We start from the raw sequence: 56,633 nt of genomic DNA, 5'->3' as shown, positions 1-56,633 counted from the left end.
CGCCCGCAGGCGGGCGGCCCGTCCCGCCCCTCTCCCACCGGCCCGGAGGCACACGTCATGAGTCCGCGCGTCGCACAGCGCTTCTCGCACATCGAGCGATCGGCCACCTTCTCCCTGCGGGAGACCGTCCAGCGGCTGCGCGCGGACGGCGTACGGGTGGTGGACCTGGGCGGCGGTGAGCCCGACTTCGACACACCGCCGCACATCAGCGCCGCGGCGGCTCGTGCCCTGAGCGAGGGACGCACGCACTACACGCCCAGCCAGGGGCTGCCCGAACTGCTGCGGGCCGTCGCGGCGAAGCTGGCCCGCGACAACGGCGTCACCGTCGACCCGGCCGAGGGGGTCGTGGTGACCCCCTCGGCCAAGCACGCGCTGTTCGTGGCCCTGATGACGGTGCTCGACCCGGGCGACGAGGTGATCGTGCCCACCCCGGCCTGGGTGAGCTACCCGGCCATGGCGAGCCTGGCCGGCGCCCGTGCCGTGCCGGCCGCGCTGCGCGGCGAGGACGGCTTCCGCCTCACCCGGGACCTGCTGGAGTCCTGTGTCTCGGCACGCACCCGCGCCGTGCTGGTCAACACCCCGGGGAACCCCACGGGCCGCGTCCTCACCCGGCAGGAGGCCGAGGACGTCCGGGCGTTCGCCGAGCAGCACGACCTGGTGGTGATCAGCGACGAGATCTACGAGAAGATCACCTTCGACGGCCGCGCGCCGGTCAGCGTGGCCGCGCTCCCCGGAGCCGCCGGGCGCACCCTCACGGTGAACGGCTTCTCCAAGGGGTACGCCATGACCGGCTGGCGGCTCGGCTATCTCGCCGGCCCCGCACCGCTCATCAGCCAGGCGCTGAAGGTCCAGGAGCACACGGTGAGCTGCGCGTCCTCCTTCGCGCAGTACGGCGCGCTGGCCGCGCTCACCGGCCCGCAGGACGCGGTGCGCGCCATGACCGGCGAGTACCAGCGGCGCCGGGACGCGGTCGTGTCCGGGCTGAACGCCCTGCCGGGAGTGCGGTGCCCGCGGCCCGAGGGCGCCTTCTACGCCTTCGCCGACATCCGGGAGACCGGCCTGTCGTCGGCCGGGTTCAGCCGGTGGCTGCTCACGGAGGCCGGGGTGGCCCTCGCACCCGGCACGGCCTTCGGCGCGGCGGGGGAGGGACACGTCCGGCTGTCCTTCGCCGCGCCGGCCGCGCTCCTGGAGGAGGCCGTGGAGCGCATGGCCGCGGCACTGCCGCGGCTGCGCCGCCGCTGAGCCGCCGGGGCGAGAGGCCGGGGCGCGGTTCCTCCGCCCGCTCCGCGCCCTTCCCGCCCCGGGCGCCGCCCCCTGAGCGCGCTGCCTGGAGCACGCCCGCTCAGGGGGTACACGCCTCGGCCCGGCACCGCTGCCGCGGGCCGCCGGTCAGCTGGCCCGGGCGAGCCGGACCTCGTCGTCGGGCACGCCCCCGTCGTACAGCGCGGCTTGTTGCATTATGAGCACCGCCTCGACCCGGTTGCGCGCGCCCAGCTTGGTCAGGGCGTGCGAGACATGGCTCTTGATGGTGGCCGACGACACCCCGAGCCGGGCGGCCGCCTCCGCGGTGGACACGCCTTCGGCGAGCACCCGCAGCACGTCACGTTCCCGCCGGGTGAGCAGCGCCAGCAGCCGGCCGGGCTCCCGCGCGCTCCCACCGGCCGCGGCCGGTGCCCCGGGTGCGGTCCTGCGCGGCGTGTAGACCTCGTGCAGGTGCGCGCAGATCACCGTGTGCCCGGCCGCGACGGCGTGGGCGGCACTGCCCAGCCCGTTCAGGCGGGCGTCCTTGACCAGGCAGCCGCCGGCCCCGGCGGCCAGCGCCCCGGTGAGCCGGCCACGGCTCCACTCGGTGCCCATCAGCAGCACCCGGACCCGGCGGCCGTGCAGGGCGCGGACGGCGGGCACGGGATCCTCGTGCGGGCCGACGGCGAGCACCACGACGTCGACCCGGTCGAGGGGCCACCGGCTCGTCGGCTGCCGGGCGTCCACCGCCCCCACGACACTGAGGCCGCGGGTGGCGCGCAGCACCCCGCCGAGGACGTGCCGGGAGATCGGGTCGTGGTCGGCGACGAGGACCCGCACCTCCTCGGCGACGGCCCCTGGCGCGGCTGCGGCGATGTCCCATCCGTTCATGATTCCCCCCAAGGAACGCGGCGATACGGCCGTCCGACCCCCATAAGATACTGGAGGACCGGTTTTTTTTGACAGCGGTCACCGAGAAGTCGGGTCGGGAATCGCGCCCCTGCCGCCCAGGAGCAGGTCAGAGAGGCGTCGGGGACGCACCACTCGGGTGGACGGTCTCACCGCCCACCCCGAGAACAGACCGGACGGTTTCTCTACACGTCCACGGTGACGCCGTACGAGTCCAGCCAGGCGTTGACGGCCAGCGGCACCTCCAGGTCGATCCTGGTCGCCTGGGTGGAGCCGTTCCCGACGGGCCGCTCCAGCCGCTGCCGCACCCGGCCCAGGTCGAGCAGCGGCAGTACGGGCGCGGTGCCGCCGGCGAGCAGCTCGGCCAGCGAGTCGCGCAGGATCTTCTCGTACCCCGCGTCCTGGGTGCTCGGATACGGCGCCTTCACCCGCTCCACGATGCTGCGCGGCAGCACGTCCCGGGTGGCCGCGCGCAGCAGACTCTTCTCCCGCCCGTCGAACGTCTTCATCGCCCACGGGGTGTTGAAGACGTACTCCACCAGCCGGTGGTCGCAGAACGGCACCCGCACCTCCAGGCCCACCGCCATGCTCGTGCGGTCCTTGCGGTCCAGCAGCGTGTTGACGAAGCGGGTGAGATGGAGGTGGCCGAGCTGGCGCATCCGCTTCTCCAGGTCCTCCTCCCCGGGCAGCACGGGCACCTCGGCGAGCGCGTCGTGGTAGGCCGCGCGCCGGTACCCGGGCAGGTCGAGCCGGTCCAGCAGGCCGCCGTCGAACAGGTGCGTGCCGAGGAACAGCGCGGCGGGCCCGGCGGTGAGCCACGGGAAGGTCTCCGCGGCGACCACCTCCGGGTTGTGGAACCAGTTGTACCCGCCGAAGAGTTCGTCGGCGGACTCACCGGACAGCGCCACCGTCGACTGCTCCCGGATCGCGCGGAACAGCAGGTACATCGACGGCCACAGGTCGCCGTACCAGACCGGCGGCAGGTCCAGCGCCCGCAGCACCGCCTCGCGCACCGTGGGGGAGGTCAGCTCGTCGCTGTCCAGCAGGATCTCGTGATGGTCGGCCGCCACCAGATCGGCGAGGTCGCGGACGAAGGGCGCGTCGGGGGTGCCGCGGAACGGGTCCGGCACGAAGTTCTCCGCGGCGCCGTGGAAGTCGACCGAGAAGGTGCGCACGGCGCCGCCGCCCTGCGCCCGGACGGCCCGCGCCGCCAGCGACGTCACCGCCGACGAGTCGAGCCCCCCGGAGAGCAGGCTGCACAGCGGGACGTCCGAGACGAGCTGGCGGGAGACGATGTCCTCCAGCAACTCCCGTACGGTGCGCACCGTCTCCTCCAGGGAGTCGGTGTGCTCCCTGGCCTCCAGCGCCCAGTACCGGTGCTCGGCCAGACCCGTGCGCCGCACCCGGACGACGTGCCCCGGCCGCACCTCGCGCATGCCGTCGAACAGGGCGTGCCCCGGGGTCTTGACCATCTCCAGCAGCTCCCGCATCCCGTCGGCGGTCACCCGGCGCGGGACGTCCGGGTGGGCCAGGATCGCCTTCGGCTCGGAGCCGAACAGCACCCCGTGCGGCGTGGGACGGTAGTAGAGCGGCTTGACGCCCATGCGGTCGCGGACGAGCAGCAGTTCCTCGCGCCGGACGTCCCAGATGCCGAAGGCGTACATGCCGTTGAGCCGGTCGGTGAGCCCCTCGCCCCACTCCAGATAGCCGCGCAGCACCACCTCGGTGTCGCTCTGGGTGCGGAAGTGGTGTCCGCGGGTGCGCAACTCCGCGCGCAGCTCACGGTAGTTGTAGACCTCTCCGCTGAAGGTCAGGACCGCCAGCGGCTGCCCGTCGCCTTCCGCGATCATCGGCTGCCGGCCGCCCGCCGGATCGATGACCGACAGCCGCCGGTGCCCCAGGGCGGCGTGCCGGCCCAGCCAGACGCCCTCCTCGTCGGGTCCGCGGAGGCTCATCGTCCGTGTCATCGCCTGCGCGGTCGCCCGCTCCAGCCGGAGATCACGCTCGAAATCCACCCAACCCGCTATGCCGCACATGGTGACTCCCCTTCCTGTCCGTCCCCCGCAGCCTCCCCGCGGACGACCGCCGGGGCATCGCCACTTCGGGTGAGCGCGCGCACGGCGCCTCCTCCGACGCGGGGGAACGCTCCACCGAAGACGGAAGGCAGCCCCTGGAACGCGCGCCCTCGGGATGGCGTCCGTCGGCACCGAAGAGATCAACTACCGCCATTCCAAGGGCGAACGGTGATACAAGAGACGGGTGATCGGTCCGGTGCCGCACGTCGGCGGGATGCGGGCGGAGGCGGCCGGGGAGGGCGCCGAGACGACGTGAGGATGCGGACAGTGATCAATCGTAGGTCGGTGCGCGGGGGGTTCCTCTCCGCGGCCATGACCGGCTCGCTGTTTCTCGGGGTCACCGGTTGCGGAGGGGACGGAGATGACGACCATCTCCCGGAGGACTACAAGGTCGTCGCGGGGACGCGGCTCTGCGGGGGTCATGCCGTGTCCGCCGACGCGGCCCGGGCGCTGAAGGTGATCACGGGGTCGTCGCGGTTCGAGGCGTCGGGGGAGGAGTACTCCGTCGCTCAGGCCGCGACGGAGATCGCCGAGGCATTCCCGGCCCCCACTCTGACCAAGGACCTCTGCCGTGTCTACATGCCCATAGGCACGCCGGATTTCGTACTGAGGATCACCTGGGGCCTGGAAGAGGGCGCCCCGACGGGTGCCCCGGACCCGGATTTCACCGTGCTGAAGATGGGGGAGCGGGCCGTGGCGGGGGTGGACAACGCCTACGTCTTTTTCGCGTGCCGGAGCCCCAGGCTGAACGAGTTGGCGGGACCGGCCCACCTTTTCGTCAACGTGCGGCACTGGGGCATGCCGAAGCCGCCCGAGGGCGATGTCAGGGCGCTGAAGAACGCCTATGCGACCGTGGCCCATTCCTTCTCGCTGGCCATGGCGAAGGAGCTGCGCTGCGAGAAGAACGGCGGGCTCCCGGCGAAGCCCGTACTGGATCCCGCGTAGCCGCCGGGGACGTGAGGATGCGGACAGTGATCAGTCGTGGGTCGGTGCGCGGGGGACTCCTTGCCGTGGCCGTGGCCGGCTCGTTGCTTCTCGGGGCCACGGGGTGCGGGGAGGACGGGGACAGAGACGGTGTTCCGAAGGACTACAAGGTCGTCGGGGGGACACAGCTCTGCGGCGGCAACGCCATGTCCGCCGACGCGGCCAAGGCACTGAAGGTGATCACGGGGTCGTCGCGGTTCGAGGCGTCGTCGAAGGAGTACACGGTCGCCCAGGCCGCGGCGGATTTTGCCGAGGCGTTTTGGGACCCCAAGGTGTATCGCGGGGACGCCTGCCGTGTTTACCTGCCCATCGGCGCGCCGCATTTCCAGCTCAGAATCACCTGGAGACGGGTTGACGGCGCCCCGACGGGCACCCCCGCCCCGAAGTTCACCGTGCTGGAGATGGGCGAGGAGACCCTGGCGGCGGCGGACATGGCGTACGTCCAATTCGCCTGCCGAACCGACAAGTTGGCCGACCCGCTGGGTCCCGCCCATATCGTCGTCGGCGTAGAGCGCTGGGGCATGCCGAAGCCGCCCGAGGGCGACGTCAGGGCGCTGAAGAACGCCTATGCGACCGTGGCCCATTCCTTCTCGCTGGCCATGGCCAAGGAGCTGCGCTGCGAGAAGAACGGCCGGCTCCCGGCGAAGCCCGTACTGGATCCCGCGTAGCCGTGACCGCGAAAGTCCGGTCGCACGAAGTCACTTCGGCAGCCTCCCTCTGGGGCGGGGTCAATTCGAAAGTTTCGCAATGTTCCCGGACGCCAGGCGCCACACGTTAGGAATGTGCGGCTGACCGGTCAAGGCCTGCCGCCGAGCTGTCTGCGGCGACGACCCGATCCGAAATGTTTCGGAAATGTAGTCGAAATTTCTTCCGTGGGAAGTATTGACGATCCACCGTCAACACCTCAATCATCCGTGTCTGAGTAACCGGCCTCAGTTCGAGATGCCGAACCGCGAGATGCCGAACCGTGCCGCCCTGGGCCCTCCATGCGGCACCCGAGCACCTGCCACGGCACTTCAAGTCCTTCCCCGATTCCCACCCTGGAGGCACAGTGATGGGCTCGTACGCCCTTCCCGGATCCGTTGTCCGCAGAAAGATCCGCGGCCCGCTGCTTGCGCTGGTCGTCGGCGCCCTCGGCGCGGCCGGCGCACTGGCCGCGCCGTCGACGGCACACGCCGCCGAGAGCACGCTCGGCGCCGCGGCGGCGCAGAGCGGCCGCTACTTCGGCACCGCCATCGCCTCGGGCAGGCTGGGCGACTCGGCGTACACGTCGATCGCGAACCGTGAGTTCAACATGGTGACGCCCGAGAACGAGATGAAGATCGACGCCACCGAACCGCAGCGGGGCCAGTTCAACTTCACCGCCGGCGACCGCGTCTACAACTGGGCCGTGCAGAACGGCAAGCGGGTGCGCGGCCACACCCTGGCCTGGCACTCCCAGCAGCCCGGCTGGATGCAGAGCCTCAGCGGCAGCACACTGCGCCAGGCGATGATCGACCACATCAACGGCGTGATGGCCCACTACAAGGGCAAGATCGCCCAGTGGGACGTCGTGAACGAGGCGTTCGCCGACGACGGTTCGGGCGGCCGGCGCGACTCCAACCTGCAGCGCACCGGCAACGACTGGATCGAGGTCGCCTTCCGCACCGCGCGTGCCGCGGACCCGTCCGCCAAGCTCTGCTACAACGACTACAACATCGAGAACTGGACCTGGGCCAAGACCCAGGGCGTGTACAACATGGTCCGCGACTTCAAGCAGCGGGGCGTGCCGATCGACTGCGTCGGCTTCCAGTCCCACTTCAACAGCGGCAGCCCGTACAACAGCAACTTCCGCACCACGCTGCAGAGCTTCGCCGCCCTCGGCGTCGACGTGGCCATCACCGAGCTCGACATCCAGGGTGCCTCGTCCTCGACCTACGCCGCCGTGACCAACGACTGCCTGGCCGTCTCGCGCTGCCTCGGCATCACGGTCTGGGGCGTGCGCGACAGCGACTCCTGGCGATCGAGTGACACCCCGCTGCTGTTCAACAACGACGGCAGCAAGAAGCCCGCCTACACCGCCGTCCTCAACGCGCTCAACGGCGGCTCCACCACCCCGCCTCCCACGACTGGCGGACAGATCAAGGGCGTCGGTTCCGGCCGCTGCCTGGACGTGCCGAGCGCCTCCACCACCGACGGCACCCAGCTCCAGCTGTGGGACTGCAACAGCGCGACCAACCAGCAGTGGACGTCCACCGACTCCGGCGAGCTCAGGGTCTACGGTGACAAGTGCCTGGACGCCGCCGGCACCGGCAACGGCGCCAAGGTCCAGATCTACACCTGCTGGGGCGGCGACAACCAGAAGTGGCGCCTCAACTCCGACGGATCCATCGTCGGCGTCCAGTCCGGCCTCTGCCTCGACGCCGTCGGGGCCGGCACCGCCAACGGCACCCAGATCCAGCTCTACTCCTGCTCGGGTGGCAGCAACCAGCGCTGGACCCGTTCCTGAGGTGAACCTGCCGCAAGCGAAAGGGTGAACCGATGAAGACCTACGGTGCGGTCTCCCCCGCCCCGCCACGAAGGCGTCGCTGGTGGTCCCGGGTCGCCTCCGTGGTGGCGGCGACCCTCGCGGCCGGCCTGCTCGCCGCGGTGAATCCGGCGCCCGCCGGGGCGGCGACGGTGGACACCCAGGCGGTGGACACCCAGGCGTGGTACGTCCTGGTCAATCGCAACAGCGGCAAGGCGCTGGACGTCTCCGGCGCCTCCACCGCCGACGGCGCGCGGATCAGCCAGTGGACGCGTCACGACGGAGCCAACCAGCAGTGGCAGTTCGTGGACTCCGGCGACGGCTACTACCGCATCAAGTCCCGGAATTCGGGCAAGGTGCTCGACGTGGCCGGCGCCTCGACCGCGGACGGTGCCGCGATCCAGCAGTGGACCGACAACAACGCGGCCAACCAGCAGTTCCGCCTGGCCGACTCCGACGCGGGGCACGTCCGGCTGATCAACCGCGCCAGCGGCAAGGCGGTGGAGGTGCAGGGTGCCTCCACCGCCGACGGCGGCAACGTCGTCCAGTACAGCGACTGGGGCGGCGCCAACCAGCAGTGGCAGCTGGTCAAACTGTCGTCCGGCGGCAACGGCGGATGCGGCAGCGCCCCGGCTCTGACGAGCGGCACGTACACGATGCAGAGCGGCGGCAAGAGCCGCAGCTTCATCCTCCGGGTCCCCGCCAACTACGACAACACTCACCCCTACCGGCTGATCTTCGCGTTCCACTGGCGGGGCGGAACCGCCGCCGACGTCGCCTCGGGCGGCACGAGCGGGAGCGCCTGGTCGTACTACGGCCAGCAGGAGCAGTCGAACAACAGCGCGATCCTCGTCGCCCCTCAGGGTCTCGGCAACGGCTGGGCCAACACGGGCGGTGAGGACATCACGTTCGTCGACGACATGATCCGGCGCATCGAGGGCGGCCTCTGTGTCAACCCGGCACAGCTTTTCGCCACGGGATTCAGCTGGGGCGGCGGCATGAGCTACGCCCTCGCGTGCAGCCGGGCGAACGTCTTCAGGGCCGTCGCGGTCATGTCCGGCGCCGAGATCAGCGGGTGCGCCGGCGGCACCCAGCCCATCGCCTACTTCGGCATCCACGGCATCAGCGACTCCGTCCTCAACATCGCGCAAGGCCGGTCCCTGCGCGACCGGTTCGTCAGCAACAACGGCTGCACTCCCCAGAGCCCGCGCGAGCCCGCGCCGGGCAGCCGCACGCACATCACCACCGCCTACGCGGGCTGCCGCGCCGGATACCCGGTCCAATGGGCCGCGTTCGACGGAGACCACATCCCCGGTCCGGTCGACGGCTCCTCCGCCGAGAGCGGGGTCACCACCTGGACCAAAGCAGAGATCTGGAGGTTCTTCGCACAGTTCCAGTGACCCGCCCGCACCACGGAGTGGAGCCAGGACCATCCCGGCTCCACTCCAGCGGCACACCGCCAGGCTGACGTCCCGCACCGTCGTCGGACGGCCGGGTTTGGCACTACCGCTACGACCCGCTCGCCGCCGCTACCTCTTGCGGCGCCAGGCCAGCAGCAGTACGACCGCCGCGCCGCCGGCGAGCAGCAGGGCGCGGTTGTTGCTCCGGGCCCAGCGCGCGCCCTGCGCGGTGGTCTGCAGGACCGGGTCGGGCAGCCTGTCCTGCGCCTGGTGGGCGAGGCCACCCGCCTTGTCCTTGAGCTGTACGGCCTTCACCGCGGCCTGTTCCTTGACCTCGGCGGCCTTGGACGCGGCCTGTTCCTTGACCTGTACGGCCTTGGTGGCGGCCTGTTCCCTGACCTCGGTGGCCTTCTCCTGGGCGCGGGCCTTGACGTCGGTCTTCGCCGCGAGCGCCTCGACCGTCTCACCCAGCTCGTGCCGGGTCCGCTCGACCTGCTCGCGCAGTTCCTGGGGGCTGGAGGCGGTGGGTTCGTCGTGGGGCGGCTGGGTCATCGGTGCGCACTCTCCTTGATCTCGGCCACATCGGCCTTCACGTTCTGAATGGTCTGCTCCGGAGCGGGCGGCGAGGCCTCGGCGACCTGCTTCTTGCCGGTCAGCGCCAGCACCGCCGCGATCACGCCCAGCACGGCGGTGACGATCAGGGCGGCGGCCCACACCGGCAGCGCTACGGCGACAGCGGCGATCACGGTGGCGACCAGGGCCTGGAGCATCAGGAACCCGACCAGCCCGGCGCCGCCGAACAGCCCGCCGCCCTTGCCGTAGTGCTTGCCCTTCTCCTTCATCTCCGCCTGCGCCAGACGCAGCTCGCCCCGCACCAGCTCGGTCAGCTGCTGCGAGGCCCGCTGGACCAGCTCGCCCACCGGTTCCGATCCGTGCGCCTGAGGGCTTGCCTCGTAGCGGGGCTGCGTACGGGACACGGCGATCACCTTCCAGACGTGCCGGTACTTTCGTTCGTGAGAGCGCGGGTACCCAGGTCCGCGCGTTTCACGGTCCCGTCGTCCGCGGCCTTCCGGGAAGACCGATCTCGGCCCACACCGTCTTGCCGCTCGGCGGGTACGGTTCCGTGTCGTCGGAGCGACTCCGAGGGGAACTATGAGCACGTCGGAACTCGCCTGGTCCAAGTCCGGCTACAGCGGCAGCCAGGGCGATAGCTGGGTTGAAGTCGCCGTTACCGGGCAGGCCGTGCGCGTGCGCGACTCCAAGGACGTCACGCGCCCGGACTTCGCCGTCGGCCGGGACGGCTGGGCGCGGTTCGCGCGGTACGCGGCCGGAGGCTGACGCGCGGGGGAGGCGTGCCGTTCACGCCGGTACGCTTCCTCCCCCCGCTCACCGTTCCGGCGGAGCCGCGGAGCGGTCGGTGGTGGCGGTCCAGGAGGCGAGGAGGCGCAGGGCGTCGTGTGAGGGCGTGCCGGGTTCGGCGGTCCAGACGACGAGCTGCTGCTCGGGGTCGCCCGCCACGGACAGGGCGTCCCAGTCGAGAGTGAGTTCTCCCGCGACCGGGTGACGCAGCACCTTGTTGCCCCTGGTGCGGCTCGCGACGCGGTGGTCGCCCCACCAGCGACGGAAGTCGTCATCCGCGATGGAGAGCTCGCCCACGAGGCGCGCCATGTGCTGATCGTGCGGGTCGCGGCCGGCTTCCCTGCGGAGCATGGCCACGCAGGCGCGCGCCATGTCTTCCCAGTGCACATGGATTTTCCGCATGGCCGGATCGGAAAAGAGCAGCCATGCGTAATTACGGTACTTCTCCGGAATTCTCGAGAAGTCGGTGAGCAGCGCGGCGGCCATCGGGTTCCAGGCGAGAATGTCCATGCGGCGGCCCAGAACGAGGGCCGGGCTGGTGGTGAGTTCGTCGAGCACGCGCCGCAGCTGCGGGCGCACGGCCTGTGCCGCCTGGCGGCGGGGCTGTGCGGCGGTCTTCCCGGCCACCTCCAGCAGGTACGCGCGCTCCTCGTCGTTGAGGTGCAGGACCCGGGCGAGGGCGTCCAGGACCGTGGCGGATGCCTGCCTGCGCCCCTGTTCCAGACGGGTGTAGTAGTCCGTGCTGATGGACGCGAGCAGCGCCACCTCCTCGCGGCGCAGGCCCCTCACCCGCCGCTTGGCGCCGGTGTCGGGCAGTCCGACCGTGCGCGGGCTGAGCTCGGCCCGGCGGGCCTTGAGGAATTCCCCCAGCTCGTTGGGGTGCGCATCGGCGTCCATGGACACGATTCTCTCAGAAACCGCAGCCGAGAGGGTGGGCCAAAGCTGTCCCTGGGTGAGCCCTGACCGGGGAGGAAAGAGGCCCGTTGTGCGGATGCGAGCGGCGTGTGAATCCGCATGATCGCCGGTACCCGAGCTGTTCCTGATCGAGGGTGCGACGCACGCGGACCTCTACGACAAGGACGAGGCCGTCACCCCGCGCAGTCGCCAACCTCGTCTCCTGTCCACCAGGAGACACAAGAAAGGCACGGATCCGAACAAGGCCGAACACGAACTCTGTCGGAATCCTTGACCCCGGATCAGGGCGTCCCTAGTCTCACACGCCGTGGGAGCGTTCCCAATCCTCGCGTGAGCGCACTGCCGGCCGCGCCCCCATCCCTCGGAGGTCATCGTGACCGACACACACCCGCTCGCCCGCCCCCCGCAGCGGTCCCGGGGCACGCGCCACCGGCTCACCGTCGGCCTGACCGCCGCCGCGCTGGCCGCCACCGCGCTCGCCGGACTGCCGGGGACCGCGCACGCGGCGACCGCCCGGCAGGTGGAACGCCTCGACCGGGGCCTGACCAGCGTCCACACCAGCAGTGGCAACCTGGTGTCCTGGCGCTGGCTCGCCACCGACCCGAACGACGTGGCGTTCAACGTCTACCGCGGCAGCACCAGACTCAACTCCGCGCCGCTGACCGCCTCCACGAACTACTTCGACTCCGGCGCCCCCGACTCCGCCGACTACACGGTGCGCGCGGTGGTGGGCGGCACCGAACAGCCCGCCTCGGAGCACGCCCTCCAGTTCCGGCCCGGCTATCTCGACGTACCGGTCTCCCCGCCGGCCGGCGGCACCACCCCGGACGGAGTGGCTTACACCTACGAGGCCAACGACGCGAGCACCGGCGACCTGGACGGTGACGGCCGGCTCGACCTGGTCCTGAAGTGGCAGCCGACCAACGCCAAGGACAACTCCCAGTCCGGCTACACCGGGAACACCTACGTCGACGGCATACGGCTGGACGGCACCCGCCTGTGGCGCGTCGACCTGGGCCGCAACATCCGCTCCGGCGCGCACTACACCCAGTTCCAGGTGTACGACTACGACGGCGACGGCAAGGCCGAGGTGGCGATGAAGACCGCCGACGGCACCCGGGACGGCACCGGCGCGGTCATCGGTGACGTCTCCGCCGACCACCGCAACTCCAGCGGCTACATCCTGTCCGGGCCCGAGTACCTGACCATGTTCAACGGGCAGACCGGCAAGGCGATGCAGACCGTCGACTACGTCCCCGCCCGCGGCACGGTCTCCTCCTGGGGCGACTCCTACGGCAACCGCGTCGACCGCTTCCTCGCCGGCACCGCGTACCTGGACGGCGCCCGGCCCTCCCTGATCATGGCGCGCGGCTACTACACCCGTACCGTCATCGCCGCCTGGGACTGGCGCGGCGGCCAGTTCACCCGCCGCTGGACCTTCGACACCAACTCCTCCACCAACTCCGGCAAGGGGTACGACGGTCAGGGCAACCACGCGCTGTCCGTCGCCGACGTGGACGCCGACGGCAAGGACGAGATCGTGTACGGCGCGATGGCCGTGGACGACAACGGCGCCGGCCTGTGGACCACCCGCATGGGCCACGGCGACGCGGCCCACCTCGGCGACCTCGACCCCGCCCGGCCGGGCCTGGAGTACTTCAAGGTCGACGAGGAGTCGGGCAAGCCGGGCTCCTGGATGGCCGACGCGCGCACCGGGCAGATCCTGTGGCAGACGGCCTCCGGCTCCGACAACGGCCGCGGTGTCGCCGGTGACATCTACGCCGGCAGCCCGGGCGCCGAGGCGTGGTCGGCCTCCGACACCACCCTGCGCTCCGCCACCGGCGCCTCCCTCGGCCGCGAGCCGGCCGGCGTCAACTTCCTGTCCTGGTGGGACGGCGACACCGTCCGCGAACTCCTCGACGGCACCCACATCGACAAGTACGGCCCCTCCGGCGACACCCGTCTGCTCACCGGCTCCGGAGTCGCCTCCAACAACGGGACCAAGGCCACGCCCGCGCTGTCCGGGGACCTCCTCGGCGACTGGCGCGAGGAGGTCGTGTGGCGCACCGCCGACAACCGCGCCCTGCGCATCTACTCGACGCCGTACCAGACCACCACCAGGATCACCACGCTCCTCCACGACCCCCAGTACCGCACGGCCCTGGCCTGGCAGAACACGGCGTACAACCAGCCTCCGCACCCCAGCTTCTTCCTGGGCGCCGACATGCCGACCGCACCGCGCCCCACGGTCTACACGCCCTGAGCGACGGCGGCCGGCAGCTGCTGGAGCAACGGGCAATGGGCAACGGGCAACGGGCAGCGAAAGGGCATCGTGATGACGCTGCACATCGACAGCATTCGCCCCGACCACGGCCGGGGAGGCGAGCGATGGGTCAGTCTCAGCGGTGAGCTCGGCGGCGCCACCGAGAACCTGTGGGGCGACACCGAGCTGAGCAACACCGTGCAGTTCACTTACACGTGAGGTTCTTCTCCAGCGCGGCGAGATAGCTGTGCGTGAAGTGGTCGCGGACACCGTCGGAGGCGGGCGCCAGCGGGTCCGCGGTCAGTCCCGCCGCATGGTCGAACAGCCCGCCGATCACCGGCATCTCGTCACGGACCATGCCGTGGGAGTCGATGCAGCGCAGCGCGTCGACGTGGGAGTACGGGGGTGCGGGCGGCATCCGGGGGACAATGTCGTTGTTGTTTCGCGAACCGGAACATCCGGCCCTTGCAACCCTTGTTGCAGGCCCTGGCCAGGGCGGTGTCGCAGGCGCGCGGCTGGCCGTAGGTGTAGACACCGTCGGCGGCCAGGCGCGGGTCCTTCAGGTGCATCCGGGCGCCGGCGAGCATCGCGAGCGCCCCGCCCAGGCTGTGCCCGGTGAACCAGACGGTCTGGCCGTCGGTGCGCAGTTCGGCGTGGGTGTTCTTCACGTCCGGCCAGATCGACTCCAGCGCCTCGCCGAAGCCGTCGTGGACGTGCCCGGTGCCCCCGGCCCGCGCCGGGGCGGGGTCGTGGCGTCGGACAGCCAGTCCTTGATCTGCCGCGGTTCGGTGCCGCGGAACGCGGTGACGATCATGCGGTCGCCAGCCATGGTGCAGGCCTGGGTGTCCTGGAGCGGGAACGGCGGGGTGAAGCGCGTCTCGTGGTGCCGCACGGTGTCGAACCCCCACTGCCTCGCCTGCGCCTCGATGGTGGCCTCGTCCTTGTACGCGAGGTCCGAAGCCAGCGCGAGCCGGTAGGCACGTTCGAGGCTGTAGCCGGTCGAACTCTGATCGATCTCCACCGGAACAGGCACAGCGATGTCCTCCTCGCTCCAGGCCCGGGTGCGTAGGCCGCCCCCTTCGTCATATGCCTCCGCCGCCGTGCGGCGCACACCGGTCTCCACCCGTACGGCCCAGCGCGTTCGCCGCCTCCGTCCGGCCGCCCCGGCGGGACATCGAGGCCGCGTCCGGCGTGCCTCCGCCGTGCCGGTGACGGCCCGTACGAAGGTGGGCCGTGTGATCCGCTTGCGCCAGGGCCGACGGCTGGCCGGCATCCCGCTGGCGCTGACCGCCGTGCTGTACAACGCGTGGATCAGCGCACCGCTCCTGGTGGCGGGGGCGGACCCGCTGCACACCTACGTCAGCGACCTCTCCGCCGGGGCCCACCCCCACAGTCTCCTCTTCCGTACGGCCGACCTGATGGCCGGCGCCTGCGCGGTCGCGGCCGCCGTCCTGGCTCTCGGGGGCCGGACGGCGCGGCTGTCGTGGGCGAGGGCGGGGTGGTGGGCTCTCGGCCTGTTCGGCGCGGCCACGGCGGTGGAATTCCGGTTTCCGCTGAGCTGCCCGCTCGTGGCCGACCGCGCGTGTTTCGACCGCGAGGTCGCCGGGCTGGCACCGGCCGCCCATACGGTGCACACGGTCACCAGTGCCGTGGCCACCGCCGCCGCGCTGGCCGCGATGACCGCCCTGACCATCGCCGCCCGCCGGTACGGCTGGTGGCCCGCCCTCGCCCGTCACGGCCGCGTTCTCGTGGTCGCCCAGTGGGCCGTCAACGTCTGGCTGATGGTGGCGGTCGCCGCCTTCATGACGCGGCACGTCAACCTGTGGGTGGGAGGGGCCGAACGCCTCCAGGAACTCCTGCTGGCCTGCTGGGCGCTGCTCCTCGCGGCGGGAGTGGTCCGCTCCGGAGCGGCGCCCCTCGCCGTCTCGCGGCCTCCGGCGCCGAGGCCGTCTGCGGGAGGCGAGCCGGCGAGTCACGGTGTGGCCCGCGTTCCGGCGCGGCGGCCGTCCGAATAGCGCGCCGTGTTCCTCGGTCTCCTCTTCGCGCTCGCCGCCACCGTCGGCTTCGGTCTGGCGTCGGTCTTCCAGGCGCGCGCGGCGCGTGCGCCGTCGCGCACGGAGGCGGAGGGGCTGCGGCTCGCGGTCCGGCTGGTGCGCTCGTGGCAGTTCGTCCTCGGCGCGGGCCTGGACGTGGTGGGGTTCGCGCTGAGCGTCGTGGCCCTGCGCCGCCTTCCGCTGTTCGTCGTGCAGGCGGTGACCAACGCCAGCCTCGCCGTCACCGCCCTCGCGGCCGTCGGGCTGCTCGGGATCCGCCTGCGGACCAGGGACACCGTCGCCGTCACCACCGTGGTCGCCGGCCTCGTGCTGCTCGCCGCCGGCTCGGGCCGTGAAGGCGCCACCTCCGCGAGTCCCTCCTTCCGCCTGGCCCTGGCCGTCGCGCCCCTGGTGGCCCTGGGGCTCACCTCGTGGGCTGCCCGCTTCCACGGCCGGGGAGCGGCAGCATCCCTGGGCGTGCTGTCCGGCGTCGGCTTCGGTGTCACGAGCCTTGCCGTACGCGTGATGGACATCTCCAGCGTCGCAGGCGTCCTCACCGACGGGGCGACGTACGCGCTGATCATCGGCGGGCTGGGCGGATACCTCAGCTACGCCCTCGCGATGCGACGCGGCTCCGTCACCGCGGCCACCGCCGCCGGCACCCTGATGGAGATCGCCGGTCCCGGCCTGGTCGGCATCCTCCTTCTCGACGACCGCGCACGCCCCGGCTACGGCTGGCTGGCCCTGACGGGCCTCGTCCTCGCGGCAGCCGGCACCCTCGCCCTCTCCCGCTTCGGGGAAGTCCGTACCTGACCCCGACGCGTCCCGGCCCGCGCCGACGGCACGGGCCGGGCAGGACATCTCCTCCTCAGAGGTCTTCCGCGTCGCTCCAGGGCGGTTCGGTGGGCCGGGGGAAGAGGAAGTCCTCCCAGACATCGAGACCGAACAGCATGAGCACGACCAGCACCGGCAGCAGCAGAGCGATCACGACCATTGCGCCTCCCAACGGAAGCGGTCACGGGAACGCGGTGGCAGAACCTTCCGGGCTCAGACTGCTCTGAACGGGGGAACCGCGCTCGCCCCGGCGCGAGTGCAAGCCGCCGTTCGGGTGACATCCGGGATACGGCGGCCGAACGCGCCCCACGGACGGGCCGGAGCGCGCCCGGTGCGGGGTGACGGAGCCGTGGCGGTCGGTCAGGGCTTGAGGAGCGTCTTGATGGCGCGGCGCTCGTCCATGGCCCGGTAACCCTCGGCGACCTGCTCCAGCGGGAGGGTCAGGTCGAAGACCCTGCCGGGGTCGATGCGACGGGTCAGGACGCGGTCGACCAGGTCGGGCAGGTAGCGGCGCACGGGGGCCGGGCCGCCGCGCAGGCCGACGTGGGAGAAGAACAGCTCCTGGCCGTCGATCGCCACCTCGTGGGGTACGCCGACGAAGCCGACGTTCCCGCCGGGCCGGGCCGAGTGCAGGGCCTGCCGCATGGCCTCGGCGGTACCGACGCACTCCAGCACCGAGTCGGCGCCGATCCCACCGGTCATCTCCTTGACCCGGGCCACGCCCTCCTCGCCCCGCTCGGTGACGATGTCGGTCGCGCCGAACTCCCGGGCGAGCCTCTGCCGGGGCTCGTGGCGGCTCATGGCGATGATCCGCTCCGCGCCCAGCTCCCCGGCCGCGATGACACCGCACAGACCGACCGCGCCGTCCCCGACCACCACGGCGGTCGAGCCGGGCCGGACCTCGGCGGCCAGCGCCGCGTACCAGCCGGTGCCCATCACGTCGGACACGGCGAGCAGGCCCGGCCAGAACGCCTCGTCCGGCACCTCCTCCGTGGCGACCAGGGTGCCGTCGGCGTGCGGGATACGCACGTACTCGGCCTGGCAGGTGCTCATGAACTCGCGGTGCGCACAGTTCGACTGCCAGCCGTTGCGGCAGTTCGCGCAGGTGTTGTCCGACGTGGCGAACGACCCGACGACGAACTGGCCGGGCTTGACGGAGGCGACCTCGCTGCCGGTCTCCTCGACGAACCCGACGTACTCGTGGCCCATCGGATGCGGCTCGCCCAGCGGCTCCAGACCGCGGTACGGCCACAGATCGGAGCCGCAGACACAGGTGACCGCGGTGCGGATCACGGCGTCCGTCGGCTTGAGGATCCTCGGCGCGTCGAGGGTCTCGAAACGTATGTCACCGGGGGCGTGGATCATGGTTCCGCGCATGGGGGAGTCCTCACGTGCTGGTGGGCCGCCGGTGGCCGTGTGCGGTTTGCGTGCCGGTGGGCCGCCAGGGTCCGTGTGCGATGTGTGTACCGGGTGCGCGGCACCGGCGCCGGTGCCCTCGGCGCGCCTCCCGGCGGGGCACACCCGGGGGCGCCGCTGCGCCCGGCCGGCGTGTGCCACGCCTTCCAGGTACCCGGCTTTCCGGCCGGCCAGCGAGTCACCGGCGAGGGACGCACGAGCGACTGCCGCACTTGGCCCGCGCCACCGACGGCTCCACCACGCTCCCCCGCCCCCAGCGGCACGGCCCCGGCAGCCGACACCGCACCGTACCCTCCGGTAGATCCTGGACGCGATCACCGTCACGTCCCGTTGCGGGGGGTGACGGGGGCACGGCGGTCGATGGTCCGGGACAGTGTGGGCCACATATTGATCAGGAGACCCGTCAGCGCGGTGACCTGCGCCATTTGGGGTGAGTTGGCCGCTGACCTGCGCGAGTGGTCTTTCAGCTGTTTCATGCTCGTGCCACTTGATGAAGCCGGAAGTGCCAGAAAAATTCGAAAGGTCTCCCAAGGTCCCCGCATGCGCGGGGACCACATCCCGGGCGTCTCGGCCGCGTAGCGGTTGACGGGACCACCCCCGCACGAGGCGAGGACGCGGGTACACCCTGCTCGGCTTCTTCGTGGGCAGCATGTGCAGGAGGCACCGTACCCGCCATGGTCCGGCTGTCGCAGGCAGCCCGCAGCGCAGTGGTGTGACCCCGGACGGCCGATCCCCCTGTCCGCCCCACCTCCCCGCAGGTCGGACAGGGGCCCCGGCACCGGCGGTCACATGTTGATCATGTGGCCGGCCAGGCCGTGGACGGCCTCCTTGACCGCCTCGCCGAGCGTCGGGTGCGCGTGCACGTTGCGGGCCACCTCGTGGACCGTCAGGTCCCACTGCTGGGCCAGGGTCAGCTCCGGCAGGAGCTCGGTGACCTCGGGGCCGATGAGGTGGGCGCCGAGCAGTTCACCGTGCGTGCCATCGCTGATGATCTTGACGAAGCCGACGGGGTGACCCAGGCCGTGCGCCTTGCCGTTCGCGGTGAAGGGGAACTTGGCCACCTTGACGTCGAAGCCCCGCTCGCGGGCCTGCGCCTCCGTCCAGCCGAAGCTGGCGACCTGCGGCTGGCAGTAGGTCGCCCGCGGAATCATGGTGTAGTCCAGCTCCATGGTCTCCGCGTCGGCAATGGTCTCCGCGGCCACCACACCCATGGACTCGGCGGCGTGCGCCAGCATCAGCTTGGCGGTGACGTCACCGATCGCGAAGATGTGCGGCACGCTGGTGCGGCACCGGCCGTCGACGTCGATGGCACCGCGCTCGGTGAGACGGACCCCGGTGTTCTCCAGGCCGTAGCCCCGCACGTTCGGCGCGAAGCCGATGGCCTGGAGCACCTTGTCGGTCTCCAGGGTCCGCCGCTCGCCGTTCTTGTCGACGGTCACCCGCACCCGGGGACCGGAATCGTCGATGCTCTCCACGGCCGTGCCGGTCAGCACCTCGATGCCGAGCTTGCGGTAGTGCTTCGCCAGCTCCTTGGAGATCTCCTCGTCCTCCAGCGGGACCATGCGGTCGAGGAACTCCACAATGGTCACGTCCACGCCATAGCTGCGCAGCACATAGGCGAATTCCACACCGATGGCGCCGGCCCCGGCGATGACGATGCTGTCCGGCAGCGTGTCACTGAGGATCTGGCTCTCGTAGGTGACCACGCGGTCCGACAGGGAGGTGCCCGGCAGCAGCCGGGGCGTGGCGCCGGCGGCGATGATGCAGTGCCCGAACGTCACCGCCTCCGTGCGCCCGTCCGGGTGGGTCACCGTCAGGCTGTGGTCGTCGGTGAAGACGCCCCGCCCCTCGAACTGTGTGATGGCGTTCTTCTTCATCAGGTAGTGGACGCCCTTGACCCGGCCGTCGGCGACCTTGCGGCTGCGCTCGTGCGCCACCCGGTAGTCCGCGGACACGGTGTCGCCCACGCTGATTCCGTACGCCTTGGCTTCGTTGGTGACGAACTGCACCATCTCGGCGTTGCGCAGCAGTGCCTTGGAGGGGATGCAGCCGACGTTGAGGCAGACACCTCCCCAGTACCGTTCCTCCACCACCGCGGTGGACAGACCGAGTTGCGCGCTGCGGACCGCCGCGGTGTAGCCGCCGGGGCCCGCTCCCAGAACAACGACATCGAAATGTTGGCTCACAAGGAGTTGATCCTTGTCCGGCCGCGGCCTTCCGCGCAACCCCTTCAGGTGCCGCGCGGTCCCGGGGGCCCGCCCCGGGACCGCGCGCCTCGCCCGTTCAGCTTCCGGCCGCCGGGTCCGTACGGCCCTCGAAGGCGGCCAGGATCCGCTCCGCCGCCAGCGTCGCCGTCAACTCGCCCTCCCGGACCTGCCGTTCCAGGTCCGGCGCGGCCGCGCGCACCGCCGGGTCGGCGTGCAGCCGGCCCAGCAGCTCGTCGCGGACCATCGCCCACACCCAGCCGACCTGCTGGTCCCGGCGCCGGTCCGCCAGCCGCCCGGTGGTCTCCAGGAGCCGGCGGTGCTGCTCCAGCCGCTCCCACACGGTGTCCAGACCGGACGACTCCCGTGCGCTGCAGTGCAGCACCGGCGGCGTCCAGAAGGCGTCCTTGCCGTGCATCAGCCGCAGCGCGCCCGCCAGTTCCCGGGCCGCGGCCCGCGCGTCCCGCTCGTGCGGACCGTCCGCCTTGTTCACGGCGATCACGTCGGCCAGCTCCAGGACGCCCTTCTTGATGCCCTGCAACTGGTCGCCCGTACGGGCCAGGGTGAGCAGCAGGAAGGAGTCCACCATGCCGGCGACCGCCGTCTCCGACTGGCCCACCCCGACGGTCTCCACCAGGATCACGTCGTAGCCGGCCGCCTCCATCACCACCATCGACTCCCGGGTGGCCTTGGCGACCCCGCCCAGCGTGCCCGCGCTGGGGGAGGGCCGGACGAAGGCCGCCGGGTCGACGGCCAGGCGCTCCATCCGGGTCTTGTCGCCGAGGATGGAGCCGCCCGTGCGGGTGGAGGACGGGTCGACGGCGAGCACCGCGACCCGGTGGCCCAGCGAGGTCAGCATCGTGCCGAAGGCGTCGATGAACGTCGACTTGCCGACACCGGGCACCCCGCTCACGCCGATCCGCCGCGCCCGGCCGCTGTACGGCAGCAACTCGGTGAGCAGCCGCTGCGCCAGCTCCCGGTGCTGGGGCCGGGTGGACTCCACGAGCGTGATGGCGCGGGCCACCAGGGCCCGCTTCCCGTCGAGCACACCCTTCACATACGTGTCGAGATCGATCGCCGCCATCGCGCTACAGCTCGTGCCCGAGGTCGGCCGCCAGCCGCCGCACCAGGTCGTGGGCCGCGTCCGGGATCACCGTCCCGGGCAGGAACACCTCCGCCGCGCCCATCTCCCGCAGGACCGGCACGTCCTGCGGCGGGATCACCCCGCCGACCACGATCATGATGTCCTCGCGGCCCTCCTCGGCGAGCTGCTCGCGCAGCGCCGGCACCAGCGTGAGGTGCCCGGCGGCCAGCGAGGACACCCCGACCACGTGCACGTCCGCCTCGACCGCCTGCCGGGCGACCTCCTCCGGCGTCTGGAACAGCGGGCCGACGTCCACGTCGAAACCGAGGTCGGCGAAGGCCGTCGCGATCACCTTCTGGCCGCGGTCGTGGCCGTCCTGGCCCATCTTCGCGACCAGGATGCGCGGCCGGCGCCCCTCGGCCTCCTCGAACGCCTCCACCAGCGCCCGGGTGCGGTCCACCGACGCCGACTGCCCTGCCTCGTTGCGGTACACACCGGAGATCGTACGGATCTGCCCGGCGTGCCGCCCGTACACCTTCTCCAGGGCGTCGGAGATCTCGCCGACCGTCGCCTTGGCGCGGGCCGCGCGCACCGCCAGCTCCAGCAGGTTGTCGGTGCCGTCGGCCGCGCGGGTCAGCGCGTCCAGCGCGTCCCGGCAGGCGGTCTCGTCCCGCTCCGCGCGCAGCCGCCGCAGCTTCTCGATCTGCTGGGCGCGCACGGACGAGTTGTCGACCTTCAGCACCTCGATCTGCTCGTCGCTGTCCACCCGGTACTTGTTCACGCCGATCACCGGCTGCCGGCCGGAGTCGATGCGGGCCTGGGTGCGGGCCGCCGCCTCCTCCACGCGCAGCTTCGGGATGCCGGCGTCGATGGCCTGCGCCATCCCGCCCGCCTGCTCGACCTCCTGGATGTGCGCCCACGCCTTGCGGGCCAGGTCGTACGTCAGCCGCTCCACGTACGCGCTGCCGCCCCACGGGTCGATGACCCGGGTGGTGCCCGACTCCTGCTGGATCAGCAGCTGGGTGTTGCGGGCGATGCGCGCCGAGAAGTCGGTCGGCAGCGCCAGCGCCTCGTCGAGCGCGTTGGTGTGCAGCGACTGGGTGTGGCCCTGGGTGGCCGCCATCGCCTCCACACAGGTGCGGGTGACGTTGTTGAACACGTCCTGCGCGGTCAGCGACCAGCCCGAGGTCTGCGAATGGGTGCGCAGGGAGAGCGACTTGGGGTTCTGCGGGTCGAACTGCCGCACCAGCTTCGCCCACAGCAGCCGGGCCGCCCGCAGCTTGGCGACCTCCATGAAGAAGTTCATGCCGATCGCCCAGAAGAACGACAGCCGGGGCGCGAACGCGTCCACGTCCAGCCCGGCCGCACGCCCCGCGCGCAGGTACTCCACCCCGTCCGCGAGGGTGTACGCCAGCTCCAGGTCGGCCGTCGCGCCCGCCTCCTGGATGTGGTAGCCGGAGATGGAGATGGAGTTGTAGCGCGGCATCCGCTGCGAGGTGTACGCGAAGATGTCGGAGATGATCCGCATCGACGGCTTCGGCGGATAGATGTAGGTGTTGCGGACCATGAACTCCTTCAGAATGTCGTTCTGAATGGTCCCGGCCAGCTTCTCGGGCGGTACGCCCTGTTCCTCCGCCGCCACGATGTACAGCGCCAGCACCGGCAGCACCGCGCCGTTCATCGTCATCGACACGGTCATCCGGTCCAGCGGGATCCCGTCGAACAGCTGCCGCATGTCGTAGATCGAGTCGATGGCCACGCCCGCCATGCCGACGTCACCCGTCACCCGCGGGTGGTCGCTGTCGTACCCCCGGTGCGTGGGCAGGTCGAACGCGACCGACAGGCCCTTCTGGCCGGCCGCCAGATTGCGCCGGTAGAACGCGTTGGACTCCTCGGCGGTGGAGAAGCCCGCGTACTGCCGGATCGTCCAGGGCTGGTTCACGTACATCGTCGGGTACGGGCCGCGCAGATACGGCGCGATGCCCGGGTACGTGCCCAGGAAGTCCAGGCCCTCCAGGTCGCGCCCGGTGTACAGCGGCTTGACCCCGATGCCCTCCGGGGTCTCCCACACCGGTTCCGCGTCCCCGGCGGCCCGCCGCAGCGCCGCGCGCCACTCGTCCTCGGTGCCGCCGGCGACCGGGGTGCCCAGCTCGATGCCGGAGAAGTCGGGGATTCCCATCAGGACACTCCCATACGGTCGAGGGTCGCGGACAGCACGTCCACGGCGTCACAGCCCGCGAAGACGTACGAGTCGACGCCGGGGTACTCGCCCCGGCCCGCCAGGAACACGTGCCGGGCCCCGGCCGCGCGCAGCGACTCGGCGACCTGCCCGGCCTGTTCGGCGTAGAGCGCGTCGCTGGAGCACACCACGGCCTCGGTGGCGCCGCTGCCTGCGAAGGCGCCCTCGGTGACCGGCTCGATCCCGCCGGCCTGGAAGAGGTTGGCGGCGAAGGCCGCGCGCGCGGTGTACTCGGCCGGGGAACCGATCGTGGCCAGGTAGATCCGGGGCCGGGCGCCGGTCCTCGCCAGATGGGCGTCGGAGCGGGCGCGCAGTTCCTCGTACGCCTCGTCCCGGCGTACCCGGGGCAGACCGCCGGAGGGCGGCTCGGGCGCGGGCGGGCGCTCCACCGGCTTCTCGGCCAGCAGCGGGAACTCGCTGACGCCGGTGATGGGTTCGCGCCGCCTGGCGAGCCGCTTGGACCGCTCCGCCCAGGTCGTGGCGAGATCGGTGCGCAGCCGCCCGGAGCGCAGCACGGCCGCCTGCCCGCCGTCGCGCTCGACGGACCGGAAGAAGGCCCAGGCGGCCTCGGCCAGATCGGCGGTCAGCCGCTCCACGTACCAGGAGCCGCCCGCCGGGTCGACGACCCGGGCCAGATGGGACTCCTCGATCAGGATGGAGGAGGTGTTGCGGGCGATCCGCCGCGCGAACGCGTCCGGCAGCCCCAGCGCGTGGTCGAACGGCAGCACGGTCACCGCGTCCGCGCCGCCCACCCCGGCGGCCAGCGCCGCGACCGTCGTACGGAGCATGTTCACCCACGGGTCGCGGCGGGTCATCATCACCGGAGACGTCACCACGTGCTGCGGCTGCGCGCCCGCCGCCGGCGCCCCGCACACCTCGGCGACCCGCGCCCACAGCCGGCGCGCCGCGCGCAGCTTGGCGATGGTCAGGAACTGGTCGGCGGTCGCCGCGTACCGGAACTCCAGCTGACCGACGGCCTGTTCGGCGCTCAGCCCGGCCTCGGTCAGCTCCCGCAGATAGGCCACCCCGGTGGCCAGCGAGGCGCCCAGCTCCTGCGCGGCCGAGCCGCCCGCCTCGTGGTACGGCAGCGCGTCCACGGTCAGCGCGCGCAGCCCCGGATACCCCTCGGCACAGCGCACGGCCAGCTCGGCGTACGGCGCGAAGGGCAGCGCGGTGCCGGTACGGGCCTCGTACCCGAGCGGGTCACCGCCCAGGTTGCCGCGCACCGCCCCGGCGTCCACGCCCTTGTCGGCGTACAGCCGCAGCAGGGCCTCGGCCGCCCGGGCCGTGTCCCGGCCCGCGTCCAGCACGACCGGGGCCAGGTCGAGGTACACGCCGTCGAGGGCGCGGCCCAGCTTCGTGACCGGGATGCCGCCCTCGCCCAGCACCAGCCAGAGCGAGGTGCCGCCGTTCTCCAGGTCGGCGAGCACCGTGTCCGCCGGGCCGTCGGCGAGCACGGTGTGCCGCTGGCGCACGTCCCAGCCGCCCGGGCCGGTGCCCTGCGGGCGGCTGCCCCGCACGAAGGGGGCGAAACCCGGCAGGCCGGGGTCGGGGGCGCTGTCGCGCGCGGTGTACAGGGGACGGGTGCGCAGCCCGTCCTCCAGCGTCGTGGACAGGGCGTCTTCCGCTGCCTCGCCGGACAATTCCCTGCCTGACCTGCGCAGTACGCCCTCCACCAGGCGTTGCCACTGCTCGTGTGTCGCGTCAGGGAACTCGGCGGCCAGTGAGAGCCCGTCGTCAGGCAGGACCGTCATGGCTCGGATGCTAGGGCAGGGCGCTTGAACAGGGGCGCGGCACGGCCTGTGAGGTTTCTCTTCTTGCGTTCGTGATCGGTGCCGTCCCGCGGGTCTCCCTGGGGGCCTTCGTGTCGTTGTTGGGCCGAACGGGTGACTTGGCGTAAGAATTGGCTGGTGCACGAATTGGTCGAGAGTCAGGTCGGGGGGAGCCGGTGAGCCGTTACGACGTCACCGATGAACAGTGGGAAGGGCTCGCCCAGGTCGTGCCGCTGCGGGGCCGGGACTCCTGGCCGTCCGCGGTGAACCACCGCTCGCTGCCCGACGCCGAGACCGAGACCCGGCGCCGGTTCGTGGTCCTGCGCGTCAACGTCTTCGCGGACGCCCGGGAAGTCGCCGAGACCCTGATGGCCGGGGTACCGGTGCTGCTCGACCTCTCCGGAGCGGAGGGCGACGTGGCCAAGCGCGTCCTCGACTTCAGCACCGGCGTCGTCTTCGGCCTGGGCAGCGGGATGCACCGCGTCGACCGCAACGTCTTCCTGCTCACCCCGCCCGGCACGGAGGTCAGCGGCCTGATGGAGGGGGCGGGGCTGTCGGGCACGTGACGCGCCGGGCGCCGTGACCATCCCCCGATCGGGGGAAACTCCGGACGGGAAAACGGTTCGGCAAGGAAACGGAGTTCTACGGTCCGCGTATGGCCGTGCCCTTCGTGTTCGCCGGGTCGCCGGCGGCCGACGCTCCCGTGCTCTCCCGCACCCCCTGCGACATCCGGTCCCGGATCACCGAGCTGCGGCTCTCGGCCTTCGCCGGGCACCGCGGCGCCGGGTTTCCGCTCGGGCCGGTCACCCTGTTCGCGGGGCACAGCGGGGCCGGCAAGACCACCGCGCTCGCCGCCTTCGAGGCACTGGCCCGGCTCGGCGGCGGCGTCCCGCTCGCCGAGGCGTTCCCGGACCCGGTGGCCTGCGTGCCCGAGCGGGCCCGGCCCGACGCCGAGGGGCGCCGGGGCTTCCGGATCGGCTGCACGGCCGACGGCGCCGAGGGTCCGGTCCGGCTCGACATCGCCGTACAGGCCGAACCGGAGCTGCGGATCGTGGGGGAGCGGCTGACCGCGCGCGGGGTCGTCCTGCTGGAGACCGCGCTGCGCGACCCCGGGCGCCGGACCGTCCAGGCCGCCTGGCACACCGCGGGCACCGCCCCGGTGACCCGCGCCCCGCTCCCCGGCGACCGGCTGGGCACCGCCCTGCTGCCGCTGCGGGTGGCCGGCAAGACCGACGGACAGCGCCAGGTGCTCGCCGCCGCCGAGCAGATGGTCGTCGCCCTGCGCTCCGTCTTCCCCTGCGACCCGCGCCCCGAGTACATGCGCTTCCCCGTCCCCACCGGCTCCGGCCGGCTGCTGCCCGGCTGCGACAACCTCGCCGACGTCCTGTGGCGCACCCGCGCCGAGTGCACCCGCCGGCACGGGCACCTGGTCGAGGCGGTGCGCGCGGGGTGCGCCGGCCCGGTGACCGACCTGGTGGCCGAGCCGCTGGCCGACGGCACGGTACGGGCGCTGCTCGACCGCGGCGACGGCGTCCGCACCGGGCTCGCCCGGCTGGGCGACGGCGAGCTGCGCTACCTGGCGCTCACGCTGGTGCTGCTGACCGGACCGGGCGTGCTGGACATGGACGTACCGGGCGAGGTGCCCGACGCCCTGCGCACCCTCACCGTCCTCGCCGACGGCTTCGACCGCGGCCTCGATCCCGTCCAGCGCCGGGAACTGCTGGGGACGGCCGCCCGGATGGCCCGGCGCGGACACATCCGCTGCGTGGCCGCGGTGCACGACGCCTCGTGGGCGGCCGGGACCCCGGACGTCACGGTGGTACACCTGGACGCGTGACCGAACACCCCGACCTGGCCGCCCTCCAGCGCCGGCTGGCCGAGTTCGCCGCCGCGCGGAACTGGCAGCCGTACCACACCCCCAAGAACCTCGTCGCCGCCCTGTCCGTGGAGGCGTCCGAGCTGGTCGAGATCTTCCAGTGGCTCACCCCGGAGGAGTCCGCCCGGGTGATGGACGACCCCGGCACGGCCCACCGGGTCACGGACGAGGTCGCCGATGTGCTCGCCTATCTGCTCCAGTTCTGCGAGGTCCTCGGCATCGATCCGCTGACCGCGCTGGCCGCCAAGATCGACCGCAACGAACACCGGTTCCCGGCCCCGGGAGCCGGGGACGGGCAGGACGCGGGGGACGCGGGGGACGGACGGGACGCCACCGCGGCGGACCAACAAGCGGACTCCTGAACTCCGCTATCACTCTCCGCAGTCAAAGGGCGTGACGGATCCGAATTGTTGTCCACTAATTTCCGTCTTCCTCTAGCTTTTCGTCTCGATGACCCTCACTCTGGGTAGTGGATACGGGAGTTCAGGAGGCCGTGCCGGCGGGCGCGGCGGACGGACGGGGGCATCGGATGGATGCGGTACGGCTGATCCTCGCGAGCAGGCGGGCCCTGGCGGGCGGCGCCGACGCGGGGGAGATGATGGCGGAGGTGTGGCAGGCGCAGGCCCTGGCACAGGCGATCGGGAGCCGCCTCGCGGTCTCCGGACCGCCGGAACTGCGGGGCGAGGCGCTCGGGCTGACCGAGCTGGCGGGCCGGGGCTGCGGCGTCCTGGACCCGCCCGAACTCGACCCGGGCGACCTGCGCGCCGCCCAGCTCACCCAGCTGGACGACGCCCGCGAGACCCTGCTCTGCCTCGGCGGCCTGCTCGGCGAGGTCGGGATATCCCTGGTCGGCATGGCCAGCGCCGCCGCCGACGAGACGGCGTACTGGCAGTGCATGGAGGCCATCGACGCGGCCGACGAGTCCCGCGACCGCGTCCTGGAGATGCTGCGCAAACTGGCGGCACGGGCGGCGATGGTGCCGGAGGACGCCCAGGACAGCCCCTCCGGCGTGTGACCGGCCGCCGCCCGCTTGCTACGGCCGTATGTAGGGGCGCGTCATGATCTCCATGTTGTGCCCGTCCGGGTCGTCGAAGTAGGCGCCGCGACCACCGAAGAGACGGTTGATCCGGCCGGGCTCGGTGCGGCGCGGGTCGGCGTAGTAGGTGACCCCGACCGCATCCAGGCGGGCGAGCATGGTGTCGAACTCCCCGTCGGGCACGAGGAACGCGTAGTGCTGCGACTGGATCGGCTCGTCGCGCTTCTCGTAGTAGTCGAGCGTGACGCCGTTGCCCAGATCGACGGGCAGGAACGGCCCGAAGGGCGCGCCGACCTCCACTCCCAGGACGGCCGCGATGAATGCGGCCGACAGCCGGCGGTCCGAGGCGTAGACGGCGGTGTGGTTCAGCTGGACGGCGGCCGGTGACGCGGGCCGGTGAGCGTGCTGCTGGTCAAGAGGCATGAGGGGATGTGTCTCCGGGTGCTGGATCCGCGATGGAGCGCCCTGTGCGGGCGCCGGGACGTCAGGACACGGACAGAACGGCGGACCCCTCGCCCGCCTCGCGCTCACGCCGAGGCCGGGCGCCTCACTCGTGCATGGCCCATGGCCGACCCGGCAGTCACGCGGGCGATTCTAATGCGGCCGTGAACGCGCCGGCCAACCAGCAGGCCGGAACGGCTCAGGGTGAAATGCCGAACGAGCAACCCGCTGAGCCCGCTGAGCCGAACGAGCAGACCCAGCAGCCCGTCGAGCCGAACGAGCAGGCCGAGCAGCCCGTCGAGCCGAACGAGCAGGCCGAGCAGCGCCGAGCAGTTTGCCGAGCAGGACGCAGAGCAGGGCACAGCGCAGGCGGACCCCTCCGCGGAGGAACCCCGCCGAGTAGCCCGAGTGCGTCGTGGCCGACGAAACCCCCGCTGGACCAGCGGGGGTTTCGCGCGGCGGGTGCGGGGCCGTGCAGGATAGGCGTATGGACCTGCGAATCTTCACCGAGCCCCAGCAAGGGGCCACCTACGACACCCTGCTCGCCGTGGCGAAGGCCACCGAGGAACTCGGGTTCGACGCCTTCTTCCGCTCGGACCACTATCTGCGCATGGGCAACGCGGACGGCCTGCCCGGCCCCACGGACGCCTGGATCACCCTGGCCGGCCTGGCCCGCGAGACCAAGCGCATCCGCCTCGGCACGCTGATGACCGCCGGCACCTTCCGGCTGCCCGGCGTGCTCGCCATCCAGGTCGCCCAGGTCGACCAGATGTCCGGCGGCCGGATCGAGCTCGGCCTCGGCGCGGGCTGGTTCGAGGAGGAGCACAAGGCGTACGGCATCCCGTTCCCCAAGGAGAAGTTCGCCCGGCTGGAGGAGCAGCTCGCGATCGTCACCGGGCTGTGGGCGACCGAGGTCGGCAAGACGTTCGACTTCCACGGCACGTACTACGACCTCACCGGGTCACCGGCGCTGCCCAAGCCCGCGCAGCGCAAGATCCCCGTGCTGATCGGCGGCCACGGCGCGACCCGCACGCCGCGGCTCGCCGCGCAGTACGCCGACGAGTTCAACATCCCGTTCGCCTCCGTCGAGGACAGCGAGCGGCAGTTCGGCCGGGTGCGGGCCGCCGCCGCGGAGGCGGGCCGGGCCGCGGACGACCTGGTGTACTCCAACGCGCTCGTCGTCTGCGTCGGCAAGGACGACCAGGAGGTGGCCCGGCGTGCCGCCGCGATCGGCCGTGAGGTGGACGAACTGAAGGCCAACGGGCTCGCCGGCTCCCCGGCCGAGGTCGTCGACAAGATCGGCCGGTACGCCGAGATCGGTTCCAGCCGGATCTACCTCCAGGTACTGGACCTCGGCGACCTGGACCACCTGGAACTGATCTCCTCCCAGGTCCAGTCCCAGCTGTCGTAACCGGTCCCGCCCGACGGCCCACGGCCCGGCCCGCCGGCCTCCCGGCCGGCGGGCCGGGCACGTCCTTTTCCCGTCGGCCAACCGGGCACCCGCTCCGCGCGGACCGGCCCCACATGCGTCCTAGAGTCGGCGTGTGACTGACGACGACTCCGCCTTCGACGTGCTGGCCGTGCTGAGCGACCCCGTGCGCCGCCGCCTCTACCGATACGTGGCCGCCGCCCCCGGGGAGGTGGGCCGTGACGCGGCCGCGGAAGCGGCCGGGATCTCCCGGTCGCTGGCCGCCTTCCATCTGGACAAGCTGGTCGAGGCCGGGTTGCTCACCGTCTCCTTCCGGCGGTTGTCCGGGCGCACCGGCCCCGGGGCGGGGCGGCCGTCGAAGCTGTACCGGCGCGCCGAGGGGGAACACGCCGTCTCCGTGCCGCCGCGGTCGTACGAAGCCGCCGGCCGGCTGCTCGCCGAGGTGCTGGAGAACGCCGGACTGGACCGGGAGTTGCAGGCCGCGGCGAGGGCGGCGGGCGCGGCGCATCCGGACGCGCGTGCCGACGACGTGGAGGCGGCGCTACGGGCCCGCGGTTACGAGCCCTTCTGGGACGGGGAGACGCTGCGGCTGCGCAACTGTCCCTTCCACGCCCTGGCCTCGGAGTTCCCCGCCCTGATCTGCGGGATGAACCTGGCGCTCATCGAGGGCCTGGCGCCCGAGCCGTGGTCGCCGGCGATGGATCCGTGCCCCGGCGGCTGCTGTGTGGTCCTTTCTAAAAACAAAAAGCATTGACGATAGAAGTCGGGCCCGGCCATGCTGTGCCCATGACTGAGTCTCACCTCGCGCAGGTCAACATCGGCCGCATCGTCGCCCCGCTGGACAGCCCCGAACTGGCCGACTTCGTCGCCCTGCAACCGGAGATCAACGCGCTGGCCGACAAGAGCCCTGGATTCGTCTGGCGCGTGGTGGACGAGGGCGGCGCGGACGCGACCGGCATCCGTCCCGAGGGGAACGACGAGCTGCTGCTGTTCAACTGCTCGGTCTGGGAATCGGTCGAAGCGCTGCGGAACTTCACGTACCACAGCGACCACCTGCGCGTGCTGAGCCGCCGCCGGGAGTGGTTCCGTCGCATGACCGAGGCGCACCAGGCCCTGTGGTGGATCCCCGCCGGCCACCGCCCGACCGTCGCCGAGGCGATGGAGCGGATCGCGATGGTGCGCGAGAACGGCCCCGGACCGAAGGCGTTCACCTTCCGCGACCCGTACCCGGCCCCGAGCGGGCTGGCGCGGCTCTAGGGTCATCCGGCGGAGCAAGGCCGGAGCCATGAACGGATCACGGCGACGGTGACGGACGATCTGGTGCAGTGCAGTGCAGTGCAGTGCAGTGCAGTGCAGAGCAGAGCAGTGAGGAGGCTGAGTGCCATGCCCTCGACACTTCATCAGGAGTACGACGTCCGTGTGCTCGCGGTACGGCCCTGGGGGCTGGACGTGGTGCTCCCGGACGGCACCGCGGGCCTGATCGACCACACGAAGGACCCGCGCTGGCCGGACGGTGACCAGCGGGCGGCTGTCGGAACGGTGGTCCGCGCCGTCGTTCTGGACGACGAGAGGGAACCCGTCCGGATGAGCGCCCTCGACGAAGACCGAGCCGTCGCCCGTGCCCTGCGGGGGCCGCGAGTCGTTGGCCGAAGCCGGCCGTGAACAGACAAGCTCCGGTGACGGTTCGGCCGGGACGGCCCGACGGGTCACCCTCTCCGTCGCGCCGGGTTCCTCGAGGCCGGGCACCCGGTCGTCCGCGCCGTCGGCGAGGGGGCGGGAGCGGTCACCGCGGGCAGCCAGGGGCCGGCGAGGCCGGGCCGGCCGCCGCGGGAGAGACGGGCGCGGGGCGCGGGCAGGCGTCGGCGGCGGGATCGGCGGCGGCCCGCAGGGCGGTGGCGCCGGTGCCGACGCCGAACCGGCGCGAGCTCCTCGGCGTGGGGTTCCTCGCGCGGCCGGCGGGCCCGTCGGTGAGCCGTCCGCCGGCGCCGGGCGGCCGTCAGGTGATCCGGGCGCGGTTGGCGCGCTCGTCGTTCTCCGGGGTGCGCTCCCGGTCCTTCCGCTTCGGGCCCGGGAGGGCCGTCTCCTGGTGGTGGTAGATGCCGATGGGCTTCGGCGCCAGCTTCACCTTGTTCTCGGTCACCTTCGCGCGGGTGCGCACCACGGCGTAGAGACCTGAGTCCGTGGCGGCGCCCGTCCTGTACTGCTCGTAGTCCTCGGGGGAGAGGTACTTGGCCTTGAAGACCTGGAGCACGGCATCCGCGCCGAGCCCGCCCTTCACCACGACCTCCTGGGACGCCTTGGCGAAGTTCTCCGCGCTGCCGCCGTTTCCGCCGAAGACGGCCGCGAGCTGCTCGGGGTCGGTGGTGTCGTAGACCCGGCCCTCCTCGACCCTGGCCCCCTCGGGCAGCCGCACCTTGGCGATGCGCGACTCGTTCTCCGCGGCCCAGGCCGCGGCCGTCTTGAGGCTGCGGGTGAAGGAGACCCAGGACGACTTGACCTTCGCCCTGCTGCCGGCGCGGATGTGATCGGCGGCGGGCTTGTCGGCGTCGTGGCCGACCGGCGGGCGCAGGCCGTTGCGCAGGGGCAGTTCCTCGGGGCGGAGCGTGCGGTAGAAGACGTTGGGGTCCTCGCTCTCCGACTCGCCCTCGGATTCGGGGTGGACGTCCCGGTAGCGGGGCATGACGGCGCGCAGCGCCTGCTCGGAGAGGCTGTCCCGCTCGTCGGGGTGCGCGGTGCGCAGGCGTTCCAGTTCCCTGGTCTTCTTGTACCGCAGCAGCTGGGCCGCGAGCGCGACGCGCTGCCCGGGGGTGAGGGCGTCGGTCTCCACGGGCTGCTTCGTGCGCGGGTCGGTCACCGCGGTCCGCTGCACCACGGGAGCGAGGGCCCGGACGACCGCGGCGTTGCCCACGGTGCGCTGGAGGTGGAGCAGGCCGTCGGGGCCCGGCGGGCGGGTGCCCGGTCGCGGTCCGCGCGCGGGTGTCCGCCGCCCGGCCTCCTGCGCGCTCGCTCGCGCTCGATCTCCCTGGGCGTACATGTACCGCTCCTTTGCCGGGTCAGCTCCCGCGCAGCGTATCCGCCTCGACCGCCACCCGGACACTCGGTTCCCTCACGCGGGTTGCGCGCGCGGGACGTCGCGGTGCCGTCGCCGTCATGTCACGAACGTGTCCTGAGCGCGCCTACGAGGCAACGGGGGCGACCCCGCCGGCCATCCAAGAGGACAGAAAGCCACCCGGGCGGACAGTCGCCCGGACCGCTCGCCCGCGAAGGACGGACACCAGCATGCGCACTCGGAAGATCTCGGCACTGACCATGACCGCCCTGGCCCTCGGCCTGGCACTGACGGCATGCGGCAATGACGGAGACGCCGACACGTCCCCCTCCGCCACCGCGTCCCCCTCCGCCGCCGCGAGCGACTCGTCGGCCACGGCCACGAGCTCTCCGTCGTCGGACGGAGCGGACGGCAAGTCGTCGGGCGCGCCCACCCGGTCCGCCACCGAGGAGAGCAAGTCGTCGGGCACCTCCGGTGGGCCGGCGAAGGGTTCGCCGTCGAGCACTCCCGCTCAGACCGGCCTGAAGTGCACGGACAAGATCAACTACGCGGGCGACGTACGGTCCAACGCCGAGATCAACTCCATCGGTGAGCAGACGGGCACATGTCCGCCGGTGCAGAAGCCGGCGTCGGACGACAAGAAGTGCACGGACAAGATCAACTACGCGGACGACGTGCGCTCCAACGCCGAGATCAACTCCATCGGCGAGCAGACGGGCACGTGCCCGCCGGTCAAGCGGAAGTGAGCCAGGCGCTCCAGGGGCCGGCACCCACGGGTGCCGGCCCCTTCCGGCTGCCGCCGGCTGTCGCCGAGAGGCGGCCGGTTCCCCACCGGGCCGCCTCCGTCTCCCCGGCGGACCGCGCCCCGGTAACCGTCAGCGCGTGAAGCCGTCAGCGTGTGGAAGCCGTCAGCGCGTGAAACCGTAGTCCAGGATCTTCGCCGCGTCCTTGAACCGCTGGTCCGCCGAACTCGCCGCGAGGACCGTGCCCACGACCGTCCTGGAGCCGCGGGTGGCCGCGAACACCAGGCAGAACTTCGCCTCCGGCCCGGAGCCGGTCTTCACGCCGAACGCGCCCCGGTAGGAGCCGAGCAGCGTGTTGGAGTTCTTCCACGGCGCCATGGCGTGCGTTCCGCCGCCGGGCCGGTACGACTTCATGTCGTCGTAGAGCTTGGTGCCGACGACCTTCTTGAAGGTCTTGTTCTTCAGCGCGGTCGCCGCCAGCTTGGCCAGATCGCGCGGCGAGGAGTAGTTCTTGCCGTTGGACACCCCGTCGAAGGAGTCGAAGTGGGTGTTCTTCAGGCCGAGTTCGCGCGCCTTGCTGTTCATCTTGCCGATGAACGACTTGGTCCGCTGCGCCGTCGTGGACCCCGTGCCGTACGTGTCCGCCAGCGCGTAGGCCGCGTCGCAGCCGGACGGCAGCAGCAGGCCGTACAGCAGGTCGCCCACCGGCATCGAGTCACCGAGGAGGAGATTCGCGCTGGAGTAGCGCTGGGTGTGCGACACCGGGTCGATGACGTAGTCGGTGTACTCCTTCTTGATCTTCACCTTCTTCCCGAGGTTCACGTTCCGCTGGGACAGCACCACGAGCGCCGTCATGATCTTCGTGGTGGAGCCGGTCCGCAGCCGGGCGTCCGGTGCCTTGCCGAACAACTGCTTGCCGTCAGCCGCGTTCATGGCGTACGCGCCCTGGGCCGACACCTGCGGGACCGCCGCGGCGGTGCGGGCCGCGGCGGCCGTCACCGGCGCCGCCTGGGCGGGCGCGGTCGCGAGGGCTCCCGCGGCGAGCACGGCACCGGCCGCCACCGCGACGGCGGCGCTCCTGCGGGCCCGGGCCGGCTGTCCGCGTCCGTGGTCCCGGACGGTCTGGTCGATGGTCATGGGTTCCCCCTCTTTGCGTGTTTCCGTACGTCAATGGTCAGTTGACGGGGGCTCACTCCATCAGGTCCGCGGCCGGCGGGCCGTAACCGACGTCACATGCCGCACCTGCCGCTCCTGTGAACACCGCGTGCCGGAACTGTGGGCTCCGTCACAGCGCACGGGGTCCCCCGCTGGTCGGATGTCCCGGTGCGCACACTCCTCCCTCTCGTCCTCACCGGCCTGCTCGCCGTGACCGCCTGCCAGTCCGGCGGTGACACCGGCGCCGGCGACGACGCCCGCGACCTCAACACCATGGAGTCGCTCCCGCTCCACGCCTACCTGCCGGACCCGGAGTCCGGCGGCACGAAGGCCGTCGGCACGGCCCAGTGGATCCTGGCCGGGCAGTGCATGCTCCGGCTCGGCTTCACCGGTTTCCAGGCGTTCGACGTCAGGAGCGTCGAGTCCACCTACCCGGTGCGGCGCGGCACCCTCACGGTCGACGGCAGGGTCGCCGCCGACACCCCGTACGGGGCGGACGACCCCGGCCTGGCGGCCCGGTTCGGCTATCACGAGCGGCCGGGGCAGCAGTCCGCCGAGCAGCCCGTGGAGTGGGCCGCCGACCAGTACACGGCCCTCACCGGCACGTTCCGCACCGGCGACAGCCGCCGCCCGTACGGCCGTCCCGTCCCCGAGGGCGGCTGCCTGGGCGAGGCGCGCCGGAAGCTCTACGGCGCCGACCCCCGGCCTGCCGAGATCGGCGGGGTGCGGCTCACCGGCCCGTACACGGTCGCCGTGAAGCTGTGGGCCGACGCGCGCGAGCAGGCCAGGAAGGACCCCGCCTGGAAGAACGCCGACCGCGCCTGGGCGGACTGCATGAAGGAGCGGGGACTGCGCTATCCCGCCCCGGACCAGGCGTCGGCCGACCCCGCCTGGTTCCGCGCGGACAAGCCGTCGGCCAGGGAGCGGAAGACCGCCGCCGCCGACGCCCGCTGCAAGCTCGACACCGGCTACATCAAGGCCGTGCACGCCGTCGAGACCCGCGCGCAGAGGGCCGCCATCGACAAGAACGCGAAGGCGCTGGAGGACCGGCAGACCGTCCAGGAACGGGCCGTCGCGGCCGCCCGCAAGGTCATCGCCGAAGCCTCCTGATCCGGGCCGGCGACCGCCGCGGGCGAGCCGAAAACCGGTGGTGGGCACGGGCCCCGGCCGGGACACTCGACCACATGTTCCTGACGATCTCCACCACCGGCACAGCCGCGCGCCCGGCCACCGACCTGGGGTACCTGCTGCACAAGCACCCCGGCAAGGCGCAGGCGTTCTCCACCTCGTACGGCACGGCCCACGTGTTCTATCCCGAGGCGGACGCCGAACGCTGCACGGCCGCGCTGCTGCTGGAGATCGATCCGGTCGCGCTGGTCAGGCGCGGCCGGGACAAGGGCCGCGGCGGCGCACCCGACGCGGCCCTCGCCCAGTACGTCAACGACCGCCCGTACGCGGCCTCCTCCCTGCTCGCCGTCGCCCTGAGCACCGTCTTCTCCAGCGCCCTGCGCGGGGTGTGCCAGGCACGTCCGGAGCGGGCCGCCGCCCCGCTGCCGCTGCGCGTCGAGGTGCCCGCGCTGCCCGCCCGCGGCGGCCCCGACCTCGTACGACGGCTGTTCGCGCCGCTCGGCTGGCGGGTCACCGCCGACCCGGTCCCGCTGGACACCGCGTTCCCGGAGTGGGGCGACTCGCGCTACGTCCGCCTGCTCCTGGAGTCCGAACGGCTCACCCTCGCCGAGGCGTTGCGCCACCTGTACGTCCTGCTGCCGGTGCTCGACGACGCCAAGCACTACTGGGTCTCCGCCGACGAGGTCGACAAGCTGCTGCGGGTGGGCGAGGGCTGGCTGGCCGGGCACCCGGAACAGCACCTGATCACCAGCCGGTACCTCTCGCGCCGCTGGTCGCTGACCCGGCAGGCGAGGGAGCGGCTGGAACTGGTGCGGCTCGCGGAGGCCGACGACAGCGAGGTCGGGGACATCGACAACGCGGTGGCGGACGAGACCGAGACGGAGGAGAAGCCGACCCCGCTCGCCGTGCTCCGGCGGGAGGCGATCCTCGCCGCACTGGACGCCTCCGGCGCCGGCCGGGTCCTCGATCTCGGCTGCGGTGAGGGCCAGTTGGTGCAGGCGCTGCTCAAGGACGCCCGGTTCACCGAGATCGTCGGCGTCGACGTCTCGCAGCGCGCCCTGACCATCGCCGCCCGCCGGCTGAAGCTGGACCGCATGAGCGAACGGCAGGCCGCGCGCGTCACGCTGGTCCAGGGCTCCCTCGCCTACACCGACCGCCGGCTCAAGGGCTACGACGCCGCCGTGCTCAGCGAGGTCGTCGAACACGTCGACCCGCCCCGGCTGCCCGCCCTGGAGTACGCCGTGTTCGGCCACGCGCGCCCCCGCACGGTCGTCGTGACCACCCCGAACGCCGAGTACAACGTCCGCTGGGAGAGCCTGCCCGCCGGGCATGTCCGGCACCGCGACCACCGCTTCGAGTGGACCCGCGAGGAGTTCCGCACCTGGGCCGCGGCCGTGGCCGGACGGTACGGGTACGACGTCGGGTTCACCCCCGTCGGCCCCGACGACCCGGAGGTCGGCCCGCCCACCCAGATGGCCACGTTCACGACCGGGACCGAGAAGGAGGCGACAGCGGCATGACCGAGGCACAGCACCAGGGACGGGTCCTCCCCGTCACCGACCTCTCGCTCGTGGTGCTCGTCGGCGCCTCCGGCTCCGGCAAGTCCACGTTCGCCCGGCGGCACTTCAAGCCCACCGAGGTGATCTCCTCCGACTTCTGCCGCGGCCTGGTCTCCGACGACGAGAACGACCAGGGCGCGACCCGGGACGCCTTCGACGTGCTGCACTACATCGCCGGCAAGCGGCTGGCCGCCGGCCGCCGCACCGTCGTGGACGCCACCAGCGTGCAGCAGGACAGCCGGCGCCAGCTGATCGAGCTGGCGAAGACGCACGACGTCCTGCCCATCGCCATCGTGCTGGACCTGCCGGAGGAGGTGTGCGCCGAGCGGAACGCGGCCCGCGCCGACCGGGCCGACATGCCCCGCCGGGTCATCCAGCGGCACGTCCGCGAACTGCGCCGCTCCCTCAGGCACCTGGAGCGCGAGGGCTTCCGCAAGGTGCACGTGCTGCGCGGCGTCGAGGAGGTGGAGCACGCCACCGTCGTCACCGAGAAGCGCTACAACGACCTCACCCACCTCACCGGCCCGTTCGACATCATCGGCGACATCCACGGCTGCTCCGCCGAACTGGAGGCCCTGCTCGCCAAGCTGGGATACGCCGACGGCGCGCACCCCGAGGGCCGTACCGCCGTGTTCGTCGGCGACCTGGTCGACCGCGGCCCGGACAGCCCCGGTGTGCTGCGCCGCGTGATGGCGATGGTGAACTCGGGCAACGCCCTGTGCGTCCCCGGCAACCACGAGAACAAGTACGGCCGTCACCTCAAGGGCCGCAAGGTCCAGCCCACCCACGGACTCGCCGAGACCATCGCGCAGATGGAGGGCGAGAGCGAGGAGTTCAAGGCCGAGGTCCGGCGGTTCCTGGACGGACTGGTCAGCCACTACGTCCTGGACGGCGGCCGGCTGGTGGTCTGCCACGCCGGTCTGCCCGAGAAGTACCACGGCCGCACCTCCGGCCGGGTCCGCTCGCACGCCCTGTACGGCGACACCACCGGGGAGACCGACGAGTTCGGGCTGCCGGTGCGCTACCCGTGGGCGGAGGACTACCGCGGCCGGGCCGCCGTGGTCTACGGCCACACACCCGTGCCCGAGGCGACGTGGCTGAACAACACCATCTGCCTGGACACCGGCGCCGTCTTCGGCGGCAAGCTCACCGCGCTGCGCTGGCCGGAGCGCGAACTGGTCGACGTACCGGCCGAGCGGGTCTGGTACGAGCCGGCCCGTCCGCTGCGCACCGACGCGCCCGGCGGGCAGGACGGCCGGCCGCTCGACCTGGCGGACGTGCACGGCCGGCGGGCCGTCGAGACCCGGCACGCGGGACGGGTGGCCGTCCGCGAGGAGAACGCGGCGGCGGCCCTGGAGGTCATGAGCCGCTTCGCCGTCGATCCGCGCCTGCTGCCGTACCTCCCGCCGACCATGGCACCCACGGCGACCTCGCGGGTGGACGGCTACCTGGAGCACCCGCAGGAGGCGTTCGCGCAGTACGCCCGGGACGGGGTGGCGCGGGTGGTGTGCGAGGAGAAGCACATGGGCTCGCGGGCCGTGGCCCTGGTGTGCCGGGACGCGGAGACGGCACGGCGGCGGTTCGGCGCGGCCGGGCCCACCGGCTCCCTCTACACCCGTACCGGACGGCCGTTCTTCGACGACGAGCGGACGACCGAGGAGATCCTCGGCCGGCTGCGCGCGGCGGTCACCGACGCCGGACTGTGGGACGAACTCGGCACGGACTGGCTGCTGCTGGACGCCGAGCTGATGCCGTGGTCGCTGAAGGCCGGCGGGCTGCTGCGCGGCCAGTACGCGGCCGTGGGCGCCGCCGCGGGCGCGGTGTTCCCGGGCGCGCTCGCCGCCCTGGAGGCCGCGGCCGGACGCGGGGCCGACGTGGGCGCGCTGCTCGACCGGCAGCGGGAACGCGCCGCCGACGCCGCCGCGTTCACCGCCGCCTACCGCCGCTACTGCTGGCCCACCGAGGGCCTGGACGGGATCCGGCTGGCCCCCTTCCAGCTGCTCGCCGTCCAGGGCCGCAGCCTCGCCGCCCTCCCGCACGACGAGCAGCTCGCCCTGATCGACCGGCTGGTGGAGTACGACGGCAGCGGACTGTTGCACACCACCCGGCGGCTGTACGTCGACACCGGCGACCCGGAGTCGGTGCGCGCGGGCGTCGACTGGTGGCTGGAGATGACCGGCCGGGGCGGCGAGGGCATGGTCGTCAAGCCGCTCGGCGCGCTGGTGCGCGACGGGGAGGGACGGCTGGTGCAGCCCGGCGTCAAGTGCCGGGGCCGGGAGTACCTGCGGATCGTCTACGGCCCGGAGTACACCCGCCCCGACCACCTCGACCGGCTGCGGAAGCGGTTCCTGAACCACAAGCGGTCGCTGGCCCTGCGCGAGTACGCCCTCGGCCTGGAGGCGCTGGACCGGCTGGCCGGCGGCGAACCGCTGTGGCGGGTCCACGAGGCCGTGTTCGGGGTGCTGGCGCTGGAGTCCGAGCCGGTGGACCCGCGGCTGTAGGCCGGCCCCGCCCTTGTGCCGCACGCCTACCTGTCCCTAGGGTGAACGGCCGTGCGGCACAAGGGTGTTCGCGCGCAGCGAGGGGAGTGACGGACATGGAGATCAAGAAGGTCGTCGTCCGCGAGGACCAGGGCGGCACCACCCGCCGGCCGGCGATCCTGGAGAAGCGGCCGACCCGCTGAGCATGCGCGTCCACCTGGTCACGATGCCGTGGCATCCGCTCGACCTGCCCTCGCTGCAACTGGGCCTGCTGAACCGGATCGTGCGGCGGGCCCGCCCCGGCGACGAGGTCACCGAGTTCCACGGCTCCCTGCGCTGGGCGGAGTACCTGCTGGAGCACTCCGGCGGCCGGCTGCGGCCGGGTGACTGCGTCGAGGTCGGCGGCGACTCCATCTTCCACGGCCTGGGCGACTGGGTCTTCTCCGGCGCCCTGTACGACGACCCCGGCTGGGGCACGGCCCGGCTGCGGGAGTACGCGGCCGGCCGGGGCGTCTTCATCGACACGGCCCTGGCCATGCGGCCGTACGCGGCCGGCTTCATCGAGGCCTGCGCCGCCGAGGTGCTGGCCGCCGAGCCGGACGTGGTCGGCTTCACCACCACCTTCATGCAGAACGTGCCCTCCCTCGCCCTGGCCCGCGCGCTCAAGCGCCGCCGCCCCGGCCTGGTGACCGTGTTCGGCGGCGGCAACTGCGACGGGCCCATGGGCCACGCGCTGCACCGCAACCACCCCTTCGTCGACCACGTCGTACGCGGCGAGGCCGAACACGCCTTCCCGGCCCTCCTGGACCACCTGGCCGCGGGCACCGACCCCGTGGACGTGCCCGGCCTGTGCTGGTGGGACACCTCGGTGCCAGGGACCGGAGCGGTGTCACGGGCCAACACGGAAACCCGGCGGACCGTGGCCCCAGCCGACATACCCACGCCCGACTACGACCAGTGGCAGGCCGCCCTGGACGCCTCCCCGGTCCGGGAGCACGTCCACCCGAAACTGGTCGTGGAGGGCGCCCGGGGCTGCTGGTGGGGCGAGAAGCACCACTGCACCTTCTGCGGGCTGAACGGCACCGCCATGGCCTTCCGCGCCAAGCCGGGGGAGCGGCTGTGGACCGAGATCGACCACCTGGTGCGCCGCCACCGGATCCTCGACGTGGTCACCGTCGACAACATCATCGACATGGCCTACTTCCGCGACTTCCTGCCCCGCGTGACGGCGAGCGGCTGGGACCTGCGACTGCACTACGAGGTCAAGTCCAACCTCACCGCCGACCAGCTGAGACTCCTCGGCGACGCGGGGACGGTGCACATCCAGCCGGGCATCGAGAGCCTGGGCAGCCGCGTCCTGGACCTCATGGCCAAGGGCGTCACCGGCGCCCGCAACGTCCGCACCCTGCGCGAGTGCGAGAACCACGCCCTGACCTGCTCCTGGAACCTGCTCTACGGCTTCCCCGGGGAGAGCGCCGGCGACTACGCCCCCGTCATCGACCAACTCCCCGCGCTGATGCACCTCCAGCCGCCCAGCGGCGCCCACCGCATCCAGCTGGAGCGGTTCAGCCCGCACTTCACCGACCCCGCCCTCGGCTTCGGCAAACGCCGCCCGGCCGCGATGTACCAGCACGTGTACGACCTGCCGGAGGACGAACTCGCCGACCTGGTCTATCTGTTCGACACCGAACCCGCGGGCATCGGCGGCGAGGCCGAGCGGCGGCTGACGGAGGCGGTGGCCGCCTGGCGGGCCGGGCACGCGCACTCCCGGCTGCTGTTCGAGGAGGACGGCGACCGGCTGCTGGTGCACGACCGCCGGCACGGCCGCCCGCCCGCCACCCACCGCTTCACCGGCTGGCGCGCCGCGGCCCTGCGCCGGCTGGAGGACGGCCGGACCGTACCCGCCCTGCACCGGCTGCTCACCGCCGACGGCCACGCGGTACCGCCACCGGAGCTGGAGTCCTTCGTCCAGCGGGCCATGTCACTCGGCCTGCTGTTCCGCGACGGTGCCACCTACGTCGCCCTGCCGGCCTGGGGCGCACCGGTCCGCCTGCCCGAGGAGGGCCCGGCGGGCCCGGTGCCGTCCGGGAGCGGCCCGGTGGGCCCGGCGAGCGCGGTCACGGACGGGAGCGGCCCGGTGGGAGCAGGGGATCCGGCCGGTGCGGTCCCGTCCCGGAGCGGCCCGGTGAGCCACCCGAGCGCGGCCCGGGGCGGTGCCCGCCCGACGGGCGGCACGGGGGGCGGGGCAGAGGACCCGGTGCACCCCGGGGAACCGGTCGGCACGGCCGCGGACGGAGGCACCCCGACGAGCGGGCTCCCCGGCCCCGGGCCCTCCCGGTCCGCCGGGCGCCCGGACCCCGGGCCCTCCCCGTCCGTCGAACGCCGGGCTGAGCGGCCGGGCGGGCCGCCGGCCGCGGTCCCGCACCGCCCGGCCGGTCGCGGAACCGTGCCGGAGCGTCCGGCCGGCCCCCGTACCGTCCCCGACGCGCCCCTCGACCTGAGCGGTGCGGGCCGGGAGACGGCGGAGGCGGTGCGGTTCCTGCGGGAGTGCCAGGGTCTCGGCCTGTCCGTGCGCTGGCGGGCGACCGGCATCCCGGACTACGACCCGGCGCTGCTCCACCATCTGCCGCCGCCCGCCGAGCTGCCCGGGCGCCCGCGGGACCTGGCGGCCTGGCGGGCGCGGTACCGCTACGGTGCCCTGCACCACCGGCGCGGCCCAGGCTTCGTCACCGTCCTGGACCGGCGGACGCCGGGCACCGCCGTACGCCTGACCCTGGACCACCCCGGCCTGTACGGCACGTTCCTGCGCCTGCTGGAGCCCACCCCCGTCGCCGCCCTGGACCCCGTCGGGCACGAGGCGCTCGCCCTGCTCGCCGCCGAGCGGCTGGTCCTGGTGGCCGGCGGCTGGGCGGTGGCCCTGGCGCCCCGGGTGGAGCGGTGGCCGGTGCCGTGCACCGCGATCTGACACCGCTCCGCGACGGAACCACCGGGCAGGGGATGAAGGGCGGCCCCGGCGGTCAGGATGGAACCATGGGATTCCATGTCGACTCCGAGGCCGGGCGGCTGCGCCGCGTCATCCTGCACCGGCCCGACCTAGAGCTCAAGAGGCTCACCCCCAGCAACAAGGACGCCCTGCTCTTCGACGACGTGCTCTGGGTGCGCCGGGCCCGCGCCGAGCACGACGGGTTCGCCGACGTCCTGCGCGACCGCGGGGTGGAGGTCCATCTCTTCGGGGACCTGCTCGCCGAGACCCTCGCACTCCCCGAGGCCCGCGCCCTCGTCCTGGACCGGGTCTTCGACGAGAAGGAGTACGGCCCCCTGGCCACCGGTCACCTGCGCGCCGCCTTCGACCGGATGCCCCCGGCCGAGCTGGCCGAGGCCCTGGTCGGCGGGATGACCAAGCGGGAGTACCTGGCCGGGCACGAGGAGCCGACCTCCGTGCGCTTCCACGTCATGGAACTGGACGACTTCCTGCTGCGTCCGCTGCCCAACCACCTGTTCACCCGCGACACCTCGGCGTGGATCTACGACGGCGTCTCCATCAACGCCATGCGCTGGCCCGCCCGGCAGCGCGAGACCGTGCACTTCGAGGCGATCTACCGCCACCACCCGCTGTTCCGCGACGAGACCTTCCACGTCTGGTCCCGGGGCCAGGCCGACTACCCCTCCACCATCGAGGGCGGCGACGTCCTGGTGATCGGCAACGGCGCCGTGCTGATCGGGATGAGCGAGCGCACCACCCCGCAGGCCGTGGAGATGCTGGCGCACGAGCTGTTCGCGGCCGGTTCCGCGCGGACCATCGTCGCGCTCGACATGCCCAAGCGGCGCGCCTTCATGCACCTGGACACGGTGATGACCATGGTCGACGGCGACACCTTCACCCAGTACGCCGGCCTCGGGATGCTCCGCTCCTACACCATCGAGCCGGGCGTCGGCGAGCGGGAGCTGAAGGTCACCGACCATCCGCCGGAGCACATGCACCGGGCGATCGCCGCCGCCCTCGGCCTCGGCGAGATCCGGGTGCTGACCGCCACCCAGGACGTGCACGCCGCCGAACGCGAGCAGTGGGACGACGGCTGCAACGTCCTCGCCGTCGAACCCGGCGTGGTCGTCGCCTACGAGCGGAACTCCACCACCAACACCCATCTGCGCAAACAGGGCATCGAAGTGATAGAGATCCCGGGCAGCGAGCTGGGCCGGGGCCGGGGCGGTCCCCGGTGCATGAGCTGTCCCGTCCAGCGAGACGCTGTATAGAAATGTGAAGGTTCGTATAGACTTCCATAGTCCCTTGCCGTCATACCCCTGGAGCGCCCTCATGGCGACAGTCCCGACCGCCCTCGCCGGCCGCCACTTCCTCAAGGAGCTGGACTTCACCGAGGCGGAGTTCCGCGGCCTGGTCGAGCTGGCCGCCGAGCTGAAGGCGGCCAAGAAGGCCGGGACCGAGACCCCGTACCTGCGCGGCCGGAACATCGCGCTGATCTTCGAGAAGACCTCGACGCGCACCCGCTGCGCGTTCGAGGTCGCCGCCGCCGACCAGGGCGCCCACACCACGTACCTGGAGCCCGCCGGATCGCAGATCGGGCACAAAGAGTCGGTCCGGGACACCGCCCGTGTACTGGGCCGGATGTACGACGCCATCGAGTACCGGGGCGACAGCCAGGCCAAGGTCGAGGAGCTGGCCGCGTACGCAGGCGTGCCCGTCTACAACGGCCTCACCGACGACTGGCACCCCACCCAGATGCTCGCCGACGTGCTCACCATGACCGAGCACTGCGCCAAGCCGCTCACCCGGACCGCCTTCGCCTACCTCGGCGACGCCCGCTTCAACATGGGCAACTCCTACCTGATCACCGGCGCCCTGCTCGGCATGGACGTACGGATCGTCGCCCCGAAGTCCTACTGGCCCGCCCCGGAGATCCTCGACCGCGCCCGTGCCCTCGCCGGCTCCAGCGGCGCCCGCGTCACCCTCACCGAGGACGTCACCGAAGGCGTGCGGGGCGCCGACTTCGTCGCCACCGACGTCTGGGTGTCCATGGGCGAGCCCAAGGAGGTGTGGGCCGAGCGGATCACGGCCCTCGCCCCCTACGCGGTGACCATGGACGTGCTGCGCGCCACCGGCAACCCCGGCGTACGGTTCCTGCACTGCCTGCCGGCCTTCCACGACCTCGGCACCACGGTCGGGCAGCAGATCCACGACACGTACGGCCTCACCTCGCTGGAGGTGACAGACGAGGTCTTCGAGTCCGCCCACTCGGTGGTCTTCGACGAGGCGGAGAACCGGCTGCACACCATCAAGGCGGTGCTGGTGGCCACACTCGCCCGGGAAACCCTTGCCTGACCCGCCTCACCAGGCCTTATCCTGACCGGCGGCCCGGAATCACCCCTTCCGCGGCCGTCGCCGCGGCCCCACCACGGCCGCCCGCACCACCAGAATCGAGCACCACCCGCATGCCCGCTCCCCGTCTCAAGTCCCCGCGCCTGCTCGTCGCCGAATCCGGCGCCGACCGCGAGGGGCACGGTCTGAAGCGCACCATGGGCCTCTTCCAGCTCATCTGCTTCGGCGTCGGCGCCATCGTCGGCACCGGCATCTTCGTCGGACTGTCCGACTCGGTCGCCCAGGCCGGCCCGGCCGTCGTCGTCTCCTTCGTCCTCGCGGCCCTCACCTGCGTCTTCACCGCCTTCTCGTTCGCGGAGCTGGGCGGCGCCATCCCGGTCTCGGGCTCCTCGTACTCCTTCGCGTACGCCGGCCTCGGCGAGTCCACCGCCTTCCTCGTCGGCTGGTGCCTGCTGCTGGAGTACGGCGTCTCCATCTCGGCCGTCGCGGTCGGCTGGAGCCAGTACGTCAACGAGCTGCTGCACAGCCTCACCGGCCTCCAGCTCCCGGCCGCCCTGTCCGCGGGCCCCGGGGACGGCGGCGTGATCAACCTGCCGGCCGTGATCGTCATCGCCATGGCCTCGGCGCTGCTGGTGCGGGGGGTGCGGGAGAGCGCGCGGGCGACCGCCGCCATGGCCGCGGTGAAGCTCGCGATCCTGCTCGCCTTCTGCGCCATCGGCTACAGCGCCTTCAAGGACGGCAACCTCACCCCGTTCTCCCCGGCCGGCCTCGGCGGCATCGGCGCGGGCACCACCGCCGCGTTCTTCTCGTACATCGGCTTCGACGCGATCACCACGGCCGGCGAGGAGGCGAAGAACCCCCGCCGGCACATCCCCGTCGCGATCATGGTCTGCATGGGCATCGTGACCCTGCTGTACTGCGCGGTCGCGCTCGCCGCCATCGGCGCCATCGGCGGCGACCAGGTCGCCGGCCGCCCCGCCGCCCTCTCCTACGTCGTCAACGAGGTCACCGGCTCCACCGTCGGCGGCGGTGTCATCGCCTTCGGCGCGGTCGTCGCCATCGCCTCCGTGGTCCTCGCCGTGATGTACGGCCAGACCCGCATCCTGATGTCGATGTCCCGGGACGGCCTGATCCCGCGCGTCTTCGAGAAGGTCAGCCCCAAGACCTCCACCCCGGTCGCCGGCACACTGATCGTCGCCCTGGTCTTCGCGCTCCCGGCGGCCTTCGCCTCGCTGGACGCCGTGATGAACCTGTGCACCATCGGCACCCTCGCCATCATGGCCGCCGTCAACATCACGGTGATGGCCCTGCGCCGCCGCGAACCGGGCCTCGACCGCAGCTTCCGGGTGCCGCTGTACCCGGTGGCCCCGCTGCTCGGCGTCGCCTTCTGCCTCTACCTGATGTGGGAGACGGGCTGGCGGACCTGGATCCAGTTCGCCGTGTTCCTCGCGGTGGGCCTCGCGGTCTACGGTCTCTACGGCCGCCGGCACTCCACCCTGGCCGGCGCCACCCCGGCCACCGGGGTCACACCGGTTGCGGCCGAGCGGGAACCCGAGAGGGTCTGAACCCGCGCCGCCCGGAAGGACACGAAGGGTCCGCGGCACGGCACACCGGCCGCGGCCCCCCGTCGCACGCCCACCGGGGTGCGGCGGTTCAGCGGTGGTCCGTGCGGGCTCGGTGCTCTGGCCCGCTGGCCGGGGTCGTGGCGGTCGTGGTGGGCGGGAAGCGGTGGGCGGCTGAAGCCGTGCCTGGTGGGGGAGGCGTGGGGGGGTTCGCGGTGCGGTAGACCGGTCGCGGACCCTTTGTCGCACGGCCCCCGGGGTGCGGCGGTTCAGCGGCGGTCCGTGCGGGCTCGGTGCTCTGGCCCGCTGGCCGGGGTCGTGGCGGTCGTGGTGGGCGGGAAGCGGTGGGCGGCTGAAGCCGTGTCTGGTGGGGGAGGCGTGGGGGGGTTCGCGGTGCGGTAGACCGGTCGCGGACCCTTTGTCGCACGGCCCCCGGGGTGCGGCGGTTCAGCGGCGGTCCGTGCGGGCTCGGTGCTCTGGCCCGCTGGCCGGGGTCGTGGCGGTCGTGGTGGGCGGGAAGCGGTGGGCGGCTGAAGCCGTGTCTGGTGGAGGAGGCGTGGGGGGGGGTTCGCGGTGCGGTAGACCGGTCGCGGACCCTTTGTCGCACGGCCCCCGGGGTGCGGTGGCTCAGCGGTGGTCCGCGTCGGCGGACTCCGGCGCGACGGGCCGGTCCGCGCGGGCGCCGGACCCGGGGCCGTCCGCGACGACTGCGGTCAGCGCGAGACCGGCCACGTACACGACCGTGGGGACGATCACGAGCAGCCTCTCCCCCACGTGCCCTCCCGAGCAGGTCGCCTCCGGGCCGGCCGAGGTCACGCCGGGCGCGGCCGGGCGGGGAGCACGGGCAGCCGGAACCACACCGCCTTGCCCGACGGGGTGGGGCGGTGGCCGCAGGAGGAGCTGAGGGCGCGGATCAGCAGCAGCCCGCGCCCGCCCTCCTGCCACACGTCGGGCTCCTCGAGCACCGGCCGGGTCAGCTGACCGGGCGGCGCCGGGTCCGGATCGTGCACCTCGACCTGGCAGCCGGTCGGCCGCAGCTCCACCACCAGCTCTATCGGGCCGCGCCCGGCGGTGTGCTCCACCGCGTTGGCCACCAGCTCGGCGGTCAGCAGCTCGGCCGTGTCGCAGTCGGCCACGTGCTCGACCTCGGTGAGGGCCGTGCGCACCAGGGCGCGCGCCACGGGCACCGCGGCCGCGGTGTGCGGCAGCGCGATGCGCCAGGAGGCCGAATCGGCGGAGGGTTGGTGCACGGCGAGTCCTTCATGGAGCAGGCTGTCCTGCTGTCCGACTCCAGGCATGGTACGGGCCCGGCGGCGCACGGCCGTCGCCGGGCCGGTCGCCCGCCCCGATTCTGTCGCGCCCCCGTGACGACAGTCACAAACCGGTGATAACTTCGGGGGAGCGCACCGTACGGCACCGTCGCCAAGGAGGCCGCACGCCATGAGTCCCTTCACCGGCTCGGCCGCCCGCACGGCCGACTGGGAGCACCTGCGGGTACGGATCGCCGACCAGGTCGCCACCGTCACCCTCGCCCGCCCCGAGAAGCTCAACGCCCTCACCTTCGGCGCCTACGCCGACCTGCGCGACCTGCTCACCGAGCTGTCCCGGGAGCGCGCGGTACGGGCCCTGGTGCTGGCCGGCGAGGGCCGCGGCTTCTGCTCCGGCGGTGACGTGGACGAGATCATCGGCGCCACCCTCGCCATGGACACCGGCCAGCTGCTCGACTTCAACCGGATGACCGGACAGGTCGTGCGGGCGATCCGCGAGTGCCCCTTCCCGGTGATCGCCGCGGTGCACGGCGTGGCGGCCGGCGCCGGCGCGGTCCTCGCCCTCGCGGCGGACTTCCGGGTCGCCGACCCCTCCGCCCGGTTCGCGTTCCTCTTCACCCGGGTCGGCCTGTCCGGCGGCGACATGGGCGCGGCCTATCTGCTGCCCCGGGTCGTCGGCCTCGGCCACGCCACCCGCCTGCTCATGCTGGGCGATCCGGTCCGGGCCCCCGAGGCCGAGCGCATCGGCCTGATCAGCGAGACGGCCGAGGAGGGCCGGACGGACGAGGCGGCCGCCGCCCTGGCCCGCCGCCTGGCCGACGGCCCGGCCCTGGCCCACGCCCAGACCAAGGCACTCCTCACGGCCCAGCTGGACATGCCCCTGGCCGCAGCGATCGAACTGGACGCCGCCACCCAGTCCCTCCTGATGACCGGCGAGGACTACACCGAGTTCCACGAGGCCTTCACGGAGAAGCGCACGCCGAAGTGGCGGGGGAGGTGAGCCCGGATGCCGCAGGACCCGCGCCCGCCGGCGACGACGAACCGCCCCTTACGGATCGCGGTCATCGGCGGCGGCCCCGGCGGGCTGTACGCCGCGGCCCTCCTCAAACGCCTGGACCCCGCCCGTGACATCACCGTCTGGGAGCGCAACGCCCCCGGTGAGACCTTCGGCTTCGGCGTGGTCCTCTCCGACGAGACCCTGGGCGGCATGCGACACGCCGACCCCGTCGTCCACGAAGCCCTGCGGCGGGACTTCGTCCGCTGGGAGGACATCGACATAGTGCACCGGGGGGTCCGCCACCGCTCGGGCGGCCACGGCTTCGCCGCACTGGGCCGCCACCGGCTCCTGAGGATCCTGCACGAGCGCTGCCACTCCCTCGGCGTCCGGATCCACTTCCGCACCGAAGCCCCCCACCCGGCCACCCTCTCCGCCGAGTACGACCTCGTCATCGCCGCCGACGGTGTGCACAGCACCACCCGCGAAACCTACGCTCATGTGTTCCGCCCCCATGTGGCCGCACACCACTGCCGCTACATCTGGCTTGCCGCCGACTTCGCCTTCGACGCCTTCCGCTTCGAGATCGCCGAGACCGGACACGGCGTCATGCAACTGCACGGCTATCCCTATGCGGCCGACTCCTCCACCGTGATCATCGAGATGCGCGAGGAGGTCTGGCGGGCCGCGGGCCTCGACGAGCTCACCCCCCGCGCGTCCGTCGACCGCTGCGCCAAGGTCTTCACCGACGCCCTGCGCGGACGCCCGCCGCGCTTGGGGAACTCCGCTTGGACCACGTTCCGTACGGTCGTCAACGACCGCTGGTCGCACGGCAACGTCGTCCTCCTCGGCGACGCCGCGCACACCGCGCACTTCTCCATCGGCTCCGGCACCAAACTCGCCGTCGAGGACGCCCTCGCCCTCGCCGCCTGCCTGGAGGAGCGGCCGGACGTGCCCGGCGCGCTCGCGGCCTACGAGGAGGAGCGCAAACCCGTCGTCGCCTCCACCCAGCGCGCCGCCCGGGCCAGCCTGGAGTGGTTCGAGAACGTCCGGCTGTACCTGCGCCAGCCGCCCCGCCAGTTCGCCTTCAACCTGCTCACCCGCTCCCGCCGCGTCACCCACGGCAACCTCCGGCTGCGCGACGCCCGCTTCACCGAGTCCGTGGAACGCGCGTTCGGCTGCCCGCCCGGCACACCCCCGATGTTCACCCCGTTCCGGCTGCGCGGCCTGACCCTGCGCAACCGGGTCGTCGTGTCACCGATGGACATGTACTCGGCCGCCGACGGCGTCCCCGGCGACTTCCACCTCGTCCACCTCGGCGCCCGCGCCCTCGGCGGGGCCGGGCTGGTGATGACCGAGATGGCGTGCGTCAGCCCGGAGGGCCGCATCACCCCCGGCTGCGCCGGTCTCTACACCGGCCGGCAGGCCGAGGCGTGGCGCCGCGTCACCGACTTCGTCCACCGCCAGTCCCCGGGCACGGCGATCGGCGTCCAGCTCGGGCACTCCGGCCGCAAGGGGTCCACCAAGCCGATGTGGGAGGGCATGGACGAGCCGCTGCCCACCGGCAACTGGCCGCTCGTCGCCGCGTCCCCGCTGCCGTACAAGCCGGGCAGCCAGATACCGCGCGAGCTGTCCCGGGCCCAGCTCACCGACATCCGCGAGCAGTTCACGGCGGCCGCCTGGCGCGCCGCCCGGGCCGGGTTCGACCTGCTCGAACTGCACTGCGCCCACGGCTATCTGCTCTCCGGCTTCCTCTCCCCGCTCACCAACCGGCGCACCGACGCCTACGGCGGCTCGCCGGAGCGGCGGCTGCGCTTCCCGCTGGAGGTCTTCGACGCCGTACGCGGGGTGTGGCCGGCCGAGCGGCCGATGACCGTCCGGATCTCGGCCACCGACTGGGCCGACGGCGGGACGGACGCCGAGGACGCCGTGGAGATCGCCCGCGCCTTCGCCGCGCACGGCGCCGACGCCATCGACGTGTCCACCGGGCAGGTGGTGGCCGACGAACGCCCGGCGTTCGGGCGGTCGTACCAGACGCCGTTCGCCGACCGCATCCGGCACGAGGTCCGCGTCCCGGTGATCGCGGTCGGCGCGATCTCCTCCTGGGACGACGTCAACTCGCTGATCCTGGCGGGCCGCACCGACCTGTGCGCCCTGGCCCGGCCGCACCTGTACGACCCGCACTGGACCCTGCACGCGGCGGCCGAGCAGGGCTACGAGGGCCCCGGCGCGCCCTGGCCCGCCCCCTACCGCGCGGGCAGCCGCCCCCCGCGCACCGGCCGCACCGACGAACCCGAGCCGCGCCTGTCACCGGGAGGCTGAGGAGGTCTCACAGCCCCGCGAACCGTGCCCCCGCGTCCCGCAGGCGTTCGTGCAGGCCCCGGAAGACCTCCGCCGAGCGGACGCCGGGCCAGTCGGGCGGCAGCAGATGGGTGGGCAGGCCCGGGTCGGTGTAGGGGAGGTGGCGCCAGGAGTCGAGGGCGAGGAGGTAGTCGCGGTACGCCTCCTCGGGCGGGGTGTCGGCGCGGCGGGCCCAGGACCGCAGCACCGGCCCGTGGGTGTCCAGGAACCGCTCGTGCTCCTTGGCGATCGCCGCCAGGTCCCACCAGCGGGCCACCGCCTCGGGCGTGGGAGCGAAGCCCAGGTGCTCGCCGCGGAAGAAGTCCACGTACGGGTCCAGCCGCAGCCGGCGCAGGGTGTGCTCCGTCTCCTCGTACAGCCGGGCCGGGGCGATCCACACCCCCGGCGCGGCGGTGCCGAAGCCCAGACCGGCCAGCCGGGAGCGCAGCACGTGCCGCCGCTGCCGCTCCGACTCCGGGACCGAGAACACCGCGAGCACCCAGCCCTCGTCCGCCACGGGCGTGCCCGCGTAGACGCGCCGGTCGCCGTCGTCCAGCAACTGGCGGGCCTCGGCGGACAGTTCGTAACCGGCCGCGCCGGACTCCGTGCGGGCCGGCAGCAGCAGACCACGCCGCTTGAGCCGGGACACCGAGGAGCGTACGGAGGGCGCGTCCACGCCGACCGCGGCCAGGAGCCGGATCAGCTCGGCGACGGGCACCGGGCCGGGCATGGAGCGGCCGTACGCGCCGTAGAGCGTGACGATGAGGGACCTGGGGGCGTGCTGCTCGGACACGTTGATCATTTTAGGTCGTCGGCATCACTGCTGGTCACCCCAGTTGCGCAGCCGGAACCGCTGCACCTTGCCGGTGGCCGTGCGGGGCAGCGCGTCGAGGAAGACGAATGCGCGCGGGCACTTGTAGGGTGCCAGCTCGGCGACGAGGAACGCGCGCAGCGCCTCCGGGTCCCGCCGGGCACCGGGGCGCAGCACGGTGTAGGCGACGGCCACCTGGCCGCGGGCCTCGTCGGGACGGCCGACGACCGCCGTCTCGGCCACGTCGGGATGGCGCAGCAGCGCGTCCTCCACCTCCGGCCCCGCGATGTTGTACCCGGCCGAGATGATCATGTCGTCGGCGCGGGCCACGTACCGGAAGGAGCCGTCGGCCTCGCGGACACAGGTGTCGCCGGTGATGTTCCAGCCGTCGCGCACGTACTCCCGCTGCCGCGGGTCGGCGAGGTAACGGCAGCCGACCGGTCCGCGCACGGCCAGCAGGCCGGGCTCGCCGTCGGGCACCGGCCGGCCGCCGGCGTCCTGGACGCGTGCCTGCCAGCCCGGCACCGGCACGCCCGTGCTGCCGGGCCGGCTGTGCGCGCCGGCGGCGGACAGGAAGATGTGCAGCAGCTCGGTGGCGCCGATGCCGTTGACCAGGCGCAGGCCCGTGCGCTCGTACCAGGCCCGCCAGGTGGCCGCGGGCAGGTTCTCGCCGGCCGAGACACACTGCCGCAGGGACGACAGGTCGTGGCCGTCCAGGTCGCGCAGCATCGCCCGGTAGGCGGTCGGCGCGGTGAACAGCACGGAGACGCGGTGCGCGGCGACGGCGGGCAGCAGCTCGCCGGGGCCCGCCCGTTCCAGCAGGAGGCTGCCGGCCCCGGCCCGCAGCGGGAAGATCACCAGCCCGCCCAGGCCGAAGGTGAAGCCGAGCGGGGGACTGCCCGCGAATATGTCGTCCTCATGGGGACGCAACACATGCCGTGAGAACGTGTCAGCTGTTGCCAGCACATCCCGGTGGAAGTGCATGCACCCCTTCGGGCGACCCGTGGTACCGGAGGTGAACGCGATCAGGGCGACGTCGTCGCAGGCGGTGTCCACCGCCGGGTAGGGGGTGCCGGGGGCCGGACGGCGCAGCAGGTCGCCGGGGCCGTCCCCGCCGTACGTCGTCACGCGCAGCCCCGGTACGGCGGCCCGCACCAGATCGTCCACCGCGCGGACGTCGCACAGCGCGTGCCCGACGCGGGCGATGGCGCAGATCGCCGCCAGTTCCCGCGCGCGCTGCCGGGCCGGCACCGTGACCGCGATGGCGCCCGCCTTCAGAGCGGCCAGCCAGCAGGCCGCCAGCCACGGCGTGGTGGGGCCGCGCAGCAGCACCCGGTTGCCCGGGACCACGCCCAGGGCGCCGGTGAGCACATGCGCGATCCGGTCGACCCGGGCGCGCAGTTCGCCGTAGGTCCAGGCGGGACCGGCCGCGGTGTGGAAGACCGGGCGGGCCGCGTCGGCGTGGTCCAGCAGCTCCACGGCGCAGTTCAGCCGGGCGGGGTAGCGCAGTTCCGGCAGGTCGAACCGCAGCTCGGGCCACTCGTGCGGCGGGGGCAGACGGTCGCGCGCGAACGTGTCGACGTGGGCCGAGCGATGCATGACGGTCCGCCCCCTTGCCGTGTCGGAGGTGCCGTGTCGGAGGTCCGGGCCGGCCGCCCGAACGGGCTTCCCGGTGGGCTCGCACTTGGAGCGTAACGCGTTGGTGACGGCAGTCAACAGTCCGCGATATCGTCGGGGGACGGGCGGGCGCACCCGCCCCGGAGGGAGGAGGGGCCGTGTCCGCATTCGCACTCGCGCCCGAGCAGACCGCCTGGTGCGCCGAGCTGCGCGCGCTGGCCGCCGGGCGGCTGCGCCCGCTCGCCGCCCGGGGCACGCCCGGCCGCGTCGACCGGCCGCTGCTCGCCGAACTCGGCCGGCTCGGCCTGCTCGCCCGGCTGTTCGACTCCGGGGCGCTGGACCTGTGCCTGATGCGGGAGTCCCTCGCCCAGGGCTGCACCGAGGCCGAGACCGCCCTCGCCCTCCAGGGCCTCGGCGCCCATCCGGTGCACGCCCACGGCACCCCGGCCCAGCGGGAGCGCTGGCTGCCCCGGGTCGCCGACGGCAGCGCGGTCGCCGCGTTCGCGCTCAGCGAGCCCGGCGCCGGGTCGGACGCGGCGGCGCTGTCCCTCGCCGCCGAGCCCGACGGCGCCGGCTGGCGGCTCACCGGCGCCAAGTGCTGGATCTCCAACGCCCCCGAGGCCGACTTCTACACCGTCTTCGCCCGTACCACACCCGGCGCCGGGGCCCGCGGGGTGACCGCCTTCCTCGTCCCCGCCGACCGGCCCGGACTCACCGGCCGCCCCCTGGAGATGCTCGCACCGCACCCCGTCGGCGCCCTCGACTTCGACGCCGTGCCCGTCACCGCCGCCGACCTGCTCGGCGCGCCCGGCCGCGGCTTCGCCGTCGCCATGGGCACCCTCAACCTCTTCCGGCCCAGCGTCGGCGCCTTCGCGGTCGGCATGGCCCAGGCCGCGCTGGACGCCACCGTCGCCCACACCGGCCGGCGCGAGGCGTTCGGCGGCCCCCTGCGCGACCTCCAGGCCGTGTCCCACCAGGTCGCCGAGATGGCGGTGCGCACCGAGGCGGCCCGGCTGATGGTGTACGCGGCGGCCGCGGCGTACGACGCGGGGGCCGCCGACGTGCCCGGGCGGGCCGCGATGGCCAAGCTGCTGGCCACCGAGACCGCGCAGTACGTCGTCGACACCGCCGTCCAGCTGCACGGCGCCCGCGCCCTGCGCCGCGGCCACCTGCTCGAACACCTCTACCGCGAGGTGCGCGCGCCGCGCATCTACGAGGGCGCCAGCGAGGTACAACGGAGCATCATCGCCAAGGAGTTGTACGCCACGGCGGCCACGGCGGCCACGGAGGACCGGTGACGGCCGAACGCGTCAACCCGCCCGGGCTGTCCCCGCCCACCGGCTTCAGCCACGCCGTGGTCGCGACCGGCACCCGCGTGGTGTTCCTCGCCGGCCAGACCGCTCTGGACGCCGGCGGCGAGATCACCGGGGACACGCTGCCCGAGCAGTTCGCCACGGCCCTCGGGAACCTGCTCGCCGCCCTGCGCGCGGCCGGCGGCACCCCCGCCGACCTGGCCCGGGTCACCGTCTACGCCACGGACCTCGCCGACTACCGCGCGCACGCGCCCGAACTGGGCCGGATCTGGCACCGGTCGGCGGGCCGGGACTATCCGGCGATGGCCGTCGTCCAGGTCGTACGGCTGTGGGACGAGCGGGCGCTGGTGGAACTGGACGGGTTCGCCGTACTGCCCTGAGGCGGCGGGCGCCCCGCACAACCGTCGGGAGCACGGACGCGCCACCGTAGGGGTGACGGTCACGCCCGCCGGCCCGGCCGCCCGGTACCAGTGGAAGCCCTGAAATCCCTGGAAACCGGGAGGTATCCCATGCCCGTCCGCCGTACCCTCCTCACCGCCCTCGGCACCGCGGCCCTGCTGTGCGCCGCCACCGGCCCGGCCGCCGCCGCCCCCGGCGAGTACATCACCGTCGACGCGACCGGCCGGATCGCGGCCGACGGCACGGTCACGCTCTCCGGCACCTACCGCTGCACCGGCGCCACCGGACCGGCGTTCGTCAGCTCCTCGGTCAGCCAGGGCGACACCGCCCGCCGGCAGGGCATCGGCGGCAGCGCCGCCCGCTGCGACGGCGCCGAGCACCGCTGGCAGAACTCCGGCAAGCCCTACGGGCAGACGCTGCGGCCGGGAGCGGCGCGGGTGCAGGCCACCGTCGTGGAGCTGCGCCCCTCGGGCATCATCCTGGTCCCGGTCTTCCACGCGGAGGCGGACCGCGACGTCACGCTCGTCCAGGGCTGAGGCCGGCTCCGCCGGTCCGGGGCGCCCTTCCGGTCCGGCGGCCGGCGAGTGCTCCGCCGGCCTCGTTCCTGTCCGGGTCCGGCGCGGCCGGCGGGTGCTCCGCCGCTGCGGGGTCCGTGCGGGTCCGGTGGCTCATGGCCGTTGCCTGTCGGTTCGGAGGTTGTTCCGGTCCGGCGTCGGGGGGCGTGGCCCCGCGGGTTTTGGGTCTGTTCGCGTCCGGCGGCCGGTGCGGCGGTGGTGTTTCGCCGCTGCGGGGTCCGTGCGGGTCCGGTGGCTCATGGCCGTTCCGTGTCGGTTCGGAGGTTGTTCCGGTCCGGCGTCGGGGGG

Annotated in this window: 51 protein-coding genes and 1 pseudogene (1 of these 52 cut by a window edge); 32 read left to right on the top strand and 20 right to left on the bottom strand. The window is 72.9% G+C overall.

Going from position 1 to position 56,633, the window contains the following annotated elements; all coding sequences use genetic code 11:
• Both AB0E62_RS10390 and AB0E62_RS10385 read left to right on the top strand, forming a co-directional pair.
• Nucleotides 1-61, top strand: the 3' portion of a protein-coding gene (locus AB0E62_RS10390) for an FAD/NAD(P)-binding protein (RefSeq protein WP_362190732.1). 1,886 nt of this gene lie to the left of the window's left edge; only the last 61 of its 1,947 coding nucleotides appear in the window; the start codon falls outside the window, past its left edge; it ends in the stop codon at nt 59-61.
• Nucleotides 58-1,242 carry a pyridoxal phosphate-dependent aminotransferase gene (locus tag AB0E62_RS10385; protein ID WP_362190730.1) on the top strand — a complete coding sequence of 395 codons (1,185 nt, stop codon included), beginning with the start codon at nt 58-60 and terminating at the stop codon, nt 1,240-1,242. The genes AB0E62_RS10390 and AB0E62_RS10385 overlap by 4 nt, the downstream gene beginning before the upstream one ends.
• A 147-nt stretch (nt 1,243-1,389) precedes the next feature.
• Here AB0E62_RS10385 and AB0E62_RS10380 read toward each other — a convergent pair whose 3' ends face one another.
• Complete coding sequence (locus AB0E62_RS10380; RefSeq protein ID WP_362190728.1) at nt 1,390-2,133, bottom strand: response regulator transcription factor; 744 nt, start codon at nt 2,131-2,133, stop codon at nt 1,390-1,392.
• A gap of 203 nt (nt 2,134-2,336) precedes the next feature.
• The gene (gene asnB / locus AB0E62_RS10375; RefSeq protein WP_362190726.1) at nt 2,337-4,187 is read right to left on the bottom strand and encodes an asparagine synthase (glutamine-hydrolyzing); all 1,851 of its coding nucleotides are present in this window, start codon (nt 4,185-4,187) and stop codon (nt 2,337-2,339) included.
• 297 nt (nt 4,188-4,484) lie between these two features.
• On the opposite strand from asnB, the gene AB0E62_RS10370 reads away from it, so the two are divergent.
• The 4 genes from AB0E62_RS10370 (at nt 4,485) to AB0E62_RS10355 (ending at nt 9,116) form a co-directional block, all read left to right on the top strand.
• Nucleotides 4,485-5,171 carry a hypothetical protein gene (locus tag AB0E62_RS10370; RefSeq protein WP_362190724.1) on the top strand — a complete coding sequence of 229 codons (687 nt, stop codon included), beginning with the start codon at nt 4,485-4,487 and terminating at the stop codon, nt 5,169-5,171.
• Nucleotides 5,172-5,188: 17 nt separating this feature from the next.
• Nucleotides 5,189-5,878: a hypothetical protein gene (locus AB0E62_RS10365; protein WP_362190722.1), complete on the top strand. Its 690-nt coding sequence runs from the start codon at nt 5,189-5,191 to the stop codon at nt 5,876-5,878.
• 386 nt (nt 5,879-6,264) lie between these two features.
• Nucleotides 6,265-7,698 (top strand): endo-1,4-beta-xylanase, encoded by a 1,434-nt coding sequence (locus tag AB0E62_RS10360; RefSeq protein ID WP_362190720.1) that lies wholly within the window; start codon nt 6,265-6,267, stop codon nt 7,696-7,698.
• Between the two features lie 101 nt (nt 7,699-7,799).
• The gene (locus AB0E62_RS10355; RefSeq protein WP_362190776.1) at nt 7,800-9,116 is read left to right on the top strand and encodes an RICIN domain-containing protein; all 1,317 of its coding nucleotides are present in this window, start codon (nt 7,800-7,802) and stop codon (nt 9,114-9,116) included.
• A gap of 129 nt (nt 9,117-9,245) precedes the next feature.
• Here the strand turns inward: AB0E62_RS10355 and AB0E62_RS10350 are convergent, their stop codons facing one another.
• Complete coding sequence (locus AB0E62_RS10350) at nt 9,246-9,668, bottom strand: DUF3618 domain-containing protein (protein WP_362190718.1); 423 nt, start codon at nt 9,666-9,668, stop codon at nt 9,246-9,248.
• On the bottom strand, nt 9,665-10,036 hold the full coding sequence (locus tag AB0E62_RS10345; protein ID WP_362190774.1) for a phage holin family protein: 372 nt from the start codon (nt 10,034-10,036) through the stop codon (nt 9,665-9,667). The genes AB0E62_RS10350 and AB0E62_RS10345 overlap by 4 nt, the downstream gene beginning before the upstream one ends.
• A 232-nt stretch (nt 10,037-10,268) precedes the next feature.
• Between AB0E62_RS10345 and AB0E62_RS10340 the strand changes: the two genes are divergently transcribed.
• Entirely contained in the window at nt 10,269-10,454 is a 186-nt protein-coding gene (locus AB0E62_RS10340) for a DUF397 domain-containing protein (protein WP_362190716.1), read from the top strand.
• Between the two features lie 48 nt (nt 10,455-10,502).
• On the opposite strand, the gene AB0E62_RS10335 is transcribed toward AB0E62_RS10340, so the two are convergent.
• Nucleotides 10,503-11,372, bottom strand: a complete 870-nt coding sequence (locus AB0E62_RS10335; RefSeq protein WP_362190714.1) for a helix-turn-helix domain-containing protein — start codon at nt 11,370-11,372, stop codon at nt 10,503-10,505.
• A 463-nt stretch (nt 11,373-11,835) separates the two neighbouring features.
• On the opposite strand from AB0E62_RS10335, the gene AB0E62_RS10330 reads away from it, so the two are divergent.
• Both AB0E62_RS10330 and AB0E62_RS10325 read left to right on the top strand, forming a co-directional pair.
• On the top strand, nt 11,836-13,653 hold the full coding sequence (locus AB0E62_RS10330; protein WP_362190772.1) for a rhamnogalacturonan lyase: 1,818 nt from the start codon (nt 11,836-11,838) through the stop codon (nt 13,651-13,653).
• A 72-nt stretch (nt 13,654-13,725) separates the two neighbouring features.
• Nucleotides 13,726-13,872, top strand: coding sequence for a hypothetical protein (locus AB0E62_RS10325; protein ID WP_362190712.1), 147 nt, complete (start codon nt 13,726-13,728; stop codon nt 13,870-13,872).
• Here AB0E62_RS10325 and AB0E62_RS10320 read toward each other — a convergent pair.
• A pseudogene (locus AB0E62_RS10320) lies at nt 13,859-14,686 on the bottom strand (lipase family protein). The gene AB0E62_RS10325 and the pseudogene AB0E62_RS10320 overlap by 14 nt on opposite strands.
• 202 nt (nt 14,687-14,888) lie before the next feature.
• On the opposite strand from AB0E62_RS10320, the gene AB0E62_RS10315 reads away from it, so the two are divergent.
• The gene (locus AB0E62_RS10315) at nt 14,889-15,668 is read left to right on the top strand and encodes a DUF998 domain-containing protein (RefSeq protein WP_362190710.1); all 780 of its coding nucleotides are present in this window, start codon (nt 14,889-14,891) and stop codon (nt 15,666-15,668) included.
• A 6-nt stretch (nt 15,669-15,674) separates the two neighbouring features.
• Nucleotides 15,675-16,499: a hypothetical protein gene (locus AB0E62_RS10310; RefSeq protein ID WP_362190708.1), complete on the top strand. Its 825-nt coding sequence runs from the start codon at nt 15,675-15,677 to the stop codon at nt 16,497-16,499.
• Between the two features lie 55 nt (nt 16,500-16,554).
• Here AB0E62_RS10310 and AB0E62_RS10305 read toward each other — a convergent pair whose 3' ends face one another.
• The 7 genes from AB0E62_RS10305 to AB0E62_RS10275 form a co-directional block, all read right to left on the bottom strand.
• The gene (locus AB0E62_RS10305) at nt 16,555-16,680 is read right to left on the bottom strand and encodes a hypothetical protein (protein WP_362190706.1); all 126 of its coding nucleotides are present in this window, start codon (nt 16,678-16,680) and stop codon (nt 16,555-16,557) included.
• 200 nt (nt 16,681-16,880) lie between these two features.
• Nucleotides 16,881-17,897 (bottom strand): zinc-dependent alcohol dehydrogenase family protein, encoded by a 1,017-nt coding sequence (locus AB0E62_RS10300; protein WP_362190704.1) that lies wholly within the window; start codon nt 17,895-17,897, stop codon nt 16,881-16,883.
• 359 nt (nt 17,898-18,256) lie between these two features.
• Nucleotides 18,257-18,412: a hypothetical protein gene (locus AB0E62_RS10295; RefSeq protein WP_362190702.1), complete on the bottom strand. Its 156-nt coding sequence runs from the start codon at nt 18,410-18,412 to the stop codon at nt 18,257-18,259.
• Nucleotides 18,413-18,721: 309 nt separating this feature from the next.
• Nucleotides 18,722-20,122: a dihydrolipoyl dehydrogenase gene (lpdA, locus tag AB0E62_RS10290; RefSeq protein ID WP_362190700.1), complete on the bottom strand. Its 1,401-nt coding sequence runs from the start codon at nt 20,120-20,122 to the stop codon at nt 18,722-18,724.
• Between the two features lie 97 nt (nt 20,123-20,219).
• Nucleotides 20,220-21,224 (bottom strand): methylmalonyl Co-A mutase-associated GTPase MeaB, encoded by a 1,005-nt coding sequence (gene meaB / locus AB0E62_RS10285; RefSeq protein WP_362190698.1) that lies wholly within the window; start codon nt 21,222-21,224, stop codon nt 20,220-20,222.
• 4 nt (nt 21,225-21,228) lie between these two features.
• Nucleotides 21,229-23,403: a methylmalonyl-CoA mutase gene (scpA, locus tag AB0E62_RS10280; protein WP_362190696.1), complete on the bottom strand. Its 2,175-nt coding sequence runs from the start codon at nt 23,401-23,403 to the stop codon at nt 21,229-21,231.
• A complete protein-coding gene (locus tag AB0E62_RS10275; protein WP_362190694.1) occupies nt 23,403-25,217 on the bottom strand; it encodes a methylmalonyl-CoA mutase family protein in 1,815 nt (604 codons plus the stop codon). Before AB0E62_RS10275 ends, scpA begins: the two co-directional genes overlap by 1 nt.
• 194 nt (nt 25,218-25,411) lie before the next feature.
• On the opposite strand from AB0E62_RS10275, the gene AB0E62_RS10270 reads away from it, so the two are divergent.
• From AB0E62_RS10270 to AB0E62_RS10255, 4 genes are all read left to right on the top strand, one after another.
• Nucleotides 25,412-25,801, top strand: coding sequence for a cell division protein SepF (locus tag AB0E62_RS10270; protein ID WP_362190692.1), 390 nt, complete (start codon nt 25,412-25,414; stop codon nt 25,799-25,801).
• Nucleotides 25,802-25,890: 89 nt separating this feature from the next.
• Nucleotides 25,891-27,072, top strand: a complete 1,182-nt coding sequence (locus AB0E62_RS10265) for an ATP-binding protein (protein ID WP_362190690.1) — start codon at nt 25,891-25,893, stop codon at nt 27,070-27,072.
• Nucleotides 27,069-27,473, top strand: coding sequence for a nucleotide pyrophosphohydrolase (locus AB0E62_RS10260; protein WP_362190688.1), 405 nt, complete (start codon nt 27,069-27,071; stop codon nt 27,471-27,473). The genes AB0E62_RS10265 and AB0E62_RS10260 overlap by 4 nt, the downstream gene beginning before the upstream one ends.
• A gap of 167 nt (nt 27,474-27,640) precedes the next feature.
• Nucleotides 27,641-28,126: a DUF6099 family protein gene (locus AB0E62_RS10255; RefSeq protein WP_362190686.1), complete on the top strand. Its 486-nt coding sequence runs from the start codon at nt 27,641-27,643 to the stop codon at nt 28,124-28,126.
• An 18-nt stretch (nt 28,127-28,144) separates the two neighbouring features.
• Here the strand turns inward: AB0E62_RS10255 and AB0E62_RS10250 are convergent, their stop codons facing one another.
• Nucleotides 28,145-28,570 carry a VOC family protein gene (locus AB0E62_RS10250; protein WP_362190684.1) on the bottom strand — a complete coding sequence of 142 codons (426 nt, stop codon included), beginning with the start codon at nt 28,568-28,570 and terminating at the stop codon, nt 28,145-28,147.
• 505 nt (nt 28,571-29,075) lie between these two features.
• Between AB0E62_RS10250 and AB0E62_RS10245 the strand changes: the two genes are divergently transcribed.
• From AB0E62_RS10245 to AB0E62_RS10230, 4 genes are all read left to right on the top strand, one after another.
• Nucleotides 29,076-29,999: an LLM class F420-dependent oxidoreductase gene (locus AB0E62_RS10245; RefSeq protein WP_362190682.1), complete on the top strand. Its 924-nt coding sequence runs from the start codon at nt 29,076-29,078 to the stop codon at nt 29,997-29,999.
• 133 nt (nt 30,000-30,132) lie between these two features.
• Complete coding sequence (locus AB0E62_RS10240; protein WP_362190680.1) at nt 30,133-30,771, top strand: helix-turn-helix domain-containing protein; 639 nt, start codon at nt 30,133-30,135, stop codon at nt 30,769-30,771.
• A gap of 32 nt (nt 30,772-30,803) precedes the next feature.
• The gene (locus AB0E62_RS10235; protein ID WP_362190678.1) at nt 30,804-31,274 is read left to right on the top strand and encodes a DUF3291 domain-containing protein; all 471 of its coding nucleotides are present in this window, start codon (nt 30,804-30,806) and stop codon (nt 31,272-31,274) included.
• Between the two features lie 126 nt (nt 31,275-31,400).
• Nucleotides 31,401-31,679 carry a hypothetical protein gene (locus AB0E62_RS10230; protein WP_362190676.1) on the top strand — a complete coding sequence of 93 codons (279 nt, stop codon included), beginning with the start codon at nt 31,401-31,403 and terminating at the stop codon, nt 31,677-31,679.
• Nucleotides 31,680-32,013: 334 nt separating this feature from the next.
• Here the strand turns inward: AB0E62_RS10230 and AB0E62_RS10225 are convergent, their stop codons facing one another.
• Complete coding sequence (locus AB0E62_RS10225; RefSeq protein WP_362190674.1) at nt 32,014-33,051, bottom strand: hypothetical protein; 1,038 nt, start codon at nt 33,049-33,051, stop codon at nt 32,014-32,016.
• Nucleotides 33,052-33,296: 245 nt separating this feature from the next.
• Between AB0E62_RS10225 and AB0E62_RS10220 the strand changes: the two genes are divergently transcribed.
• Nucleotides 33,297-33,812, top strand: coding sequence for a hypothetical protein (locus AB0E62_RS10220; RefSeq protein ID WP_362190672.1), 516 nt, complete (start codon nt 33,297-33,299; stop codon nt 33,810-33,812).
• Nucleotides 33,813-33,974: 162 nt separating this feature from the next.
• Here the strand turns inward: AB0E62_RS10220 and AB0E62_RS10215 are convergent, their stop codons facing one another.
• On the bottom strand, nt 33,975-34,946 hold the full coding sequence (locus AB0E62_RS10215; protein ID WP_362190670.1) for a serine hydrolase: 972 nt from the start codon (nt 34,944-34,946) through the stop codon (nt 33,975-33,977).
• A gap of 186 nt (nt 34,947-35,132) precedes the next feature.
• Between AB0E62_RS10215 and AB0E62_RS10210 the strand changes: the two genes are divergently transcribed.
• From AB0E62_RS10210 to AB0E62_RS10180, 7 genes are all read left to right on the top strand, one after another.
• Nucleotides 35,133-36,074, top strand: a complete 942-nt coding sequence (locus AB0E62_RS10210; RefSeq protein ID WP_362190668.1) for a hypothetical protein — start codon at nt 35,133-35,135, stop codon at nt 36,072-36,074.
• Between the two features lie 74 nt (nt 36,075-36,148).
• Complete coding sequence (locus tag AB0E62_RS10205; protein ID WP_362190666.1) at nt 36,149-37,612, top strand: 3' terminal RNA ribose 2'-O-methyltransferase Hen1; 1,464 nt, start codon at nt 36,149-36,151, stop codon at nt 37,610-37,612.
• Nucleotides 37,609-40,152 (top strand): polynucleotide kinase-phosphatase, encoded by a 2,544-nt coding sequence (locus tag AB0E62_RS10200; protein ID WP_362190664.1) that lies wholly within the window; start codon nt 37,609-37,611, stop codon nt 40,150-40,152. Before AB0E62_RS10205 ends, AB0E62_RS10200 begins: the two co-directional genes overlap by 4 nt.
• 184 nt (nt 40,153-40,336) lie before the next feature.
• Nucleotides 40,337-43,096, top strand: a complete 2,760-nt coding sequence (locus AB0E62_RS10195) for a RiPP maturation radical SAM C-methyltransferase (protein ID WP_362190662.1) — start codon at nt 40,337-40,339, stop codon at nt 43,094-43,096.
• A gap of 65 nt (nt 43,097-43,161) precedes the next feature.
• Nucleotides 43,162-44,385, top strand: coding sequence for an arginine deiminase (locus tag AB0E62_RS10190; RefSeq protein ID WP_362190660.1), 1,224 nt, complete (start codon nt 43,162-43,164; stop codon nt 44,383-44,385).
• Nucleotides 44,386-44,446: 61 nt separating this feature from the next.
• The gene (gene argF, locus AB0E62_RS10185; RefSeq protein ID WP_362190658.1) at nt 44,447-45,469 is read left to right on the top strand and encodes an ornithine carbamoyltransferase; all 1,023 of its coding nucleotides are present in this window, start codon (nt 44,447-44,449) and stop codon (nt 45,467-45,469) included.
• Nucleotides 45,470-45,579: 110 nt separating this feature from the next.
• Nucleotides 45,580-47,031 carry an amino acid permease gene (locus tag AB0E62_RS10180; protein WP_362190656.1) on the top strand — a complete coding sequence of 484 codons (1,452 nt, stop codon included), beginning with the start codon at nt 45,580-45,582 and terminating at the stop codon, nt 47,029-47,031.
• A 624-nt stretch (nt 47,032-47,655) separates the two neighbouring features.
• Here AB0E62_RS10180 and AB0E62_RS10175 read toward each other — a convergent pair.
• Together AB0E62_RS10175 and AB0E62_RS10170 are read right to left on the bottom strand one after the other, a co-directional pair.
• Nucleotides 47,656-47,802: a hypothetical protein gene (locus tag AB0E62_RS10175; RefSeq protein ID WP_362190654.1), complete on the bottom strand. Its 147-nt coding sequence runs from the start codon at nt 47,800-47,802 to the stop codon at nt 47,656-47,658.
• A gap of 38 nt (nt 47,803-47,840) precedes the next feature.
• Entirely contained in the window at nt 47,841-48,326 is a 486-nt protein-coding gene (locus tag AB0E62_RS10170) for an ATP-binding protein (protein ID WP_362190652.1), read from the bottom strand.
• A 142-nt stretch (nt 48,327-48,468) separates the two neighbouring features.
• Between AB0E62_RS10170 and AB0E62_RS10165 the strand changes: the two genes are divergently transcribed.
• Nucleotides 48,469-49,296: an enoyl-CoA hydratase family protein gene (locus tag AB0E62_RS10165; RefSeq protein WP_362190650.1), complete on the top strand. Its 828-nt coding sequence runs from the start codon at nt 48,469-48,471 to the stop codon at nt 49,294-49,296.
• A 6-nt stretch (nt 49,297-49,302) separates the two neighbouring features.
• Nucleotides 49,303-51,612 carry a bifunctional salicylyl-CoA 5-hydroxylase/oxidoreductase gene (locus tag AB0E62_RS10160; RefSeq protein ID WP_362190648.1) on the top strand — a complete coding sequence of 770 codons (2,310 nt, stop codon included), beginning with the start codon at nt 49,303-49,305 and terminating at the stop codon, nt 51,610-51,612.
• A 7-nt stretch (nt 51,613-51,619) separates the two neighbouring features.
• On the opposite strand, the gene AB0E62_RS10155 is transcribed toward AB0E62_RS10160, so the two are convergent.
• Entirely contained in the window at nt 51,620-52,432 is an 813-nt protein-coding gene (locus AB0E62_RS10155) for a PaaX family transcriptional regulator C-terminal domain-containing protein (protein ID WP_362190646.1), read from the bottom strand.
• 15 nt (nt 52,433-52,447) lie between these two features.
• Complete coding sequence (locus AB0E62_RS10150) at nt 52,448-54,040, bottom strand: AMP-binding protein (protein ID WP_362190644.1); 1,593 nt, start codon at nt 54,038-54,040, stop codon at nt 52,448-52,450.
• Between the two features lie 176 nt (nt 54,041-54,216).
• Here AB0E62_RS10150 and AB0E62_RS10145 point away from each other — a divergent pair, with 176 nt between their 5' ends.
• The 3 genes from AB0E62_RS10145 to AB0E62_RS10135 all read left to right on the top strand — a co-directional run bounded on the left by AB0E62_RS10145 (nt 54,217) and on the right by AB0E62_RS10135 (nt 56,306).
• Nucleotides 54,217-55,356 (top strand): acyl-CoA dehydrogenase family protein, encoded by a 1,140-nt coding sequence (locus AB0E62_RS10145; protein WP_362190642.1) that lies wholly within the window; start codon nt 54,217-54,219, stop codon nt 55,354-55,356.
• The gene (locus AB0E62_RS10140) at nt 55,353-55,751 is read left to right on the top strand and encodes a RidA family protein (RefSeq protein ID WP_362190640.1); all 399 of its coding nucleotides are present in this window, start codon (nt 55,353-55,355) and stop codon (nt 55,749-55,751) included. Before AB0E62_RS10145 ends, AB0E62_RS10140 begins: the two co-directional genes overlap by 4 nt.
• 129 nt (nt 55,752-55,880) lie before the next feature.
• Entirely contained in the window at nt 55,881-56,306 is a 426-nt protein-coding gene (locus tag AB0E62_RS10135) for a DUF6299 family protein (protein ID WP_362190638.1), read from the top strand.
• The last annotated feature ends 327 nt before the right edge of the window (nt 56,307-56,633 follow it).

It is taken from the genome of Streptomyces sp. NPDC038707, assembly GCF_040636485.1.
Taxonomy (GTDB): domain Bacteria; phylum Actinomycetota; class Actinomycetes; order Streptomycetales; family Streptomycetaceae; genus Streptomyces.
This window is presented reverse-complemented; position numbering and strand designations above follow the sequence as displayed.

Coding starts and splice junctions, on each gene's coding strand:
- AB0E62_RS10385 (WP_362190730.1), top strand. CDS start 58: ATGAGTCCGCGCGTCGCACAGCGCTTCTCGCACATCGAGCGATCGGCC.
- AB0E62_RS10380 (WP_362190728.1), bottom strand. CDS start 2,133: ATGAACGGATGGGACATCGCCGCAGCCGCGCCAGGGGCCGTCGCCGAG.
- asnB (WP_362190726.1), bottom strand. CDS start 4,187: ATGTGCGGCATAGCGGGTTGGGTGGATTTCGAGCGTGATCTCCGGCTG.
- AB0E62_RS10370 (WP_362190724.1), top strand. CDS start 4,485: ATGCGGACAGTGATCAATCGTAGGTCGGTGCGCGGGGGGTTCCTCTCC.
- AB0E62_RS10365 (WP_362190722.1), top strand. CDS start 5,189: ATGCGGACAGTGATCAGTCGTGGGTCGGTGCGCGGGGGACTCCTTGCC.
- AB0E62_RS10360 (WP_362190720.1), top strand. CDS start 6,265: ATGGGCTCGTACGCCCTTCCCGGATCCGTTGTCCGCAGAAAGATCCGC.
- AB0E62_RS10350 (WP_362190718.1), bottom strand. CDS start 9,668: ATGACCCAGCCGCCCCACGACGAACCCACCGCCTCCAGCCCCCAGGAA.
- AB0E62_RS10340 (WP_362190716.1), top strand. CDS start 10,269: ATGAGCACGTCGGAACTCGCCTGGTCCAAGTCCGGCTACAGCGGCAGC.
- AB0E62_RS10335 (WP_362190714.1), bottom strand. CDS start 11,372: ATGGACGCCGATGCGCACCCCAACGAGCTGGGGGAATTCCTCAAGGCC.
- AB0E62_RS10325 (WP_362190712.1), top strand. CDS start 13,726: ATGACGCTGCACATCGACAGCATTCGCCCCGACCACGGCCGGGGAGGC.
- AB0E62_RS10305 (WP_362190706.1), bottom strand. CDS start 16,680: ATGGTCGTGATCGCTCTGCTGCTGCCGGTGCTGGTCGTGCTCATGCTG.
- AB0E62_RS10300 (WP_362190704.1), bottom strand. CDS start 17,897: ATGCGCGGAACCATGATCCACGCCCCCGGTGACATACGTTTCGAGACC.
- AB0E62_RS10295 (WP_362190702.1), bottom strand. CDS start 18,412: ATGAAACAGCTGAAAGACCACTCGCGCAGGTCAGCGGCCAACTCACCC.
- meaB (WP_362190698.1), bottom strand. CDS start 21,224: ATGGCGGCGATCGATCTCGACACGTATGTGAAGGGTGTGCTCGACGGG.
- scpA (WP_362190696.1), bottom strand. CDS start 23,403: ATGGGAATCCCCGACTTCTCCGGCATCGAGCTGGGCACCCCGGTCGCC.
- AB0E62_RS10275 (WP_362190694.1), bottom strand. CDS start 25,217: ATGACGGTCCTGCCTGACGACGGGCTCTCACTGGCCGCCGAGTTCCCT.
- AB0E62_RS10265 (WP_362190690.1), top strand. CDS start 25,891: ATGGCCGTGCCCTTCGTGTTCGCCGGGTCGCCGGCGGCCGACGCTCCC.
- AB0E62_RS10255 (WP_362190686.1), top strand. CDS start 27,641: ATGGATGCGGTACGGCTGATCCTCGCGAGCAGGCGGGCCCTGGCGGGC.
- AB0E62_RS10250 (WP_362190684.1), bottom strand. CDS start 28,570: ATGCCTCTTGACCAGCAGCACGCTCACCGGCCCGCGTCACCGGCCGCC.
- AB0E62_RS10245 (WP_362190682.1), top strand. CDS start 29,076: ATGGACCTGCGAATCTTCACCGAGCCCCAGCAAGGGGCCACCTACGAC.
- AB0E62_RS10235 (WP_362190678.1), top strand. CDS start 30,804: ATGACTGAGTCTCACCTCGCGCAGGTCAACATCGGCCGCATCGTCGCC.
- AB0E62_RS10230 (WP_362190676.1), top strand. CDS start 31,401: ATGCCCTCGACACTTCATCAGGAGTACGACGTCCGTGTGCTCGCGGTA.
- AB0E62_RS10225 (WP_362190674.1), bottom strand. CDS start 33,051: ATGTACGCCCAGGGAGATCGAGCGCGAGCGAGCGCGCAGGAGGCCGGG.
- AB0E62_RS10220 (WP_362190672.1), top strand. CDS start 33,297: ATGCGCACTCGGAAGATCTCGGCACTGACCATGACCGCCCTGGCCCTC.
- AB0E62_RS10215 (WP_362190670.1), bottom strand. CDS start 34,946: ATGACCATCGACCAGACCGTCCGGGACCACGGACGCGGACAGCCGGCC.
- AB0E62_RS10205 (WP_362190666.1), top strand. CDS start 36,149: ATGTTCCTGACGATCTCCACCACCGGCACAGCCGCGCGCCCGGCCACC.
- AB0E62_RS10200 (WP_362190664.1), top strand. CDS start 37,609: ATGACCGAGGCACAGCACCAGGGACGGGTCCTCCCCGTCACCGACCTC.
- AB0E62_RS10195 (WP_362190662.1), top strand. CDS start 40,337: ATGCGCGTCCACCTGGTCACGATGCCGTGGCATCCGCTCGACCTGCCC.
- AB0E62_RS10190 (WP_362190660.1), top strand. CDS start 43,162: ATGGGATTCCATGTCGACTCCGAGGCCGGGCGGCTGCGCCGCGTCATC.
- argF (WP_362190658.1), top strand. CDS start 44,447: ATGGCGACAGTCCCGACCGCCCTCGCCGGCCGCCACTTCCTCAAGGAG.
- AB0E62_RS10180 (WP_362190656.1), top strand. CDS start 45,580: ATGCCCGCTCCCCGTCTCAAGTCCCCGCGCCTGCTCGTCGCCGAATCC.
- AB0E62_RS10170 (WP_362190652.1), bottom strand. CDS start 48,326: ATGCCTGGAGTCGGACAGCAGGACAGCCTGCTCCATGAAGGACTCGCC.
- AB0E62_RS10165 (WP_362190650.1), top strand. CDS start 48,469: ATGAGTCCCTTCACCGGCTCGGCCGCCCGCACGGCCGACTGGGAGCAC.
- AB0E62_RS10160 (WP_362190648.1), top strand. CDS start 49,303: ATGCCGCAGGACCCGCGCCCGCCGGCGACGACGAACCGCCCCTTACGG.
- AB0E62_RS10155 (WP_362190646.1), bottom strand. CDS start 52,432: ATGATCAACGTGTCCGAGCAGCACGCCCCCAGGTCCCTCATCGTCACG.
- AB0E62_RS10150 (WP_362190644.1), bottom strand. CDS start 54,040: ATGCATCGCTCGGCCCACGTCGACACGTTCGCGCGCGACCGTCTGCCC.
- AB0E62_RS10135 (WP_362190638.1), top strand. CDS start 55,881: ATGCCCGTCCGCCGTACCCTCCTCACCGCCCTCGGCACCGCGGCCCTG.